Raw genomic sequence first — 56,603 nt, 5'->3', positions numbered from 1 at the left:
TTACGCACCACCCCGTCAGTAGCTGAACAGGAGGGACAGCTGATAGAAACAGAAGCCACTGGAGCACCTCAAAAACACCATCATACACTAAATCAGTAAGTTGGCAGCATCACCTCTTGATGCTCTTGAGAAACACGGAACCTTTGCCGCCGCCGCCGATTCGCTGTTTAAAACGCCCGCCGCACTTAGCTATATGATTCAAAAGCTGGAAAGCGACCTGAACATTACGCTGCTTGACCGCTCCGGGCATCGGGCAAAATTTACCGATACCGGGCGTATGATGCTGGAAAAGGGCCGTCTGCTGCTCAATGCGGCAAAAGATCTGGAAAAACAGGCGATACAGCTAACTTCTGGCTGGGAAAAAGAGCTGGCGATTGCGCTGGACGACTCATTTCCCTTTGCCGCGCTATTGCCGACGATCGACGCATTTTATGCACTGAATAAACAGACGCGCCTTAACTTTACTCACCACACGCTGGCGGGTTCCTGGGAAGAACTGACCCATAACGGCGCGGATATTATCCTCGGCGCAATTAACGAACCGCCCACCTCGGCTGCCTGGTCATATCGTATGCTCGGCACGCTGGATAACGTGTTTGTCGTCGCCCCAAATCACCCTCTGGCGACCGCCTCAGAGGGCTTAACCAACGAGCAGCTCTGTTTACATCGCGCGGTGGTGATAAGCGATAGCGCGCGGGTATGCCACCCCTTGCAGACCAACCTGATGGATGAACAGCCGCAGATTCGCGTCGACGATTTTCACAGCAAGGTGACGCTGCTTCGTGCCGGTATGGGCTGCGGGTTCCTCCCCCGCCATATTGCCAGTCCGTGGCTGGCAGCAGGAGAACTGGTGGAGAAAACGGTAAACTCGTTTCGCCAGAAAGATGTCGCCTATATCGCCTGGCGCAACGGCAGCGACGGACTTGCTCAGCGCTGGTGGCGTGAAACCCTGCTCGCCAGCGCTGAGATCCGCCGTCTCTATCAGTGACCGGTCCACACCGTCGCGGAGACAGCCGGTAGCGTCAGGTCCATGCCCTCAAGCTGCGCATCGCCCTCCCGGCGCTGCCAGCGGGCCACGTGCAGCAACGGAGAGTCCGCTAACGTGATGTCGCAGGCTTCCCCGCGATTAATCCCAACCAGCACGCGCTCCGCGCCAAGTACGCGCAGGAACACCACCACATCTCCCACCGCATAGAGCACCTGGCAGGCGCCAAGGCGCAGCGCAGGCGTGGCTTTACGCAGCGCCGCCAGACGCTGGTAGAGCGCTAGCAGGTTTTTATCCTGTTTATTTTCATCCCACGGGAATGGCTTACGGCAGAACGGGTCGTTATCGCCATCCAGTCCGACTTCATCACCGTAGTAAATACAAGGCACGCCGGGCCAGCTAAACAGCCAGACCACCGCCAGCGGCAGACGCGCCACATCACGGCCGAGCAGCGATTTAAAGCGTGCCGTATCGTGGCTATCAAGCTGGTTAAACATGCGCAGCTGCTGCTGATGCGACAGCCCGGCACGGTAATCCTCCATCCACGCGATGCAGGTCTGCGCATCAATTTTCTGCGGGTCGTAGGAGATATCGGTATTGGCGAGGAAACCCCACAGCGGGAAGGTAAATCCGCGGTAGTTCATCGCCGCATCTTCCGCATCCTGCTGTAGCCACTGGCGCGCATCACCAAAGTGTTCGCCGAGCACATAGGCATCCGGCCGCGCGGCTTTCGCCGCCTGGGTTATCGCTGCCACGTGCTTCAGGTTATTCTTCGCGCCGCCCGCTTCGCCAAGCATGTGCACCACGTCCAGCCGCCAGCCGTCCATATTCCACGGCGCTTTCAGCCAGTGACGAACAATACTGTCTTCGCCGCCGTAGATTTCGTTAATCAGCGCCTGAGACTGGTAATCGAGCTTCGGCAAGCTGGCGTAGCCCAGCCAGTCGAGCGCTTTCCCCTCCGGTGAAAAGCTGTAGTGGTCGCGCCACGGTGAGTCCGGATGATGACAGGCTCCGCTCGCTGTGCGGTTGTGGCGGTCAAACCAAGCGTGAGTGTCACCGCTGTGGTTAAACACGCCGTCGAGGACGAGGCGCATCCCCTCACGCTGGGTATTTTGGCGCAGACGCAGCAGCGCGTCGTTGCCGCCAAACTGCGGGTCAACTTCACGATAATCTTCGGTATCGTATTTATGCACGCTGGGCGCGGTAAATACCGGGTTCAGGTATAGCGCGGTCACCCCAAGCGCTTTCAGGTAGGGCAGCTTTTCGCTGATACCGTCGAGGTCACCGCCGTAAAAGGTCGAGCCGCCCGCTTCGGCGGTAAGTGGTTCATCCCAGTCGCGCAGAATGATGTCGTGACCGGCCGCATGATGGTGGTAGACGTTGTCCTGCCGATCGCTACGAGCCGGGCTACGGGCAAAACGGTCCGGGAAAATCTGATAGAAAACCTGTTCAGTCACCCACTGCGGGCCCGCATCCGGGCTATCAAAGGCGAAAAGCGCCAGCTTGGCTGGCGGAAAGGCGCTAAAGCCTGTTGGCGAAAACCACTGCTGGCGGTCATCCCACAGCAGTTTAAAGGCGTAACGACGGCGCGGTTGGCCTTCATGCAGACCAATTTCCGCGCGCCATTGTACGATATCGTGGCTCGGCGCTTTGCCACTGCGGCGCATCGGCACCGCCATCTCTTCGTTATCGACTTCCGAGCGCATCGTCACCCGCTGCGGCAGGTCATCGCCGCGAAGCCACAGCGTGATAATGAGTTTGTCCTGCTGCTGTTTAATAAAGGGAGCAACAGGAAGGTGCCAGGCGTTCAACATCATCTATCCCCTATCCTCAAAGTGAGCCCACCTTGCCATACGACTATTGCACCCTACTCATCTTTTGTACTTTTTTGTAGGGAGGAGGACAGGGGCGGAGGGTAGCAGGCCCTCATGTCCGCGCAGTAAAGCCCTACGGGACACAAGTCTTCCAGCCTTTAGAGCAAGACAACCTTTGCATAAATATTAGTGATACGCGTTTTTTTGAGGTGTTGTTCAAAGTTTTCAAAAACAATGCCCCAATATTTGTGATGAAGATTCAATTTATTGAATGTAAATACAGAAGGCTAGCCATCTCTCTTCACGTTTATTTTTTTCATCGCTAAAAGACAAAACACAACAATATGATATCAAAGCATTTAATAGACTTGTTTTTTATGAGCCAAATATTTCCAACAACCTCTCAATGTGATTAATGTCATTATTTAAAAATACAGATGTGACCTGCGTTATGATTTTCATCAACATATTTAGTCATGCTTTATCACAGGAATACGCATACATTAAGGATTAGGTAATGAATATTATTTTTAACCCTGAATTGATTGCGCTTAAGCAACCTCTTTCCAGCGCAGAACAGGCTATCGAATTCGCTGGCACATTGCTTATCCGACAAAATATTTGTCGCCCGGAATATGTCGGATCAATGCTCGAGGTCTACCAGGATTTTGGTCCCGCCATCGTTATCGACTACGGTCTGGCAATGCCTCACGCTCGGCCAGAAAAAGGCGCATTACAAACCGGGTTTTCTTTAGTCACCAGCCAGCAACCTATCAACTTTGGCAATGAGGAGTTTGACCCCGTTAACGTCATCATCGCTATCGCCGGCGCGGATGCAAATAACCATATAAGGATGATCCAACTGATTGCTTCACTCATAGAGTCCGACCTTGTGACCTTTCTTCAACAGGAGCATGAAGTTAATTCAGTATTACATTTTATCCAAAAACAAATGGAGTCGTCGTTATGTTAGTTATCAGAACAGTTTGTGGTAACGGTATTGGTAGCTCATTAATGGCTGCGAATAATGTCAAAAAAATATGTGATGAACTAGGCATCAAAGCCGACGTTGCCTCCGTTGATTTCGCTAACGCAGTAGGAGAAAAAGCCGATCTTTACGTTACCATCAAAGAATTGGCAACCCAATTTCCCGCGCACTGTAATGTCGCCATTATTCGCAGTTATGTACATAAAGCGAAAATAGCTGAAGATATTACTGAGGCACTCGCCAATATTGCTGCAACTCACTCTTAATCATTATTGAGGGAACGATCATGCAGGCTATTCTTAGTTTTCTGTCAGAGATATTTAGTCAACCCGCATTTTTGATGGGGATTATCGCATTCGTCGGTTTAGTGGCATTGCGCTCCCCTGGAAATAAATTACTCACCGGTACCTTAAAGCCGATTTTAGGTTATTTAATGTTAAGCGCTGGCGCTGGCGTTATCGTTGCTAACCTGAACCCACTCGGTGGGATTATCGAAGCCGGATTTAATATCCGTGGAGTAATCCCTAACAACGAAGCCATTGTTTCCGTTGCACAGAAAGTGCTGGGCGTGGAAACCATGAGTATCTTGCTACTAGGTTTTATTTTTAACCTGCTTATTGCTCGCTTTACTAAGTACAAATACATCTTTCTTACCGGTCATCACTCTTTCTTCCTGGCCTGTCTATTCTCAGCGGTATTGCAGGCGGCAGAATTCCGTGGCTGGATGTTGGTATTAATCGGCGGATTCCTGCTTGGTTCATGGTCGGCTATTTCTCCAGCAATCGGGCAGCGCTATACCAAGCAGGTGACGGAAGATGGTGGTATTGCCATGGGGCACTTTGGCTCCCTGGGCTATTACATCTCAGCCTGGATTGCCACGAAAACCGGCAACCCGGCAAACTCATTTGCCGACACTGAAATCTCAGAAAAATGGGGCTTTTTACGCGATACCACGGTCACCACCGGGATCGTGATGTTCGTTATCTACTTTGTGTGTAGCGCCGTCGCCGGTACTGAGTATCTGCGTACAATAACGGATCAGAATATGCTGATCTTCTCAATCCTTACCGGCCTGCAGTTTGCGGTTGGCGTCGCCATCGTTTACAACGGCGTACGACTGATCCTCGGCGATCTGGTTCCTGCCTTCCAGGGAATTAGTCAGAAACTGATACCAAACTCGATCCCCGCCGTGGACTGCGCAGTGTTCTTCACCTTTAGCCCGACTGCCGTTGTCGTTGGCTTTATCAGTTCATTCATCGGCGGTCTGGTCGGGATGCTTTTCCTGGGGGCATTGAGTATGGCGCTAATTATCCCAGGGATGGTCCCGCACTTCTTCTGCGGTGGGACCTCCGGAGTATTTGCCGACAAGCTTGGCGGTAAGCGCGGCTGCATTATTGCTTCATTTATCGGCGGTATCTTCCTTGCATTCCTCCCGGCGATGCTACTCCCGGCGTTAGGCAACCTGGGCTTCGAAAACAGTACTTTTGCCGATTTCGATTTTGCGGTCTGGGGAATCATTATCGGTAACGCCTTCACCCAGTTTGGCCAGATAACTATCTATCTGATTTGCCTGATACTGATTGTCGCGCTGCTGGTGCCATTCTGCTTCCGTTCGGTTCGTGTAGTCGGTGACACGCTCAGCTATGAGGAACTCACCACGAATAAGAAAAATGAGTAAGCATTTTCATTTTTCCCTGCGGGAAGGGACGTCTTCCCGCAGCAGACAAAATAATCAGGAGTTGTTATGGCTATCTTGTCCATTGGGTTTTCATGTTTTGATCAGTTTTTCTTTTTGAATGAATGGCCGCAGGAAAACACCAAAAATTTCTGCCATGACTTCATTGAGAGCGGTGGCGGTCCGGCAGCAAATGCAGCGTGGCTTCTGGGACTATGGGGCGAAGATGTTTATTACATTGGCCACTTGAATCAGGATCTTTACGGCCAGCGCATTATCGATGAGTTTGCTGAGGCGGGCGTTGATACTAGCCAGGTGGTTTTCTCCGATGAAATGATCACGCCGCTGGCGTCAGTTTTGGTGAATCGCTTAACGGGTTCGCGAACAATCATTACGCGTAAAATGCAGAGTCCGCCGACGCTGACCTATGACCAGAAGCTCAAGCTAGACAGTTTAGCTGAGCGCTTAATTGCATCAGAAGAGCCAGTAACGCTTTTAATTGATGGTCATGAAGCAGAAATCAGTGAATATTTAATCAAGAAACTACCTACAGCCAGAGTGGTTATGGATGGTGGTTCATTACGTGCTAGTAATATTAAACTTGCAGCCTGGACAGATTACTTTGTAGTCAGTGAGCATTTTGCTCGTGATTATATGGGATATAAATCACTGAGTTCTGAATCAGAAATAAAATTGGCACTCATTGAGTTAAATAAAATTTGCCGTGGCGAAGCATTTATTACTCTTGGAGAAAAAGGCTGTGCATTTTTAAAGAGTGGAATGCTACAAATCGTCCCTTCCTGGCTATGCAATGCTGTAGATACCACCGGTGCTGGCGATGTATTCCATGGCGCCTTTACCTACGGCGTACATTACTCATGGCACATTGATAATATCATTTTATTTGCCAGCCTGACTGCTGCAATTTCTATTGAGAAAAAAGGTGTCCGTGAGTCAATGCCAGACCTTGCCGTTGTCCATCATTAGCTAAAAAGTTACGAAAGAAACTTAACGCAATATTTTGGTGAATAAAGGCATTTCGTAAATATCAAGAGGTGATTATGTTAGTTTCTATGAAGGACATGCTTCAGCATGCCCTACGGGACGGCTATGCCGTAGGGCAGTTCAATATTAATAATCTGGAATGGGTTGGTGCTGTATTACGTACCGGCCAGCAGTTGCGCTCACCGGTTATTTTAGGTGTTTCCGGCGGCACGGTTAAACATATGCTGGGATTAAAATGTATTCATGACATCGTGGTTAATGCGATGGATTATTTAGAGATTGATACTCCGGTCGCACTGCATTTGGATCATGGCACCACTCCTGAAGCCTGCGAAGCCGCCATCGAAGCTGGATTCAGCTCTATTATGTTTGATGGTTCACACCTGCCATTTAAGGAGAACCTGGCCATCACCCGTCATCTGGTCGAACTGGCGCACAGCAAAGGTATTTCAGTTGAGGCGGAGTTAGGTACCATTGCTGGCAGCGAAGATGGGATCGTTAACTCTGAGGTTATTTATGCCGATCCGCAGGAGTGTTACACCCTGGTCAGCGAAACCCAGGTTGACTGTCTGGCAGCGGCGCTTGGGTCAACCCATGGTCTCTACAAGGGTAAAGCTAAGCTGGGGTTTACGGAGATGAAAGCCATTGCAGAGCGCGTAAAAGTACCGTTGGTACTACACGGTGGCACCGGCATTGCTGACGAGGATATGCGTAAAGCCATTGCCTGTGGCACGGCTAAAATTAACGTCAATACCGAAAATATGTACGCCTGGTGCCAGGAGGTGAAAGCGATATTTGCCGCAGACACTGGCCACGATGTAAACGACCCGCGGAAAGTGATTAATCAGGGGTTGAAGCCGGTACGCCAAATGATTGCACGACGTATCGAGCTCTTTGGTTCGCAAAACCGCTATTAGGAAATAGAGACGCGTGACAAAGGCAGTAGCCCGGCCGAGCGAAGCGACGCCGGGAAAGACCCGGAGTCGGTGCATACGCACCTCGTCCGGGCTACGTGATAGAGCAGATTATTTGCTGCGACGGGTTTTCAATGCCCAGCCGACTAACAGCAGTAGAATCCACGCAAAGCCCACGTACAGCGAAATGCGGGTATCCGGGTGGTAACCAATGAGCGCAATAATAAAGACCAGGAAGACGATACCGACGATGGTCGTCGCCACGCCGCCAGGCACTTTAAACTTCAGCGCTTTGATTTCATCAGCCGACAGACGTCGACGGAAGGCCACCTGCGAGAGCAGGATCATAATCCACACCCACACGGTGGCGAAGGTCGCCAGCGACGCAATCACCAGGAAGACGTTTTCAGGCATGATGTAGTTGAGGTACACCGCAAACAGCAGCGCGATGGTCATCACCATCACCGTCACCCACGGGATACCGCGACGGGAGGTTTTAGCGAACACCTTCGGTGCGCTGCCCTGCTCCGCCATACCGTGCAGCATACGACCCACGCCGAACACATCGGAGTTAATCGCCGACAGTGATGCCGTCAGTACCACAAAGTTAAGGATGCTGGCTGCGAAGGTGATCCCCAGATGCTGGAAGGTCATCACAAATGGGCTGCCGTTGGTGCCGACCTGGTTCCACGGATAGATGGACATAATGACGAACAGGGTACCCACGTAGAACACCAGAATTCGCATCGGCACGGAGTTGATCGCGCGCGGAATAGAGGTCTGCGGGTCTTTCGCTTCACCGGCCGTGATACCGATAATCTCGATACCGCCATAGGCAAACATCACCATCTGCAGCGACATCACCATACCGAGCCAGCCGTTGCTGAAGAAGCCGCCGTTGCTCCACAGGTTATGAATACCCGTTGGCTGCCCGCCGTTGCCGATACCCCAGATAATGATGCCAAAACCGGCCACGATCATGATGATAATGGTGGCGACTTTGAAGAACGAGAACCAGAATTCCAGCTCACCGAACACCTTCACGCTCATCAGGTTAATGGCGCAGATAATCAGCACCACGCTGAGCACCCATATCCAGTGCGGCACCGCCGGGAACCAGACGCCCATATAGATACCAAAGGCGGTCACGTCAGCAATCGCCACAATCAGGATCTCAAAGCAGTAGGTCCAGCCGGTGATATAGCCCGCCAGCGGCCCCAGGTTGTCCTGCGCATAGCGAGAGAAGGAGCTGGCAGACGGGTTATGCACGGACATTTCGCCCAGCGCACGCATGATGATATACGCGGCAACGCCGCCAATAATATAGGCCAGCAGAACGCTAGGCCCGGCCATCTTAATCGCATCGGCGGAGCCGTAGAACAGCCCCGTACCGATGGCCGATCCGAGGGCCATAAAGCGAATGTGTCGGGTGCTTAACCCGCGCTTCAGCTTGTTGTTTTCCATCGTTTCCAGTGCCATGTCATACCCATCATCATCGCGCCGCAACGCGAACAACTTAGGTGAAAGTACCCAAAATAAAAAACCACGGAACATCACGTTCCGTGGTTAAAACACCTTGATGTAAACGCCGGTTAGTGGGCGCTTGATGTCACCTGACGACCTGCTGTACGGTCCCAGATAATCGCCAGAACCGCCATCACAACCGTCGGCATCAGCCATGCAAGGCCTTGCTCGGCCAGCGGTAAACGGGCAGTCCACGCCGGCAGCACATCTGCAAAGGCAGAGGCTTTGATGCCGTCAAGAATACCAAATACCAGGCTGATAAACATCGGTGGTGCAATAACGCGGCCCGAATTATGCCACCAATTGCGGGTAAAACTCAGCACTACGAGTGCGATACATGGCGGATAAATCGCGGTCAACACCGGAATAGAGATTTGAATCAGGTGGCTCAGCCCCAGATTCGACACCGCCATGGAGAACAGGCCGAGGATAAACACCAGCGTACGGTAGGAGAACGGCAGGTACTGAGCGAAGAACTCAGCACAAGCACAGGTCAGGCCCACCGCGGTCACCAGACAGGCGATGAAGATCAATGCCGCCAGCATGAAGCTGCCCGCGCCGCCGAAGGTGTGCTGTACATAAGCGTGCAGGATTGCCGCACCGTTCGCGTTCTGATCGACCAGCGTCGCGCTGTCGGAACCCAGGCGGAACAGCGCCAGGTACAGCAGCGTCAGGCCGACACCGGCCATCAGGCCAGCCCAGATGGTATAGCGAGTCAGCAGACGCGCTTCGGTCACACCGCGGGAACGCGCGGCGTTAACAATAACGATACCAAACACCATCGCGCCCAGCGTATCCATGGTCAGATAGCCGTTCACGAAACCATTTGAGAACGCGGCGGTTTCATAGGCTTCCATCGCGTGGCTAATCGGGCCAGCTGGCCACATCACGGCGGCTACGGACAGAATAATCAGCGCCAGGATTTTCAGCGGCGCGAGGAAGTTACCCACGGTATCCAGCAGTTTGCCCGGATAGAGCGACACCAGAATCACCAGCGCGAAGTAGACCAGGCTGTAGATGAACAGCGGCAATTCACCGCTGCCGGTCAGCGGCGCGATACCGATTTCAAACGAGACGGTCGCGGTACGCGGGGTCGCAAACAGAGGGCCCACCGCCAGGTAGCAGACCGTGGCGAGCAACACGCCCGCGACTTTACCAATTGGCGTACTCAGGCTATCCACGCCACCGCCCACTTTCGCCAGCGCGACCACGGTCAGCACCGGAAGACCAACGGCGGTAATCAGGAAGCCGATCGCGGCAGTCCAGACGTGAGGACCGGCCTGCAAACCAACCATTGGAGGGAAAATGATGTTGCCTGCGCCAACGAACAACGCGAAGGTCATAAAGCCCAGAGCGATGATGTCACGCGATTTTAATTGATGGGTCATATGTAACTACAGCCTGTGGATGTGGTGTTGTAAAACAAATTTATTGTGTCAGCGCCTGTGGAATGATGCAGAGGAAACTGACAATAAACTCAGCGGGATATGCTCCCTTCGCGGCGTAGAGAAGAATAGTTTTTTGATTTACCGCGCATATACAGTCTGTTTACGACTGCATGGGGGCCAATTTAAACGCTTATAACGTTTTAAAGCAACACGGGATCGCAAAACCAGATGATTATATTGATAGTGAAAAAATAGGCAGACGTATTAACTGGATTTAAGAAAAACATCCGGCTAATCATGCGAACAAAAAATAATCAGACGTTCGTAAATCACGCGGCGTTTACTTGACTGCAAAGCAAACAGACCAGCCGAGGCTGGTCTGTGGAAAGTTAAGCTGACAAGCGCAAAGTTACTCGCTATTTCTGGCAATTAAACGTTCCGGCAGCAGGAAACTGAAACACGAACCTTTGCCGAGCGTGCTGGTAATATCCAGCCGGCTATCGTGATGATTAACCGCATGTTTAACAATTGCCAGCCCCAAACCGCTACCGCCGGTCTGCCGCGAGCGTGCTTTATCAACGCGATAAAAACGTTCGGTCAGTCTTGGCAGATGCTCAGGCGCAATGCCCGGGCCATTATCCTCTACGCTGAACAACGCCCCATGCGACGCACGCTGCCAGCGTACGGTAATCAACGTGCCTTCCGGCGTATGGTTTACCGCGTTATAGACCAGGTTCGACATCGCGCTTCGCAGCTGTTCTTCGTTACCCAGCGCTTTCAGCGTCTCATCAATCTCAAAGTGGAACTGATGCTTATGCTGGCTGAGCGTCTGCGCCTCGCGTTCCACCACCTTCAGCATCATCGGCACATCAATCTTTTCGTTCAACGCCAGCGTCGGTGAAGCCTCGATTTTAGAGAGCGTCAGCAGCTGTCGAACCAGCCCTTCCATACGCTGCGTCTGCTCACGCATGGTGTGCAGCGCTTTCTCACGCACGTTCCCTTCCAGCACCTGCTCCTGCATCATCTCCAGGTAGCCCTGCAGCACGGTCAACGGCGTGCGCAGCTCATGGCTGACGTTGGCGAAGAAGTTACGCCGCGCCCCTTCCAGCTGGTGCATTTGCGTGACATCGCGCGCCACCATCAGAAGCTGACGGTCGGTGTACGGCATCACACGAATCTCCAGATGGCGACCGCTGTTCAGCACCAGATGCAACGGCTTTAAGAAATCGCGCTTTTTGAGGTGTTGGGTAAATTCGGGGTAACGCAGCAGGTTTAAGATGTTCTGCCCGCTATCGTCGGGCCAGCGAAGCCCCAGCAGCTGCTGGGCCAGGCCATTACACCAGAAAATGGCCCCCTCTTCGGTAGTGAGCACCACCGCATCCGGCAGCGATTCGGCACCGCTACGGAAGCGTTTAATCAGATTGCCCAGCTCGCGGCGGCGTTTTTTATTACGCAACTGCATCTGGTTAAGCCCATAGAGCAAGGGCTCCCAGCTGCCGCGTCCCGGCGGAGGGGTCATACTTCTATCGACCCAAAGCCACCAGGAGAGTCGCAGTAAATTCCAGAAATGCCAGATGAGCAGCCCGGTCACCGCCGCCAGTAAAAACCACGGCAGATAACCAAAAATCAGTCCCAGTATCGCGGCCGGGAGACAGCATAACAGCAGCTCCAGCACCAGCCTTTTCCATGACAGCCGTTCCAGCACGCGTCACACTCCTGTCAAAAATTAGAAACGGGCAGAGAAACGATAACCTGTGCCGCGAACGGTTTGCACCATGCGGTCATGACCACTGTGTTCCAGCGCCTTACGCAGACGACGAATATGCACGTCGACGGTACGGTCTTCAACATAAACGTTGGTACCCCAGACGTGGTTCAGCAGCTGTTCGCGGCTGTACACGCGCTCCGGGTGCGTCATAAAGAAATGCAGCAGCTTAAATTCGGTTGGCCCCATATCCAGCGGGTTTTCACCGGTCATCACGCGGTGAGAGGTCGGGTCAAGGCTCAGCCCCTGCATCTCAATCACCTCTTCCACCGCCATCGGCGAAATACGGCGCATCACCGCTTTAATGCGGGCGACCAGCTCTTTTGGCGAGAAAGGTTTGGTGATGTAATCGTCGGCGCCGGTTTCGAGGCCCCGCACGCGGTCTTCTTCTTCACCACGGGCAGTGAGCATCACTACCGGAATGTCACGCGTCAGCGCTTCACGTTTGATATGCTTAATAAATTGCAGTCCCGAGCCGCCCGGTAACATCCAGTCGAGCAGAATAAGGTCGGGCCAGGGTTCATTCAGTTTGCTGATAGCGGTATCGTAATCTTCTGCTTCCACCGGCTGAAAACCGTTTTGCTCCAGAACGAAACAGACCATCTCGCGGATTGGCGCTTCATCTTCAACGACCAGAATACGTCTTGCCATTATTTGCCCTGTTTTTAGACATCAGTATTATATACGGCGTCATTATGCGTCAGATTTATGACAGATTTATGAAAAACATGACCGTTAGATGATCGCGGTTTACCGTTTATGACACACGCAAAACGCGCTCATCGACCTCAACGTAGGCTGATGTTTATAATCAACTTTACGCCACTTCTCACGGAACCGCTATGCGCATCATCCACACTTCGGACTGGCACCTTGGCCAGAACTTCTACAGCAAAAGCCGCGCGGCTGAACATGACGCGTTCCTGAACTGGCTGCTCACCACCGCCGAACATGAGCAGGTGGATGCTATTATTGTCGCGGGCGATATCTTCGATACCGGCTCCCCGCCAAGCTATGCGCGCGAACTCTACAACCGATTTGTGGTCAATTTGCAGCAGACCGGCTGCCATCTGGTGGTGCTGGCGGGCAATCATGACTCCGTGGCAACGCTGAATGAATCCCGCGATATTCTCTCCTTTCTGAATACCACGGTGATTGCCAGTGCCGGTCATGAGCCCTTTATTCTGAATCGCCGCGACGGCACGCCTGGCGCGGTGTTCTGCCCGGTGCCGTTCCTGCGCCCGCGTGACATTATTACCAGTCAGGCGGGACTCTCCGGCGGCGAAAAAGTCCAGCAGGTGCTGGCAAGCATTACCGAGTACTACCAGCAGCAGTACCAGCAGGCCTGCGAACTGCGCGCTGACGCTACGCTGCCGATTATTGCCAGCGGCCACCTGACCACCGTCGGGGCCAGCAAAAGTGACGCGGTACGCGACATTTATATTGGCACACTGGACGCTTTTCCGGCGCAAAACTTCCCGCCTGCCGACTATATCGCGCTGGGCCACATCCACCGGGCGCAGAAAATCGGCGGCAGCGAGCATATTCGCTACAGCGGTTCGCCTATCGCTCTCAGCTTTGATGAAACCGGCAAAGCCAAAAGCGTCAATCTGGTGAGCTTCACCGACGGCAAGCTTGCCGACGTCACACCGCTTACCGTCCCCGTGACTCAACCGCTGGCGGTGATCAAAGGCGATTTTGACGCTATCAGCGCTCAGCTCGCCGAATGGCGCGATGCCGCCGCAGAGCCGAGCACCTGGGTAGATATTGAAATCACCAGCGACGAATACCTGCATGATATTCAACGTAAAATTCAGGCCATCACCGATGATCTGCCGGTCGACGTGCTGCTGGTGCGCCGCAGCCGTGAACAGCGCCAGCGCATTCTGGCAAGCCTTGAGCGCGAAACCTTGAGCGAACTGAGCGTCGAAGAGGTGTTCCAGCGTCGTCTGGCGCTGGAAACGCTGGAGGAGCCGCAGCAACAGCGCCTGCACGCGCTGTTTAATGACACCCTCCAGAGTCTTGGTGAGGAGGAACAGCCATGAAAATTCTCAGCCTGCGCCTGAAAAACCTTAACTCGCTCAAGGGCGAGTGGAAAATCGATTTCACTCAGGAGCCGTTTGCCAGCAACGGTCTGTTTGCTATTACCGGCCCAACCGGTGCGGGGAAAACCACGCTGCTGGATGCCATCTGCCTGGCGCTGTACCACAAGACGCCACGCTTAAGTAACGTCTCCCAGTCGCAAAATGACCTGATGACCCGCGACACTGCCGAGTGTCTGGCGGAAGTCGAGTTCGAGGTTCAGGGCATGGCCTATCGCGCCTTCTGGAGCCAGAACCGCGCCCGCAACCAACCGGACGGCAACCTACAGGCGCCGCGCGTCGAACTCGCTCGCTGCGACGACGGGCAAATTCTGGCGGACAAAATTAAAGACAAACTGGAGATGACCGCCTCGCTGACCGGCCTCGACTACGGGCGTTTTACCCGCTCGATGATGCTGTCGCAGGGCCAGTTCGCTGCCTTCCTCAACGCTGAACCGAAAGAGCGCGCCGAACTGCTGGAAGAGCTGACCGGCACCGAAATTTACGGCCAGATCTCTGCGCAGGTATTTGAAAAACATAAACACGCGCGCGGCGAGCTGGAGAAGCTTCAGGCGCAGGCCAGCGGCGTAGTCCTGCTGAACGAAGAGCAGCAGCAGACCCTGACACAGAGTTTGCAGGCGCTTACTTCTGACGAGCAGCAGTGGCAACAACAGCAGACCGTCGCTGCGCTGCATCAGCAGTGGCTCACCCGTCAGCAGGAGCTGGAACAGGACGGGAAAACCCACCAGCAGTCGCTTAATACTGCCCACCAGGCGTTGGAAGAAGCGCAGCCACAGCTTGCTGCACTCAACCGGGCGCAGCCTGCAGAAGCGTTACGCCCGCGCTGGACGCAGCTACAGGAACAGGCCGCCACGGTGGCGAAAACCCACCAGTTAGTAGAGCAAGTAAATACTCGCTTACATGACTCCCGCCGCCTTCGCGACCGTATCCGAGTGAGCGCTGAGCAGCAGGCCACCACGCTCCAGCAGACCCAAAACCAGCTTCAGCAGTGGCTGCAGGAAAACGAACACATCCAGCAGTGGCTGGGGGAACTGACCGGCTGGCGTAGCGCCTTCAGTCAACAGGCTCGTGAACGTGCTCAGCTAGAGACCGCCACACAGCGTCTGGCTGAGCTGGAAAAACAGCTCGCCCAATTGCCGCCTTCGGCGTTGACGCTGACTCAGGAAGAAGTGGCCGGGCAAATTGCCCAGCACGCGGCCAGCCGCCCGCTGCGCCAGCAGCTAAGCGCACTGCATTCGCAGTTCATACCGCTGCAAACGCGCCGCCAGCAGCTTTTGCACGCACAGCAGCAGCGCCAGCAACAGCTGGAGACGCTGACCGCCGGGCTCACCCAGCTCCGTCAGGTCTATAAAGAGAAAAAGCAGCAGCGCGATGACGTCAATGCCATCTGCGAACTGGAGGCAACGATCGTACGCCTCGAGGCTGAGCGCGCGCGTTTGCAGCCAGGCGCGCCCTGCCCGCTGTGCGGCTCAACCAGCCACCCGGCGCTGGCGGAGTACCAGGCGTTAGCCCCGGATGCCAACAAAGCCCGCCGCGATGCGCTGGAAAAAGAGGTTGCCCGACTCGCGGAAGAAGGCGCCACGCTGCGCGGTCAGCAGGCCGCGCTGGAAAAACAGCAGCAGCTGGAAAATGCCGAGCTGGCGACGCTTTGTGAGCGAGAGCAAGCACTTACATCACAGTGGCAGACAGTCATTCAGGGGTTGGATATCACGCTACAGCCTGCTGACGATATCAACGGCTGGCTGGCAGCGCAGGAAGAGGCCGAGCAGCAGCGCTATCACTACAGCCAGCGCCTGACGCTTGACGCGCAAATTCGTGAGCTACGCACCCAGTATACCCAGCAGCAGGATGAACTGGCGCAGCGTACCGCTTTGCTTACCCAGACGCTCGCTGGCTTCGGCCTTGCCCTTCCGCAGCCCGACGAAGCGCACCGCTGGCTGGCTGCCCGTGAAGCGGATACCCAGCGCTGGCAGCAGCAGCAGACACAGAGTCTGGAGATTCAGCAGCAGCTCGTGCTGCTCCAACCGCTGCTCGACACCCTTCCTGCGGTGCAAAACCCTGAAGATGCCCATCCGGTGGCGCTCGACGGCTGGCAGCAGGTACACCATGATTGCGTGTCGCTGGAGAGCCAGTGGCACACGCTCCAGCAACAGGAAGCACAGGAGAAACAGCGTCTGCAGCAGGCCGAGCAGGCCTTCGACCAGGCGCTGGCCGAGTCGCACTTTAGCAATCGCCAGGACTTCCTTAGCGCCCTGCTGGACAACGCGGAACGTCTTCGTCTGGAGCAGCTAAAACAGACGCTGGAGACCCAGTATCAGCAGCGCCAGACGTTAGCGGCACAGGCGCAGGAGGCAATACAGCGTCATCTGACTCAGCGTCCGGAAACACTGAGCGAGGCGTTAACGCTGGCAGATGCCCAGACGCAGCTCCAGCATATTTCCCGCCAACTGCGTGAAAACAGCGAACGCCAGGGCGAGCTGCGCCAGCAGTTGAAGCAGGATGAAGAGAATCGCCAGCAGCAACGGTCGTTGTTCCTGGAGATAGAAAAAGCCAGCGCCGCGCTGGAGGACTGGGCACATCTGAATGCGCTGATTGGCTCTAAAGAGGGCGATAAGTTCCGCAAATTTGCCCAAGGGCTGACGCTGGACAATCTGGTATGGCTCGCCAACGAACAGCTCAGCCGCCTGCACGGTCGCTATCTGCTTCAGCGCAAAGTCAGCGACGCGCTGGAACTGGAAGTGGTTGATACCTGGCAGGCGGACGCGGTGCGCGATACCCGCACCCTCTCCGGCGGCGAAAGCTTCCTCGTCAGCCTTTCGCTGGCGCTGGCGCTCTCTGATCTGGTGAGCCATAAAACGCGCATCGATTCGCTGTTCCTTGATGAAGGCTTCGGCACGCTGGATAGCGAAACGCTGGACACCGCGCTGGACGCGCTGGATACGCTCAACGCCAGCGGCAAAATCATCGGCGTGATTAGCCACGTTGAGGCGATGAAAGAGCGGATTCCGGTACAGATTAAGGTGAAGAAGATTAACGGGTTGGGATATAGCCGGTTGGATAAAACGTTTAGCGTGGAGTGAGGTTTCCCCTCACCCCGGCCCTCTCCCGGAGGGAGAGGGAGAAAAGCAGCACCAAACGGTTCCCTCTCCCTTTGGGAGAGGGTTAGGGTGAGGGCAACATCACGCTGGCCACAACCACGCCGCCCCACGTACCCCACTGGAGTCCCCGTGCAGCGCCTTGCGAATCGGTGTTTCACACTCACCGCCGAATACCCACGCTTTCACCAGCTGCGGTACCGTCTGATACAACCGTTCAACGTTGCTCATCCCACCGCCCAACACAATCACGTCAGGGTCGAGAATATTCACCACGTGCGCCAGCGATTTCGCCAGCCGCTGCTCGTAACGACTCAGCGCCTGCTCAGCTAGTTCGTCCCCTTCGCTCACTAGCTGCATAATCTCACTGCCTTTTAGTGGATTACCGCTCAGACGGTGATAATCCGTGGCAAAGCCGGTACCGGAAATAAAGGTTTCAATACAGCCCTGCTTACCACAATAACAGGGGACTTCCGCCCGGAAGCGCAGCTCGTCGTCGTTCATCCACGGCAACGGATTATGTCCCCACTCGCCCGCCGTACCGTTACCGCCGATGTGCGCACGGCCTCCCAACGCCACGCCCGCGCCGCAGCCGGTACCGATGATCACCGCGAACACCGTCTGTGCGCCCGCCGCCGCACCGTCCACCGCTTCAGACACCGCCAGGCAGTTAGCATCGTTCGCCAGCCGCACTTCACGATTCAGGCGGCGACTGAGGTCTTTATCAAACGGTTGTCCGTTGAGCCGGGTCGAGTTGGCGTTTTTTACCACCCCGGTATAGGGGGAAATTGAGCCAGGAATGCCCATGCCAACCGTGCCCATTTGCCCGGTTGCCTCTTCGGCGAGAGCAACAAGATGCGCAATGTTCTCAATGGTTTGCTGATAGTCACGCGGCGTCGGCAAACGGTGGCGATAAAGCTGCTCACCCTGGTCGCTTAGCGCGATGACTTCGGTTTTCGTTCCACCCAGATCGATACCAATTCGCATTCATAACTCCTGTTTAAAACAATGCAAGGGCGAGGACAATTCGTTATCATTGCCCGCTGATTTAACGACAACACCGTGGAAATTATCATGCTGTGGTTCAAAAATTTAATGGTTTATCGTCTCAGCCGCGACATCTCCCTGCGCGCGGAAGAGATGGAGAAACAGCTCGCTGAGATGACCTTCACCCCATGCGGCAGCCAGGATATGGCAAAAACCGGCTGGGTACCGCCGATGGGCTCACACAGCGATGCGCTGACGCACACAGTAAATGGTCAGATCATCATTTGCGCCCGCAAAGAAGAGAAGATCCTGCCCTCTCCGGTGATTAAACAAGCGCTGGAAGCGAAGATCCAAAAGCTCGAAGCCGATCAAGGCCGCAAGCTCAAGAAAACCGAAAAAGATTCGCTGAAGGATGAAGTCCTGCACTCTCTGCTGCCGCGCGCTTTCAGCCGTTTCAGCCAGACGATGATGTGGATCGACACCGTTAACGACTTGATTATGGTTGACTGCGCCAGCGCCAAAAAGGCGGAAGATACGCTGGCGCTGCTGCGTAAAAGCCTCGGCTCGCTGCCGGTAGTGCCGCTGACGCTGGAAAACCCGATCGAACTGACCCTGACCGAATGGGTGCGTTCCGGATCGGCGGCGCAAAGTTTCCAGATTCTGGATGAAGCCGAGCTGAAAGCGATCCTCGAAGACGGCGGCGTGATCCGTGCGAAGAAACAGGATCTGGTGTGCGATGAGATCGCCTGTCATATCGAAGCCGGTAAGCTGGTGACCAAGCTGGCGCTCGACTGGCAGCAGCGTATCCAGTTCGTGATGTGCGATGACGGCTCCATTAAGCGTCTGAAGTTCTGTGACGAACTGCGCGATCAGAACGAAGATATCGACCGTGACGACTATGCTCAGCGTTTCGACGCGGACTTTATTCTGATGACCGGCGAACTGGCGGCGATGATTAAAAGCCTGGTAGAAGGTTTAGGCGGCGAAGCCCAGCGTTAAGCCCCCTTGTATCCCGGCATCGCTTACCGACGCCGGGATATCTCCTGTTTATCGTTGTTCTAGCAAAAGAGCATATTCCCCCGACCCCAGCTGTAGTTGCCGCCCCTCTGGCATAAATTCACCATGCCAACCGGTTGGTATCAGCAGGCTCGCCTGCGCGTTGGCAGGCACCTTCAGCGTAATACGCGCCTGCGCGCCTTCTCGCTGCCAGCGAATAGCCACCTCGCCGTAAGGCGACAGATAGCTCGCCTCGGCGCTGCTAACCTCTGTATTCCCTACGTCAGGTCGGAAAACGATGCGGTTGCCTCCTACCGAGTCAGGCGCAAAATCCAGCCCGGCGAGATAGCGATACAGCCACTCGCCCACCGCGCCATATGCATAGTGGTTAAACGAGTTCATATTGTCGCTCCAGAAACTACCGTCAGATTTTATGCCGTCCCAATGCTCCCAGATTGTCGTCGCCCCCTGATGAACCGAGAACAGCCACGACGGGAAAGTGGTCTGGCACAGCAGGCGCACCGCCGTCTGATGATAACCGTACTCTGACAACACCGGGCACAGATAGGGGGTGCCGAGGAATCCGGTATCAAGATGGTAATCACACGCCGCGACAAGTTCATGCAGGCGCTGCGCCACACCTGCGGACTGTGCCTCATCCAGCAGGCGAAACGCCAGCGGCAGAATATGCGCCGTTTGCGTATCCGCTTTCATCTCGCCCCGCTCATTAAGCCAGTCGCGGACAAAGCGTGCTTTAATCTGCGCAAACCACTCGCGATAGCGCCGCGCATCCTCTATAAGCCCCAGCGCTTGCGCCGCCTGAGAAAGCAGATTAGTCACATGAGCATAAAACGCATTGGCGACTAAATAGACCGGCGTCGCGCCAAAATAGCTGTCCGGTTTGGCATCCAGCGCCAGCCAATCGCCGAACTGGAATCCGCTGTTCCACACCCAAGGATCATTGCCCGTGGCGTGAATATAGTGAACCCAGGCCTTCATCGAGGGCCAGTGTTTAGCCAGCAAGGCTTTATCGCCGTAGGTCTGATACAGCGTCCAGGGACAAATCACCGCTGCATCCCCCCAGCCGGAGGAAGTATAGGTTTCATCTCCCCAAATTTTAGAAATATAGTCGCGTAGAATATCGGGGATCACCATCGGGACGCTGCCATCCGGCTTTTGATCGGCGGCGAGGCTACGTAGCCATTTGCTAAAGAAATGATGAATGTTGTAATTCAATGCTGCGGTACGCATGAAAATATGCGCATCACCCGTCCAGCCCAGACGTTCATCACGCTGCGGGCAGTCGGTCGGGATATCGACAAAGTTGCCGCGCTGTCCCCAGATAATATTCTGATATAATTGATTAATATCGTCTCTCGAGCACTGAAAATGGCCAGTTCGTTGCATATCGGTGTGCAGCACTTCCCCGGTAATGCTGGCCAGTACCCGTTCATCTGCCAACTCATTCAGCCCCTGAATTTCAAGGTAGCGGAATCCCTGGAAAGAGAACTGTGCCGCATAATCTAGCGGCTCGCCATTTCCCACAATCTCAACACGCTGATCGGCCCCGCGCAGATTCGCCGTATAGAGTTCACCTTCACGATCTAAAACCTCGGCATGGCGCAATACTACCCGCTCGCCGTACTGCAGCGTTGCGCGAAGACGTACCCGGCCAACCATATTCTGCCCCATGTCAATCACCGTCCGTCGCGCGTTGCGACTGACGATCGCCCGCGGAGTAAGGTGCTCCGTGACGCGTACCGGCTCGGCTATCTGCGGAACCAGCCATGCGCTGCGGGAAGGCACGATCTCAACGTTTCGCCAACCTTCTGAATCAGCACCGGCGGCCCAATGACGAGGTTCAACTCGTGCATCCCAGCGCTCACCATGATAAAAACTGCTATGGCTTTGCCCGGCAGGACGACACTGCCAACTTTGATCGCTAATCAGTCGCTGTTCAGTACCATCTTCATACGTAATCTGTAGCTGGATAAACAGCGCTTTGCAGTCACCGTAGAGTTCGCGCCGTTTCAGCCAGCTTAGCTCCCCCTTGTACCATCCTTCCGCCAGACGCGCGCCAATCGCCAATCGCGCCTGCGTTAGCAACGCGGTGACGTCGTATACCTGATACTGGATATGATCCTGATAGCTTGTCCAGCCGGGGCTAAAAAGTGCATCACTAACGTCCTGCTCATTAATTTGTAGCTGGTAGATGCCTAACGCAGAGGCATACAGACGCGCACGTTTTACCTTCCCCCGTAAATGGAACGTTTTACGCAACAGATGAACGCTTTCCGGCGGCGTATCGCGGTCGTCTGGAGAGATCCACTGCGCTTGCCACGGCGTAACGGCATCCGGGGCACACTCCAGCCAACCGGGCTGACTCCAGGCACACACCTCGCTGGCATTGTCTTCCACGCGCACACGGAAGAAATAACGCTGCTCCGGCAAGGGAATAAACCCCGCCGCCGCCACGTGCTGTGATTGCCCCGATGCCACCCATTGGCTGTCATAAATACAGTCCTGAAAATGAGGGGCCGTCGATATTTGCAAATGATACCGCTGTTGCATCACGTCACGTTGCTCAGCGCCATCGATTACCCAACTAAATGAAATAGCGTTTGCATCCACGCCCAGGCAGGCAGTCGAACCATTACAGGTTACTGATAAGATACCTATCATTTAATTTTACCTTAAGCTTTACTATGAATAAGTTTTTTAGCGTTGGGAATTTCCCGCTGATAAAAATAAAAGACCATCACTACCAGCCAACATAATATTGCCGGACCAGCACAGCGAACCAGATTGATTGCAGTCAACGAACTGGCGCTTTGAATAGCTTGATTCGGTATATATCCGGCCCATTCCATAATAAATCCAGCAAAGGCCGCCGATAATGCAAAGCCAATTTGCATCGAGAGCGCATTTAATGAAAATAGCATTCCGTCACTACGCTGACCGGTTAACGCTTCCATCCTATCTGAGGTTTCAGCCATCATCCCAGTGATCGCCACCAGCAGTACGCCAATACCAAGGCTAAATATACCGGCCAGCATAAAATAGATAACCGGCAAGGCAATAGGTGCAAAAATCATCAGTATGCAGATACTTCCCATAACCATATAGGTACATTTTGCCGACTGACTATTGCCCATTTTTTCAATAAGCCATGGCGCCCCTAATGAACCAATAACTTTACAGGTATAACTCATAAAAATATAAATAGGGATCAACTCCGGTTCCCGGAGATAATATTTCAGATAATAGATACCGACGCTATTTTGCAAACCGACGCTCAGGCCAAAAGCAATCATCGCCAACACCACACAGCGTACCGCTACGCTGCCGTAGGCCTGTTTAATGGCAGCAAAAAAATGAGGTTTAACGCCTGCCGGGGCGCTGGCAATTTCTTTCGTCGAAAAGAACAGCATCCACGAGAAGAGAATACTCAGGATACCGACGACCCAACCGACAGCCAGGAAACCGTTGGCATCATGACCCCGACCAAAAAAGTAAATCAGCGGCATCACCAGCGGCGCAATGATCATCCCCGCAACGTTGGAAAAAGCGCGGCTTAAGGCAATCAACTGGCTACGCTGGGTGACATCACGCGTCAGGTTAGGTACCAGTCCCCAGATGGCCACATCAATACAGGTAAAACAAAGCCCGGCGATATTGTAGACAATAAGCGCATAGATAAACTTCATCGTCAGCGACAGGTCCGGCACCCAAAACATCAATACCGTAAATAAACAAAATGGGATCGGCACGATCAGCAACCACGGACGAAATCGCCCCCAGCGTGTCTGCGTACGGTCCATGACGGTGCCAATAAACGGATTAGAAAATGCATCAATCAGTCGGGTGATCAACAAGATCATTCCGGCCATCGCCGCCGTTAGCCCGAAAACATCGGTATAAAACACCATCAGATAGGATGTAACGACAACGCTAAACACATCCTTACTGAATGCGCCGCTGCCGAAACTGAGCTTTTGCCACCATGACAATTTCATAGCCAATCACCTTAAATAGGACAGTGTTCACAGTCTTACCCAACGCAATGCATCATACATTACTGACAATGCCACCTTTGTCCGATAACTGGCAGGCTGAATAAAACTGGGCTGCACACTTCACATTTCCGTAAATACAACTCCCCACAGTGCTATTTCTGTGCTGCAATAATGAAACAGAGGCTGGAGGGTCGATGATGTACCGAATTTTCTTTGATAAATACTTTGCTGCGCAGAGTCAGCCGATTGCCGTGCATAAAACCAATCCCGAAGTTAATAATATTGAACACGACCATGATTTCGAAGAACTGGTGATCGTCGACCGAGGAAGCGGCACGCATATTTTAAACGGTGAACCCATCGCGATTCAGACTGGGGATGTTTTTTATATTCAGCGGCAAGACTATCATTATTATGAAAACATGGGTTCGTTAAGCCTGACGAATATTCTTTTAAGGGACGATATTAAGTTCATTAATATCCCTTCATTACATCAGGTTTTAACCAACACGTTTGCCGAGGCATCCTCCAGTATTTATCGACTCAATCTTGAGTACCGCGCCACCTACAACCAGTTGATTCAGCAACTCAGCGAAACATTGAATCAACAGGACCCACTGGTGACGGTGCGTCGGGAAGGACTACTGCTGCAATTAATTTCACTATTAAGCTTCCACCGCGTCCGTGCCCAACCCACGCGTAGCCATAGCGGTATTGAGCAGTTGTTGGACGAAATTCGGCTCCGCCATACTGGGGAAATTAACTGGGATGCGCTATGCGAGAAATACGCTATTTCACAGCGTACGCTGTATCGTTCGACGCGCAAACTGACGGGATATTCACCGGAAAATTACCTGCTACGCCTGCGTCTGAGTACGGCAAAGCACATGTTACTTTTTAGCGAAGAATCAATTACCTGGATTGCATTTGAGTGCGGTTTTATCAACGCCTCGCATTTTTCCCAAAGCTATAAGCGGATTTATAATCTTTCCCCTACCGATGAGCGCATGCGCCGGGGATCGCATTGAATTCCCTTCCTGCCTCAGCAGGAAGGGAATAGATTACAGATAGCGGCACAGATAAGAGGTTGGCTCTGCAACCTGCAGATTAAATTCACTGTGGCCCGGCACGTTGAATACTTCCCCTGCGGAGTAGACTTTCCACTCAATTTCACCCGGTAACAGCACGTTCAGCGCACCGCTAATCACGGTCATTTCTTCCGGCTGTGCGGTACCAAAGGTGTATTCACCTTCCGCCATCACGCCCACGCTGGCACGACCCGTGCTGCTGCTGGTAAAGCCAATGGATTTCACTTTTCCCTCAAAGTACTCGTTGCTCTGAAGCATAAACAGGCCCTTATTATCTTATCGTCAAAAGACCAATATAGAGTTGCGAACAGAAGCCTGTCACGCGAAATCATATGCTTAACACAATAATTCTGCCGCCAGTCTGGCCACCAGCACATTCGACAATAGAACCGGCACATCCAGCGCTTTTTGTAACAAGTCGCGGTGACGCTGGTGATAGCTCAACGAGTCGAGTACCAACACGTCGGCCCCCTGTTCCAGCAGCGAGTTGCCCGCTGAAATCAGATGCTGGTCGGTATCAATATTCGGGTTCGCCAGCGCGTAATAGGGCAAATTGGACAGCATCTGCCACTTCTCCTGCTGGGCATCGAGAATCGCTTCAATGGGGACCAATACCCCGACCTGATGTCCCTCGACGATAGAGGCGACCAACGGTGGAATAATACGCTGAGGTTCCAGCAGTATCGCATTGCGCGCCACCATGCTGCGTAATTTAAACGTATTCAGTAAAAGAATGACGTCATAGGATTGATTGTCCAGCACCTCAATGACGGCCTGCAGGCTGTGCTCGACTTTCAGACGGGAAACTTCAACAAACTGGTTATCATTCAACAGAACCAGCAAACGTGCTTCACCGGGTTCTGGTGCATACTCTTCCATGACTTGCGCACGGCTCATTTTGCCTAACAGGCTAATGTGGGTGATTTGATCTTCCCTGATGTGCTCGGTCAATAGCGGCAATACTTCACTGACGGGCACCACCCCTATCGTAAGAATCGCCATCGTTGCACTCATGTTATCTACCTTCTGCTTCTCACATGCTCGTTTTACACATAGCCACCTGGATGGATGAAAAATACCGCTCAGAAGCGTAGCAGTTCATCCAACGGGTGGAATGTAAAGATTCCAGTTATTTCCAATACTCTCCTGATATGTTTGTATTTTAACTTTTCTATAACATTAATAATAAGCTAAAAATGTGACTTACGCACAATATAACCACGAAATAAAAGTGGTTATATCGGCAGTCAGAAGGAAAACCTGAGGAGGAGAAAATAAAGAGAGAAAAGAGAGAGCAGACGGGCCCTGCTAGCTGGCCGTGGCCAGGTGCAGAGCATCAAGAATCAGCGTGACAACACGTTCTGGTGCCGCAGAGGCATCAACAACGTAATGAGCGGTTTCACGGTACAGCGCATCTCGCTGCGCCAGCACTTCCGCCACTTCTTCGCTAATCGGTTTACCGGTCAGCGTCGGGCGCTGGGACTCTTCTGGAAAGGCTTCCAGACGACGCGCCAGAACCGGTACCGGGGCGTTCAAATAGATAACCACACCGTTCTGGCGCATAAATTCGCGGTTAACGGGTGCAAGAATAATACCGCCGCCCGTTGCCACCACCGTGCTCGGTTGAGTGACTGACATCAATGTTTGAGTCTCACGTGCGCGGAATCCCGCCCAGCCTTCAAGGTCGACAATCTCCGCCACGCTCATACCGGACTGCTGCTGTAACGCCAGGTCAGTATCAACAAAGTGAAAATGGCAGGCATGGGTAAGCGCTTGACCTATCGTCGTTTTTCCGCAGCCTCGGGCTCCGATAAGAAAAATCGGCTGTGTCATGACCTGGAATTCCCCCTGATGACGCGTAAATGCGGGATGTGTAGATGATGCGCTAATGATATCACCAAACTAGTACGCAAGTAAGTGTAAACTTTATATTACATTCTGATATGACTGGAGACATGTTTTACCGCTACACGCTGCTATAATGCGCAAATTAAGCGTAAAAAAAACATGCCACAAACGTGTCGCTAACAGTACATGAAAGTGTCAGGCTTTGACAAGTCAGACATCGCGGCAAAAGGTAGCACATTTATGTGACAGAAATCACGTCAGCCGCGTTTGACCGCCAGCAGCCATTTATCCAGCTCAGCGGCAAACTGTTGGCGATCGCGCTGGGAGAGCGCCGCAGGCCCGCCAGTCTGAATACCGCTGGAGCGCATGGTGTCCATAAAATCACGCAGGGTTAAGCGCTCTTTGATGGTCGCCTCGCTGTAGCGTTCACCGCGAGGATTCAGCGCCGCGCCGCCCTTTTCTAACACCTCAGCCGCCAGCGGGATATCGGCAGTGATCACCAGATCGCCGGGCTCGCAGAGGCGAACGATTTCGTTATCGGCCACGTCGAACCCTTTTGGCACCACCATTGCGCGGATAAAACGCGACGGCGGCACGCGCAGATACTGGTTAGCGACCAGTACCAGCTCAATCTGCGTGCGGTCTGCGGCGCGAAACAGCACCTCTTTAATCACGTTCGGACAAGCGTCCGCATCAACCCAAATGGTCATCGATACTCCTGAGTGAATATTATCGCAAAGCGTGATTATACAGAGAGCCGGGGCGCGTACGTACTAATTGCCAGCTGAATGATAAAAGTAGGTTACCCATCGCCGGGAATCGCCTATAACAGTAAACTACGAAAAAAACAGACAGAGGGAGAGAGAAATGGAGAAGAAGATTGGCTTCATTGGCTGCGGCAACATGGGGAAAGCCATTCTTGGTGGCCTGATTGCCAGCGGCCAGGTACTTCCTGGGCAGATTTGGGTCTACACGCCGTCACCGGATAAAGTGGCCGCGCTGCGCGACGAATTCGGCATTAACGCGGCGCAAAGCCCGCAGGAAGTGGCTCAGGTTGCCGACATCGTCTTTGGTGCCGTGAAGCCGGGCATCATGGTTAAAGTGTTGAGTGATATCGCCTCGAGCCTGAATAAAGACTCACTGGTAGTGTCCATCGCAGCGGGCGTAACCCTGGAGCAGCTGGCGCGCGCGCTGGGCCACGATCGTAAAATCGTACGCGCCATGCCCAATACCCCATCGCTGGTGAATGCCGGGATGACCTCCGTTACCCCAAACGCGCTGGTGACACCGGAAGATATCGCCGATGTGCTGAATATTTTCCGCTGCTTTGGTGCGGCTGAAGAGATCGCTGAAGCGATGATCCACCCGGTGGTGGGCGTTAGCGGCTCGGCTCCAGCCTATGTCTTTATGTTTATCGAAGCGATGGCCGATGCCGCCGTGTTGGGCGGTATGCCGCGTGCTCAGGCCTATAAGTTTGCAGCACAGGCGGTCATGGGCTCGGCGAAGATGGTGCTGGAAACCGGTAAGCATCCGGGTGAGCTGAAGGATATGGTCTGCTCGCCTGGCGGGACCACTATTGAAGCCGTGCGCGTGCTGGAAGAGAAAGGCTTCCGCTCCGCGGTCATCGAAGCGATGGCCAAATGCATGGAAAAATCAGAGAAGATGAGTAAATCATAAGTCGCAGGCCCGGCATCACGCCGGGCCTGATTTTCTTGCCATAAAAAAAGCGCCCACGGCGCCGTTAGTTATTTGTTTTTCAGACAGGTGCTCATAAAGGTTTTACGTTCGTCGCCCTTTAAGGTTTTGGTGGCGGCCTGCGCGTTACAGTCCTTCATTTTTTGCTGCTGCGGAGTCAGTTTTTTGCCATCAGCGGCCGCACTTTCCCCCTTCAGACAGCTGCTCATAAAGGTTTTACGCTCATCACCTTTCAGGGTTTTTGACGCGGCTTCATGATTACACGTGCTCATGCGCTGCTGCTGCGGCGTCAGGGTTTTCTCCGGCGCAGCCGCCGTCGTTGCCGCAGACACGGCACCCGCCGTAAACAGACCACACAGTAGGGTAACCAGTAATGTTGTTTTCATTGCACCATCCTTTTGTGAGTAGAACTCTGTAAGTCTGGTCGCTGGAAGGAATATTACCAACCCGACGACAAAATATTGCCGTCGGGCGAGTGTCAGGGCTTAAAGCCCCAGCGCCGCTTTCATGGTGTAGTAGAGGTCCGTCTGGTCGGTCAGGCCAACCACGTTCGCCGCGTGCGGGCCGTAGGCCGCAATGCGCAACTGGGTGCCGGTATGCTCCATCGACTCCTCTTCCGAGTTGCCGTAGCTCATTACCATCACCGAACCATCTTTGGTGTTGAGCGCCTGCGTCAGGCCAGGTGCCTTCGTTTCCGGTGGGATAATCTGGCTGGCGTGGGCATGGTCAGCGGTGACGATCACCAGCGTATTGCCGTCTTTTTTGGCAAATTCCAGTGCTTTCTGTACCGCTTCATCCAGATCGACCGTTTCGCCAATCTGGCCACACGGGTTTGCCGCGTGGTCCTGTTTATCAATCGACGCGCCTTCTACCTGCAGGAAGAACCCTTTTTCACTGGTGCTCAGCAGAGAGATAGCTTTATCGGTCATCTGCGCGAGGGTCGGTACGCTGGCATCGCGTTTCGGGTTCGGCGCACAGGTCACGACAGGTTTATCGAGGTTACCGTGGAAGGAGGCTTTCGGCCCTTCCCAGCGTACCGGCATGTTGCCGTCTGAGAACAGACCCAGCAGCGGCTTATCCTGGTTTGCCTGGGTAATCGCCGCCAGCGTCGTGGCGTTATCAACGAGCTGATAACCCCGCGCCTGCGCCTGTTCACGCAGCGTTTTCCCCTGCCATTCCCCCGCCGTTGCGGTTTCAGCAAAGGTCTTCGCACCGCCGCCCAGCGTCACGTCCGCGCGTGCATTCAGCAGCTGTTCGGTGATGGAGCCCTTGCCGCCTTTCTCCAGAGCATTGGTTGGGCATTTTTCGCTGGTCACGCTCGGGCCGTAGCATTTACGTGAGGTCACATGCGATACCAGCGCAGCAGGAGTGGCGTCCTGCAGTTCGGCGGTAGAAACGTTCCCCGTTGCCAGGCCAGCTGCTTTTGCCAGCTCGAGAATGGTCTGGTGATCTTTTTCGTGGATGTCCACGCCCAGCGCACCGTTATAGGTTTTCACCCCGGTACTCCAGGCCGTCGCGGACGCCGCAGAATCGGTGACATAATCCGGCTTACCGGTTTTTTTATTCAGCGCGTAGTGCGTGTACTGCCCGGTTAACGGCAGCGCATCGATACCTTTGAAATAACCGCCCGCCCCTTCAGCATAGTTACGCGCAGCGGTAATTTCAGAATCGCCCATCCCATCGCCAATCAGCAGAATAACGTTTTTGGCCTGCTTATTATTCAAAGAGGCGCGAATGGCTTCAGTTTGATCGGCAGATAAACGGCGAGCACCGCCCGGCTGGGTAATATCCCCTTGCGCGGCACGGTTATCCAGAACGGCAGTTGATGTGTCCGCGTGTGCGGCAGATAAACCCAGAAGAGGTAATAATGCGGCAAAAATAGCACTGTATTTCACGTTAGTTTCTCCATGTACAAATACTTAAAAAATGAAACATGGAGACTGTAAGAAAAGTGCGTGACATTTTAATGACACCCAAAATGATGTCATTACCTACTAATTTTAGGGATGCAGAAATAACCGTTTAACATGGTTATATAAGAGTTCGCTATTATGGTCGCTGGTGTGTTCTGCAGGGGCGAGTTTATTCAACGTCGCGGCTATTTCATCCTCCAGTACCGGGCCAGAACCTTGCTGTACATGCTGTAAAAGCGTGGTCACCACCACTTCAAGTGCATCGACCTGAATACGTAACGCGTTTGCTTCATCTTCCTTTTCGGCCAGTTTGACCAGCAGTTCTGCAATGAAATTTTTCATCGCGCGTTTTCCTTGTATGACGGCATGGGCAGGACTCAAGCCCTGAAAAAATAAATAGACCGCAAAACCTTACGGCGCTATTCCCCCTTCAGCAACACCGAATAGAATTACAATATATTACGTATTCTGCAATAGTCCTCGGCAAAAATATAATCCTCATCAATATCATGGAATTACTTACCGGTATCGCCAGCGAAACGTTTTTCTCATTAAATAATGCAAGGCGCAAAGAGGGAATATGAAGAGTGTAGTGCGGTAATCAGGGAATAAACGCCGCCGCGTTTATTCCCCTCTCAATGCCGGTATTACTGACGTACGGGTTGCGCCCGACGCAGCATTACCGCTAATTGCCAGAGGTTAATCAGCACAATCACCGCGGTGACAATAAAAACCCAGCGGAAGCCGGCCATCGCCGAAATGGATGCACCTATTAACGGGCCGGCCACGTTACCCAGGTACATAAAGGACTGGTTATAACCAAAAATACGCCCGGTGACGCGCTCGCTAATATACTTCAGCAGCAGCGTTTGTACCGCAGGCAGCATCGCGCCATCGGCAAAGCCAAGAATAAAGCGCAGCACGCCCAACTGGAACGGCGTGGTGACAAACGACATGGCAAAGAACAGCACCACTGCAAACGTCAGCGTACCCAGCAATATGCGGCCCGTGCCGATACGATCGCCAAGCTTACCCAGCCTTGGTGCCGAAATAAGGGCCGACACGCCGGGGACGGCGGCAATCATGCCGCTCAAGAAGGCGATATTACTGCTGTCTGGCGACATCGATTTAATAAACAGCGCCAGAATCGGGCTGATTGACCCGTTACACAACTGGATAACCATGGTGGTGACGAACAGGCTAATCACCAGCCCCGGATAAGGCAGCGTCGCAAATACCGCTTTCCCGCTGAGCTTCTCCCCTTTATTGAACTGCGGGCGCGGGCCCTCTTTAATCAGGAACAACGTCACCAGGAAGCTCACCAGCAGCAGGAACGCGGTGATGTAAAAGACCATTCTCAGGCCAACGTGGTCGGCCAGGAAGCCGCCAAGCAGCGGCCCACCGATAACGCCAGTGATTTGCGCCGTGGACAGCGTGCTGAGTGCCCAACCGCTGCGCTCACGCGGCACCTGGGAGGCCACCAGCGCCATCGCGTTAGGAATGTAGCCGGAGGTTAAGCCCATTACCGCACGCAGGAAAAAGAGCTGCCAGACGTTGGTTGCAAAAGCCTGCAGCAGGATAGCAATCGCCATCCCCAACGAGGCACGCAGCAGCATAAGCTTACGGCCTTTACGGTCGGCCAGGCTGCCCCACATTGGCGAAACAATGGCAGAAACCAGGAAGGTGACGCTGAAGGTTAACCCAGACCACATGGAGAGAGATTCATGGGAGGTGACGCCCAACTGCGCCACGTAAAGCGGCAAAAACGGTAAGATCTGGCTGATAGCCAACCCGGTGAAAAAACAACCGAGCCAAACTGAAATAAGGTTAACCTTCCAGGATTCCATAACTACACGTATTCGTTCTTTTTGCGAGGACAAGTAAACAGGTTAGCAAGTTGCGCTTTGCGCCGTATTGTCAGAGATGCTTAATGCATTATTTCAGAACAATATCAGCCACTCAGCGCTTTTGTGTGATAAATATCACGCTTCAGACGCTATTATGCAGTCACTTATTCTTAAGCTCCGCCTGCGATTTACGCACTTTGATATGGAAAAGGCAGATGCCTCCCCGCACCCGTGGTATGTTATGTGCTTTGCGTTTGGAATGGATGGAATTTGAGATGGCAAAGTTGCGGGTTGGGATTGTTTTTGGCGGCAAATCAGCGGAGCACGAAGTCTCCCTACAGTCTGCTAAAAATATCGTAGAAGCGATTGATAAGACGCGTTTTGAGGTCGTTCTGCTGGGGATCGATAAGCAGGGGCAGTGGCACATCAGCGATGCGCAAAACTACCTGTTAAACGCCCACGATCCTGCCCATATCGCGCTACGCCCTTCCGATATCACGCTAGCCCATATCCCTGGCAAAGCGCATCAGCAGATGATCAATGCTGCAAGCGGCCAACCGCTGGATGCCATCGATGTGATTTTCCCGATTGTTCACGGCACCCTGGGTGAAGACGGTTCCCTGCAGGGCATGCTGCGTATGGCAAACCTGCCGTTCGTCGGCTCTGACGTCCTGGGTTCCGCTGCCTGTATGGATAAAGACGTCACCAAGCGTCTGCTGCGCGACGCCGGGCTTTCTATCGCGCCGTTTGTGACGTTAACCCGTCGCACCCGTGACAGCTTCTCGTTCGATGAGATTAAAGCGAAGCTCGGTCTGCCGCTGTTCGTTAAACCGGCAAACCAGGGGTCATCCGTCGGCGTCAGCAAGGTGAACAGTGCCGAACAGTATCAACAGGCCGTGGCGCTGGCGTTTGAATTTGACCACAAAGTGGTGGTTGAACAGGGCATTAAAGGGCGTGAAATTGAGTGCGCGGTGCTTGGCAACGATGACCCGCAGGCCAGCACCTGTGGCGAAATCGTCCTGAACAGCGAATTCTACGCCTACGACACCAAGTATATTGACGATAACGGCGCGAAAGTGGTGGTTCCGGCGGCGATCTCCGCCGAAGTGAACGACAAGATTCGTCATGTTGCGATTGAAGCCTACCAGACCTTAGGCTGCAGCGGGATGGCGCGCGTTGACGTGTTCCTGACCGAAAACAACGAGGTGGTGATTAACGAAATCAACACCCTGCCGGGCTTCACCAATATCAGCATGTATCCAAAACTGTGGCAGGCCAGCGGTCTGGATTACACCTCGCTGATTACGCGTTTGATTGAGCTGGCGCTGGAACGTCATCAGGCCGATAAGGCGCTGAAAACGTCGATGAACGACTAAGGCTTTTCCCCGGTGTCGCTGCGCTCGGCCGGGCTACCGGTTGTGCAGCGACGTCGGAAATACATTCGCAAAACAAATTACTCTTCTCGACGGCGAATGATAAAACCAGCCAGCCAGAAGCTAATCACCCAGGTCACCATCCCCACGGCATAGGTTTGCCAGCCTTTAGCCTCGAACCCGAGCAGCCCGACAATCCCGTTCAGAATAAAGATAAGACCAATGGCAAAGGCATAGTAATGCCAGTCACGGCGAATTTTTGCAGGCAGGTTCATAGCGGCTCCAGCATAAAAAAACGATGATGCCATAAACCCGCGTCAGCGTCTGTGGTGTAAACAACAATTCGCAGATGTTAAATCAATTAACGTCAAGCCGGAAACGGACAATCAATAAGCCTGAATGATAATCCAGGACTATTCCTGCTCAAAATTTACCATAAATCCGATATTGACAATCCCTTTCTGCTGCCACACTCACCCCAGTATCACGAAACGATCGGCATTTACGTTATCCTGGAGGTCTCAATGACAGATTTCACGTTGTCAAAACTCATGTTCAGTGGGAAAAAGAGGGACTCCTCCGCCTCAGGCAATCTGGCCTACGCGCTTTTCGTTCTGCTCTGCTTTTCGGTCGGCGCGCAACTGTTGACTCTGGTGGTTCACGCACCCGGTGTCTATGAACATCTGATGCAAATGCAGGACAGTGGTCGCCCGCGCGTTGAAATTGGCCTTGGCGTGAGTACGCTATTTGGCGTGGTGCCGTTCCTGGCAGGCTGCGCTATTCTGGGCGTGGTCTCCCTCGTACGCCGCCTGCGTCATCACGATTAATTGATGGCCATACATTTGGCCCGACGCTCATCCACCCGTTTTGCAAACCACGCCGTGGTTAATTTACGGGTGATCTTCGGGCTTTCAAGCTGAATCCCCGGCAACATCTCTTTTGCCAGCGATTTACCCGCCTTCTGCTCCGCAATTTTATAAACCCCTTGATAGAGCGCCGTAGTTTCAAACGCCTGGCTATCGCCTTTTTGCAACTGACGATGGATGTCGCTATTGCTGAGCGAAAGCTTGCTGGCAAGCTTTCTGACCGCCATTTCCGTGCTGCCCGGCTCATCGCTACCGTAGAGAATCACATCACCGTCGAGCGCCAGTTTCACGCCAGTGGCCTTGCTCACCGCGTACTGGAATGCCGCATTACGGCTGGCATACCAGCCAGCGTTAAAATCAGCAAAACGATAAATCGGCGCCGTGTAGCTAGCCGGATAATTCAGCAGATGATAAGTACCAAACCACAGGCCTCCGCGCAGGGTAAAGACCTCCTGACGCACGGTACCGTCCATCTTCCATGGATAGCCGTTCTGGTGCTGCTCGGCAAAGGCGATGCTTACCTGCATCGGCCCTCCGGTGTGTACCGGATTCAACGAGCCGAACAGCTTCTGCCCCATCGGCACCATACCGATAAAGTCATCAAAAATAGCGCTGAGCTGTTTTTCCGTTTTGACCGTATCCAGCCGTTCACTGTAGCTCTTACCGGTAGGAGAGTTAATTTTCAGCGCCGTATGCACCAGGAAGACGGGGATATGCATTTTCTCGGCACGACGATCGATCTCCTGCCAGGCAATTTTGCTTAACCCCGGCACCGCCGGATCTGCCTGGTAGTTAGACTCCTGCTGCGCCACCGCCAGCACCGAACAGATATTTTCCTCGGTTGGTGCAAGCTTCTGGCTTTCAAACGTTTTCGCCAGCGCCTGCGCCCAGGCATCGCGATCCTTCACGCTGGCCGGCATTTTTTGCCGCACGACGCTTGCCACATCTACCGGTTTTTCTCCCGCCTTCATCGTGGGTGCCTGCTGGCTGGTACAGGCGCTGAGCAGTACCGCCAGGAAAGGCACAGGGAGCGCAAGGTAGCGCGATGCGGCAATCGCCATAAGATATCCTTATAAAATTAAAGCGTTTTTATTAAGCCTGCGGCTGAGCAATCTCATCCGGTATGTCTTTATTATCCAGTTCTCGCTCAAAGCTGCGCAGACGTTTGTAGATGGACATCAGTTCCACCAGCGTGGTCCAGGAGCTAATCAGGTACTGGAATGACCCACGTACCTGGCCGAAAACGTTGGTAATCTGCGTCATCAGGCCGAGCGTAATCGTACCGGCAACAATTGACGGAAACAGCAGGAACAACCCGAAAACGTTATCCACCTGCAGATACAAAATGCGGGCGATATTGAAGTACATGTAATGGAAGTAAAGGCGGAAGTAGTTCTGACGTACCGCGCTAAACAGTTCTCGCACGGTTGGCGGCGTCGCGCGGCTCGCATCATCTTCACCGTACACCAGTTCTTTACGATAAGCCGCTTCGACACGCTGATTCTTAAAGTTCAGCCCCGGCAGTTTGATCCCCACCACAGCCAGCATCCCAGTCCCCATCAGCGACCAGACGATAGCCGCAATCACCAGCCCATAAGGAACATGGCCAATAATCGGCAGGTCAGGAACGTGCGCCGAGAGCGTTACCAGCACCGGCAGGAAGGCAATCAGTGTCATAATGGCATTGATAAAGCTGGTGCCCATATCTTCCAGCGTCGAGGCAAAGCGCATCGTATCTTCCTGCACACGCTGCGCGGCACCTTCGATATGACGCAGATGCTGCCAGTGTGTCATATAGTGTTCGTTCATCGCCGTACGCCAGCGGAAGACATAATGGCTGACAAAGAAGTTATTCAGTACCCCAATCACCACGGCGATAAGCGCAATCCCCAGGAAGATACCGATCTCCTGGTAAAACTGGTTAATCGAGACTTTGTTCGGCGTTGCCAATGCGGTCTGGATGAGGTCGTAGAACGGTGCATACCAGGCGTTAATCGCCACGCCGACTTCCACCATAAACCATGTCACGAAGATGATGAGCGCGGTGCCCAGTATGGACCAGTACTGCCAGCGATGCGGGCTGCGAATAAACCAATAGCCAGCAAACAAGCCAACGCACACCAGATAGTAAGCATAAAAGATCAGGTAGTTCATCGACCAGAAGCGCGCGGCGCTGATCGGAACATCGTTACTCGCGCCCGTCAGGCGAAGTAAGTAGCTGCCGCCGCCCACCTGCCAGAAAATGACCGCTACCATTGCCCAAATAAATGCCGAGAGAAAAAATGGACCCGGCTTAGGGAAAAAAGACTTAAACATAGTGCTCTCCTGCTAACTTCTTATGATTCTGCTTTGTGCTGTGACAACAGAATACCGCTACGGATCATTTTTACCGTAAAGAGGTATTAGGCGATGTAACTGTGCAATCAGACCTGAAAATGGCGATAGAGTTCGCCAGACGGCATCGTATGTATCATACGCGCCGGATCACAAAAGTGCGTATCCACCTCAATGAATAATCTCTGCATTTACGCTCGGTTACGTTTTTCCCGCTATCATACCGTTTAATGGCGCTGTGCCAGATGCCGATTCATTGTATTTTTAGTATAAATACGCATTACTTCCCCATTTCTATTTATGGATGCATCCGTTGAAACGTAGTCTGCTTTTTTCTGCCGCGCTCTGCGTGGCGTCATTGACCTCGGTGCAGGCCGCTCAGCCTCTTACCACCCCCGCGTTTGCGTCCGATATTGTTGACCGCTACGCCAATCATATTTATTACGGCAGCGGTGCAACCGGTATGGCACTGGTGGTTATCGATGGTAACCAGCGGGTGTTCAGAAGCTTTGGCGAGACGCGCCCAGGCAACAACGTGCATCCCCAGCTCGATTCCGTTATCCGTATTGCCTCACTGAGTAAGCTAATGACCAGCGAGATGCTGGTAAAACTGCTCGACCAGGGCGTGGTGAAGCTTGACGATCCGCTCAGCAAATATGCCCCGCCGGGTGCACGTGTTCCAACCTATAACGGCACGCCGATAACCCTGGTCAATCTGGCAACCCATACCAGCAGCCTGCCGCGCGAAATGCCAGGCGGTGCGGCTAATCGCCCGGTCTTCGTCTGGCCAACGCAGTCTCAGCGCTGGAGCTATCTCTCCACAGCAAAACTGCATGCCGCGCCAGGATCACAGGCGAGCTATTCGAATCTAGCGTTTGACCTGTTGGCCGATGCGCTGGGCAACGCCACGCATAAGCCTTATCCGCAGCTGTTTGAAGAGCAGATTGCCCGTCCGCTGGGCATGAAGGACACCACCTTTACCCCCTCACCGGATCAATGTGGTCGTCTGATGGTCGCGGAAAAAGGGGCAAGCCCGTGCAATAACACCCTCGCGGCAATGGGCAGCGGCGGCGTTTATTCCACGCCGGGCGATATGATGCGCTGGATGCAGCAGTATCTTTCATCGGATTTCTATCATCGCAGCAGTCAGGCCGATCGCATGCAAACCCTGGTTTACAAGCGTAATCAACTCACCCGCGTGGTGGGTATGGACGTTCCGGGTCATGCTGATGCATTAGGGTTAGGCTGGGTCTATATGGCGCCGAAAAATGGCCGACCGGGTATTATCCAGAAAACCGGCGGTGGCGGCGGTTTTATCACTTATATGGCGATGATACCTCAGGCTAACGTGGGCGCATTTGTGGTGGTCACGCGTTCTCCGCTTACCCGCTTTGTGAATATGAGCGACGGTATCAACGAGTTGGTAACCGAACTGAGCGGCAACAAAGCTGCCGTCATTCCGGCGTCTTAATAGTGAGTAGGCAAGCGCGTGATGCTAACGAGTTTGCCTTTCTCCATCTCGATATACTCCCCTTTGCGTAACGCGGAGAGCACTTCGGCTATGACTGAACGTGAGATTCGCGTGCGCTGCTGAATATAGCTCAGCACCCCCATTCGCGAACGGATATCTTCATCCCAGTCGATCATCGTCAGCAGCGTCGAGCGGATCTGGTGGTAATGGTTGGCGCCAATGAGCTGTCTGTCACGCATTTCCAGCATCCGGATTTGCCATGTCATCCAGTAAAATGCTTCTCGCCATAGCTGATAGCGCTCCAGGCACTTGAGCGTTTCCCGTGACGGAAGATAGTAACCACGGCAGTTGCTCTCTGCGACCAACTGGTATTCATTACGGATGGTATTAGCAGCAGCCGCCAGACCAAAAATCGACGGACTGTGTACGATGCCGTACAGAATATGCCCCTCACTGCGGTGCAGCGACACCGCGCCCTGCTGAACGACAACCGTGACATCATTCATGGTGCAATTGGCAGGAAGAAGCATCTCCCCAGCAGCAATCTGGAAGCGCGTCCCGATTTGAGACAGTTTTTTATCAAGAGCCATGAATTCATTGAGCGGCTTGCTTGAAGAAGGCATGTTATGCAATCCCTGCAAAAAAGCCCGTCATCATGACGGGCGTGGAATAAAGCGTAAAACACCGGAAAGTCTCCTTCCCGGTGTTATGAGGATTACCAGGTGTATTTCACACCGGCGTTAGCCGCCCAATCCTGATCAACATCGCCGCCGCCGAGGTAGTTCACACCGGTGTAAGCGCTGAAGTTCTTGGTGAAGCTAACCTGGCTACCCAGACCAACGCGAACCGCTGAACCTTTCACGCCGTTGTCGATGCTGTCGCCATTAACGGTGGCATCGTTGCTGGAATCGTCATACACGTAAGCCAGTTTGAAGTACGGAGATACCGCTTGGTCGCCAAAGTTGAAGCTGTAACCGGCATCGAAACCGAGTTCATAGCGCATGCTGTCGTAGTCCTGGCCCTGAACTTTCATATCGTTGCTCAGACGATAGTGATCGCCAGACTGGAACAGACCAGAAATTGCACCGTACGGAGTCACGTAACCCGCGTCGTTGATTTTCCAGTCGTAGCCCATTTTCAGACCGAAGCCCCATGCATTTGCAGTGGAGTTACCATCAACATAGGTGCCGTCGCTCATGTTTGCAGTCAGATCGTTGTTGAAGCGGCTGTAGTTCAGGTTGCCATCAACAAAGATGTTGTTTGCGAAACGAGCGCTGGAGTAGATGTAGGCAGACTGGCTGTCCTGGTCAACCTGACCAGTACGTTCATTCATGTCGCCTTTCGCGAAGCCAGCAGCGGCACCGACGATCCACTGTGCATTATTGCCGTCGATCTTAGAGTCCACACCCACCATGATGCCGTTGACATCCTGGTCGTAGTTGATGGCATCGTTGTCACCACTGAAGCTACCGCCAAAGTAGCTGACCCATGCGCCGCCGTTGTCGGTGAAGCCGTGACGAGCCGTGTTCAGACGGGTGCTCAGGGCATCCTGCTGCAGGTTCCAGATGTTGGTGTTAGCAGATGGGATGCTCAGCGCCATATTCGCGTAGTCGGTCAGGCGAGTCTGTTCCATCACTACCGTGTTGCCAACCTGCTTAGCCTGATAGGTGTAAGCACCCAGATCGGCTTTGTTTGCCGCAGAGAAGGTGGCGGTGCTGTTCTGATCGTTAACGTAGATAAGCTCATTGCCTTTGTAATCAGCAATGGAACCTTTACCTGTTGCGTTATCGATACGAACTTTATAGTTACCGCTCGCTGCTGCAACGCTATCACCAGAGTTATCCACTTCAGACAGATCGGAAGAGGTATCTGAATCACCGTTACCGTTGATGGTCAGGTGACCGTCAGAGTTCATGGCGATAACACCGTAGCCATAGTTAGATTTGGTGGTGTCGTTGGTACGGTCGTTGGTCAGATCGGCATTCAGCACAAAGTTGTTGCTATGAATATCGAATACGCCAGCCTTCACCTTACCGTTAGCGTTTGTGGTGCTGGTCAGATTCAGCGTGTCGGTCTGCAGCGCATACGCGGTGCTGTTACCCACATCCAGAACGCCGCTGTTGGTGACGTTGATGGTGTTGGCATACAGTGCTGCATCGCCTACGCCCCAACCGGCAGCAACATCATCAGCAATAGTGACGGTACTGTTGTTGATGGTCAGTTCATCAGTCGCAACATGGCCATCTTCGTTGATATTAAGCGCGGAACCACCGGTCAGAGAGATGGTGTCGGAAATCAGCGTAGAATCAGCAACGTTAACGACAGAACCGCTGTTAATGCTCAGGGTGTCGATCAGAGAGGTTTTAGTCGTATCCCACTGTGAGCCATTGTTCAGGGTCACATTGAACAGGCCACTCTGGTAGACGTTTTTGCCAACAACGTGACCGTCTTCATCATAAGCGGTATTGCTGTTATCAATCCCATAGGTTGACCACGGCCACAGGCTGTTAGCCGCAACGTCAATCAGCGTAGCAGTGGCTTCAGTACCTGCCGCATAGCTGTCGTAAACGCCATCACCGTCAGTGTCAACCTGGTGCGCAGAAATTGCCGCGCCGACCCACTTGCTGCCGTTATCCAGGGTAACATCCATACGGTCTGTACCGTCCCAGCCGTTCGTGTCAACGGTGGAATCGGTATCGCGATAGCTGTCAGCGCCGTTAGGGAAGAAGTTCTCGTCAAAGTTGCTGGAGAAAAGGATGTCGCCGTTCAGAGTCGAGTTATCGAGGTTAACGGTGGTCTGCATCGCGTTATCTGCATACGGGTTAGCAATAGCAGAAATAGCAACGTCATCAGCGTTGAAGCTGGAACCGCTATAATCGCTTGCGTTGCCGTTATTACCGAACCAGCCGGAGGTGCCTTCATCAGACCATGAACCAGAGGTCACGGTAGAATCAGTCACATTGATAGTGTTGGTGAACACTTCGCTGCTGTTAACGCCGGTGCTAACGGTATTATCGTCAACGTCACTCCACTCATAACCCTGAGTCAGGGTAATACCAGCAACATGGGAGTTATTTTTGATAACCAAATCAACTTCCTGGTCCAGCGTGATCGCAGTGCCCAGGTCATATACATTAACGACGTGAGTATCTGCAGTGTTATCAGTATACGTGCCATTATAAGTATAATGTTCGTAGTTATCATCGATGGTTGAGTTATCAACGGTCAGCGCCAGACGATCGTAGACATAACCGGTTGCATCACGATCGGCGCAATCGGTGGTCATGCACTCAGAAGTGATCATGCCGTGGATGGTGCTGTTTTTAATGGTCAGGCTGTTGGTATTGGTGTTGGTAGAAAGACCATCATCCAGATAATAGGTAGAAATCACGCCGTTAACGGTAGCGTTATTAATTACCGGATAGATATTGCCGTTATAAACGCTATCGGTCGCGTAGTTGTTCCAGCCTGCATAACCATTAAAGTAAACGCCGTCAGAATAAGTTGAGTCGTTATAGTGGTTAAAGGTGGTGTAGGTGGTGCCAGAGATATCGGTAGAAGCATTTGCCTGAGAAGCGAGCGCCAAAGTGCAGGCCAATGCTAATTGTGATACTACAAGTTTCTTTTTCCAGGAGTGCATTTGTCATCCCTCCTCAGGGATATATATGTTGGTCCATCAATTAACAATTGCAATAAAACATTTCTATGTATGCGGAGAGAATTATGCGACGCTCATGACAAATGGTTCAATTATAGTTTATGCATAGTTCGAATCCGGACACAATAAATAAATAAAACCGCTTGCACGACAAATAAACGAAAACAACCAAAATGATAAAAATCAACAAGTTAAAATAAAATTACGCATATTTTAGTAAATAAATAAAACATTTAAAATTCAACAAGTGAATAAAAAACAAATTATAAAAACCATACACAGTGAAACACTTAAAAATTGTATCTATAAATAGAATGAAACCACACAAATTATATATATCTTAAAAGGATAATAAGAATATAAAATTATCCACCCAGATTATTATTAAGCCACTTCTTACATTCACTGAGCCCCTAGTCACCACCAACCGCATAAGCACCACTTTGGTAAAACATCTTCGCCCTGATTCGGTTACAATAGCGTTCCTTGTTTCACAAACATCAGGCATACCATGACAGACTTACTCCATCGCCCCCGTCGCCTGCGCAAATCTCCTGCGCTGCGCGCTATGTTTGAAGAGACAACACTGAGCTTAAATGACCTGGTGTTGCCGATTTTTGTTGAAGAAGAAATCAACGATTACAAAGCCATTGAGGCAATGCCAGGCGTGATGCGCATTCCAGAAAAGCATCTGGCCCGCGAGATTGAACGCATTGCTAACGCCGGCATACGCTCGGTGATGACCTTTGGGATCTCCCACCACACCGATGACACCGGCAGCGATGCCTGGAAAGAAGACGGCCTGGTGGCGCGCATGTCGCGCATCTGCAAGCAGACCGTACCGGAGATGATCGTCATGTCCGATACCTGCTTCTGCGAATACACCTCCCACGGCCACTGCGGCGTGCTGTGCGACCACGGCGTTGATAACGATCTGACCCTTGCCAACCTCGGCAAGCAGGCCGTCGTTGCCGCGGCAGCAGGCGCGGACTTTATCGCCCCTTCTGCGGCAATGGATGGTCAGGTGCAGGCCATTCGCCAGGCGCTTGATGCGGCAGGCTTCACTGATACCGCCATCATGTCCTACTCCACCAAATTCGCCTCCTCCTTCTACGGCCCGTTCCGTGAAGCAGCTGGCACCGCGCTGAAGGGCGATCGTAAAACCTATCAGATGAACCCAATGAACCGCCGCGAGGCGATTCGTGAGTCGCTGCTGGACGAAGCTCAGGGCGCCGACTGCCTGATGGTGAAACCGGCGGGCGCGTACCTCGATATCCTGCGCGATATCCGCGAGCGTACCGAGCTGCCGATTGGCGCCTACCAGGTGAGCGGTGAATACGCGATGATTAAATTCGCCGCGCAGGCCGGGGCAATTGATGAAGAGAAAGTGGTGCTGGAAAGCCTGGGCGCCATCAAACGCGCGGGCGCGGACCTTATCTTTAGCTACTTTGCGCTCGACTTAGCCGAGAAGAAAATCTTGCGTTAATCACGCGCTGAATTTCCCGGCGGCGCTACGCTTGGCCGGGCTACGTTTAGAAAATACAGCGTTGATCATGTAGCCCGGACGAGGCGTTTACGCCGACTCCGGGTTTTCCCGGCGGCGCTGCACTACATTTCAATGCCCCTCAAAACGTCACCAAACCGCCATACAACCGACATATCTCCCTTCTACTGTCACAGCATGACGGAGGAGGAGCCACCATGTTTAGTCTCGACAACGTACTCGATGACCTGTGGCCTCAGGCGAGGCCCGCCCCCTGGCAGAAAAAAGTTCTGAAGAAATTGCTGCATGAAGAAGAATTTCAACAGTTTGCCGCACGCCACCGCCACCTGAAAGGGTTAGATACCGTCGAACAGGTGCTGGAACATCTCAATATTGACTGCGCGGTTCCGGTTCGCTGCCTGGAACAAATCCCTGAAAATGGCCCACTGGTCATCGTCGCCAACCACCCTACCGGCACGCTCGATGGTCTGGCCCTGCTCTACGCGGTTTCCCGCGTGCGTCGCGATGTGAAAGTCGTCACCAACCGTATGCTTACCCACCTTGAACCGCTCAGCTCGCTGTTTATTCCGGTTGATAATATCAACGGTCGCACCTCAAAAGCGGCGCTTCAGCAGATGGATGCTCAGCTGCAAAACGGCGGTGTACTGATTTTCTTCCCGGCAGGCGAAGTGTCACGACTCACGCGCCGGGGTATCCGCGATAAAAAATGGCATTCCGGCTTTATTAAGCTCGCGGCCAAATACCGCGCGCCGCTGCTACCGGCATGGATCGACGGTCGTAATAGCGCCCTGTTCTACGCCAGCACGTTGATATCACAACATCTGCCGCTGCTGCTGTTGATGCAGCAAATGTTCCGCCGCCGTAACGGCAGCCTGCCGGTGACGATTGGCGAGCAGATCGCCTGGTCCGCGTGGTTTAACCCACAGGCCACGTCGCGCGAAATGACCGAGAAATGCTATCGCCACGTTCATCTGTTAGGTAAAGGACTGCCGGGGATATTTAAAACCGAAAGCGCCATCGCACGCCCGGAAGCCCGCGCCTTACTGAAGCGCGAACTGAGCCAAGCGGAGTGTCTGGGACGCACGGCAGATGGCAAAGTGATTTACCTGTGGCAACGTAAGGGCCAGGAGGACGCGCCGCTGCTGCGCGAGCTGGGACGCCTGCGTGAAATTGCCTTCCGGGCGGTGGGTGAAGGGAGCGGTAAGCGCCGCGATGTCGATGGCTATGATGATGACTATCTGCATCTGATTCTTTGGGATGAAGAGGATCTGGAAATCGTCGGCGCCTATCGCTTTATGCCTACCGCCATGCAGTTAGAAAAGCGCGGGCTGGATGGCATTTACAGCTACAGCCTGTTCCACTACGACGCACGAATGGACGACATTCTGCAACACGGGATTGAGCTGGGGCGTAGCTTTATTCAGCCGCGCTACTGGGGCCGCCGCGGGCTGGATTATTTGTGGTCCGGTATCGGTGCCTATCTGGCGCGTTATCCGCACTATCGCTATCTGTTTGGCCCAGTCTCCATCTCCGGTGGCCTGCCGCCGTCGGCACGGGACCTGCTGGTTGCCTTTTACCGCCTATGGTTCCCGGCCACACATCCGCTGGCGGAGTCACGCAGACCATATCCCGCTTCGCTTCCCGATGTGCTGGCGCAGTTTGGCGGTGAAGATTACAGCGAAGATCTGACGCGGCTAAAATCGCTGCTCGGCAACCTCGGCTGCGGTATTCCGCCGCTTTATAAGCAGTATTCGGAAGTGTGCGAACCCGGCGGCGTGCAGTTTATCGACTTTGGCAGCGACCCGGAGTTTAACAACTGCGTGGATGGGCTGGTGTTAGTGGATTTGACCTACCTGAAGGCGAATCGGTATCAGCGGTATATCGGGGCGCATTTGAATACCCCGGAGTCGGCGTAAACGCCTCGTCCGGGCTACGGTTCTGTAGCCCGGGCGAACGCAGTGACCCCGGGATCTCAAGGCGCGCGATAAAACGGCTTATCCCCCAAAATCGTCGCCCGATGCATAATCCGCCGCTGCGGCAGATAATCCGCATTCGCGTAATGCTGCGTTACCCGGTTATCCCAAATCGCCACATCGTTTGGCTGCCAGCGCCAGCGCACCTGAAACTCCGGCTTAGTGACGTGAGTAAACAGGAAACTCAGCAACGCCTCGCTCTCTTTTTCCGTCACGTCGACTATGCGCGTGGTAAACCCTTCGTTCACAAACAGCGCCTGCTTGCCGGTCACCGGATGAGTGCGCACCACCGGGTGCAGCAACGGTGGATTTTTGGCGACCGCTTCCTGCCAGCGCTGGTGCTCCTCTTCGGTTTTGCGGTACTTATACTCCTGGAACGATTTACGGAAATCGTGCTCGGCACGCAGGCCGCTTAGCAGCGCCTTAAACGGCTCGGAGAGCGCATCATAGGCCGCAATGCCGCTGGTCCACAGCGTGTCACCGCCGGTAGACGGCAGCTCTTTCGCCGCCAGAATGGCCCCGGCAGGCGGCGTCTCAATAAAGGTGACATCGGTATGCCAGTTGTCGTTATCCGGCGGATTATTGTCGTGAGTATCCAGCACGATAATCTCGTCCACGCCCGGCGCATGTGGGTAAACCGGGTGAATGTGCAGGTCACCAAAGCGCAGCGCCAGTTCACGCTGCTGCTCCGGGGTGATCAACTGTTCGCGCAGGAAAACGACCTGATGGCGAAGCACCGCGTGATACAGCTGTTCAAACTGGTTATCGCTCAGCGGACGGGTCAGGTCCGCGCCGGAAATCTGTGCACCGATATACGGCCCCAGCGGGGTAATTGCCAGACGTTCACTCATTGTATTTCTCCATGCCAGGGGGTCAGACGGCGCTGAAGCGCACGCAGCCCGAGTTCCAGACTAAAAGCGATAATCGCGATCACCGCGATGCCGGCCAGCACCACGTCGGTGGCTAAAAACTCCCCGGCGGACTGCACCATAAAACCTAACCCGCGGGTCGCCGCGATAAGCTCGGCGGCCACCAGCGTCGACCAGCCCACGCCTAACCCAATGCGCAGTCCGGTCAGAATCTCCGGCAGCGCGCCGGGTAAAATCACCAGCCACAATACCTGAGCGCGGCTGGCACCGAGAGATTGCGCGGCACGAATACGTACCTGCTGCGCGCTTTTCACCCCCGCCAGTGCCGACATCGCCACTGGGGCGAAAATCGCCAGGTAGATCAACAAGATCTTCGAGGTTTCACCGATCCCAAACCAGATAACCATCAGCGGCAAATAGGCCAGCGGCGGCACCGGGCGGTAAAGCTCAATCAACGGGTCGAGGATCCCGCGGACCGTCGGGCTCAGACCCATGGCGATCCCCACCGGAATGCCGATGATCGTCGCCGCCAACAGCGCCACGACGATACGTCCAAGGCTCGCCGCCAGATGCTGCCACAGCGTGGCATCCATAAACCCCTGTGGGCTGGCGATGGTCAGCAGCTTATTCAGCACCTGCCCTGGTGCCGGTAAAAACAGCGGGCTAACCCAATGCGCCGCTGCGACCGCCCACCAGATAACCAACAGCACCAACAGCGTAGCGAGGCTCAGCGTCAGGTGGCGCGAGAGCGGCCAGCGCAGCTTCAGCACGCGCGTCCGCGGTTTATCGTTAATCACCACGCTCATGAGAACGCCTCCCGTTGCTCAAACACTCGGCTCAGCACGTATTCACGCTGAGCAATAAACTGCGGGTCAGACTTAATGCTGCGGCACGATTCCCCGGCGACAAACCGGCGGGCAAAATCGAGGGATAAACGCTCCAGCACGCGGCCCGGCCCCGGCGACAGCAGCACCAGTTCGGTCGCCATAAACACCGCTTCTTCGATGTCATGGGTAATCAACAACACCTTTTTACCGGTTTCATGCCACAGCTTGAGCAACAGGGTTTGCATCTGCTCGCGGGTAAAGGCATCGAGCGCGCCGAACGGCTCATCCAGCAGCAGCAACTGCGGGTTCGCCGCCAGCGCGCGGGCAATGCCCACTCGCTGGCGCTGGCCGCCGGAGAGTTGCCAGATAAAGCGTTTTTCAGCCCCCTCCAGCCCGACCTTTTTCAGCATCAGCGCGGCAATCTCCCGACGCTCGGTTTTGTTCACCCCAGCCAGCTGCAGCCCCAGCGCGACGTTATCCTGCACATTGCGCCACGGCAGTAGCCCTTCATTCTGAAAGACCACGCCGCGCTCGGCCCCCGGGCCATCAACGTGTTTTCCATCAAGGATGATGCTGCCGTGCTGATACGGCACGAATCCGGCAATCAGGTTCAGCAGCGTGGTTTTACCGCAGCCAGAGGGCCCCAGCACCACCAGCAGTTCACCGCTATCCAGCGTGAGATTGATATCCGCCAGCGCCGGTTTACCGCCGTAGTCGGCAGAAAGATGCGAGATTTGCAGCATCATGACCTCCTTACTTCACAAAACGGTCGGTAACGTACTGGCTGTAGTCGGTCGCCACCGCCGGGACTTTGCCCTGCTCTTTGAGGAACTGCGCGGTATCGACAATCGCCTTATTCACCGGGCCGTTAAGCGCCTGCGCCTGCTGTTCGGCGGTGAGATAGGTGTTGCCCTTCACCAGCCCCGGAACGTCCGCTTCAGGAACGCCGCTCAGGCGCGCCAGCTTGCTGATGTTCTCCGGCTGGGCCAGCCATTTATCCGGGTTGTCGATATAGCCGCGCTGGGCCTCAATTGCGCTTTTGGCGAAGGCTTTCACCACGTCTGGATGTTTGTCGGCAAAGTCTTTGCGCACGACCCAGACATCGAGCGTTGGCGCGCCCCACTCACCGACTTTGGAGGAGTCAGTCAGCACGGTGCCGTCTTTTTCCAGCTCGTTCACCGCCGGTGCCCACACGTAGGCACCGTCAATATCACCACGCTGCCAGGCGGCAATAATCGCCGGTGGCTGCAGGTTCAGGATCTGTACCTGACCCGGCTTAATACCCCAATGTTTGAGTGCCGCCAGCAGGCTGTAGTGGGTGTAGAGATAAACGGTACGGCAATGCGTTTGCCAATCAGGTCTTCAGGCTTGCTGATGGCTTTTTTCACCACCAGCGCTTCGGAGTTACCGAGCTGTGAGGCCAGCAGGAAAACCTCAATCGGCACCTGCTGACTGGCGGCAACGGCCAGCGGGCTTGAGCCGAGGTTGCCAATCTGAACGTCGCCGGAAGCCAGCGCGCGCACGATGCTCGCGCCGCTGTCAAACTTGCGCCAGTCCGGTTTTGCACCGCTCAGCTTTTCGAAGGTTTTATCCGCCTGCGCCACTTTGGCGGGCTCGGCGGAGGTTTGGTAGGCGATGGTGACGTCCACGGCCTGCGCCTGGAATGCCAACAGTGCCAGCGTAGCGGCGATAACGGTGAAACGCGATGCGATTGCCATAATGTCCTGCTCCCATGTCTTGTTATGTGGGCAGTATTTCCGGCGCGGGGTATTTGATAAAGGAATTAAAAATGCTTGTTAATTCCAATTCGTTTTTAGAAGAAAAGTGGCAAAAGATAGTTGGAGGGTGGGATTTCCCCGGGGTCGCTGGCGCTTGCCCGGGCTACCGATGATTCGTAGCCCGGCCGAACGCAGTGACGCCGGGAAAACTCAGGTTCAGCAGTGCGCCTTCAGCGCCGCAATATCCTTCGGCGTGGTCCGGCAGCAGCCGCCAATCAGCTTCGCCCCGGCCGCCAGCCACTGCGGCAGATAGCCTTCCAGCGTGGCGCAGGCTTCGCCGTGGTGATGCCAGGTTTTACTTACCGCATCGTAGTGCTCGCCGGAGTTGGGATAGACCACCAGCGGCAGCGGCGTCAGGCTGTGCAGACATTCCAGCGCCTCGACGGTATTTTCCAGCGCGATACAGTTAATGCCCACCGCCAGAATCTGCGGATAGTCCGCCAGTAGCGCCAGCACGTCGCGCAGCGGCGTGCCGTCGCTCAGGTGCTGAGCATCGCGCAGGGTAAACGAGAACCATGCCTGCGCTACCGGGTACGCTTCCAGCAGTTGAGCCAGCGCACGAATTTCATCAAACGACGGCAGGGTTTCACAGGCCAGCAGGTCAACGCCCGCCTCCAGCAAGGCCTCAATGCGCGGGCGATGGAAATCCTGGAACACCTGCGCACTGCGCTGGTAGTCGCCGCGATACTCCGAACCGTCCGCCAGGTAAGCCCCATACGGCCCCACGGAACCGGCAATCAGCAGCCCCTTCGCCGCCGGGTTTTCCGCACGGTACGAGTCACGAGCCTGCTTCGCCAGCTCCACGCTTTTGGCAATCAGCGAGCGGGCCTGCGCTTCATTGAGCCCACGCGCGGCAAAGCCGTCCGGCGTCGCCTGATAGCTGGCAGTAATCGCTACCTGCGCCCCGGCGCGGAAGTAGTCGAGATGCACGTCATAAATCAGCTGCGGATTTTCCATCAGCACTTTCGCCGACCACAGGCTGTCGGCCAGGTCGCAGCCGCGCGCCTCCAGCTCGGTGGCCATCGCGCCGTCGAGCAGTACAAAGGGATGGTCGGTCAGAATTGAGGTTAAGGGATTATTCTGCGGCATGCTGCGGCGCCTCCTCGGTCGGGCGTGAACGTGTGAGATAGTAGGCACCATAACACAGCGCCACAAACGGGATCCCGCACCACAGCGCAATCCGCTGCGAAGGGTCAAAAGCCAGGCCAAGACAGGCCACCACGCAGAGCACAAAGCCCAGCACCGGCACCAGCGGGTACCACGGCGCGCGGTAGTGCAGTTCGCTCAACGCTTTCCCCTGCTGCAAATGACGACGGCGGAACATAAAGTGCGAGGCGCAGATGCTAATCCACACCGCCACCACCGCAAAGCCAGAAATTGCCGACAGTGCGACAAACACGGTATCCGGCGCAACGATGCTTGAGAACAGCGCCAGCAGCCCGCCGAGCATACTGACCGACAGCGCCACCAGCGGCACGCCGTTTTTGGTCAGCTGCGAGAAGCAGCGCGGCAGCGTGCGTTCATTGGAGAGCGACCACAACATGCGGCCTGAGGCATACAGCCCGGAGTTCGCCGCCGAAAGTATCGCCGTCAGAATCACGAAGTTGAAAATATCCGCCGCGTACGGAATCCCCACCTTTTCAAATACCAGCACGAACGGGCTCTTTTCCACGCCCGCCTGCTGCATCGGGATCAGCGCCGCTAACACAAACACGGTACCGATAAAGAAGATAATCAGCCGCGCAATAGTGGTGCGAATGGCGACCGGAATCACCTTGTGCGGGTTCTCGGTTTCCCCTGCGGCAATACCGATAAGCTCGGTGCCCGAGAAAGCAAAGTTCACCGCCACCATGGTCATCAGGATAGGCAGCCCGCCGTGCGGGAACCAGCCCTCAGCGGTAATGTTCGACAGCCCCGGTGCGGGCGAGCCGTCCTGCATCGGAATAAAGCCAAAGATAGCCGCGCCACCAAGGATGATAAACGCCACGATGGTGATGACCTTCACCAGCGAGAACCAGAACTCGCCTTCGGCAAAGAAGCGGGTCGAAATGACGTTAAGGCCGAAAATGAGTACGCAGAACAGCAGACACCAGATCCACACCGGTACCTGCGGGAACCAGTACTGCATACAGAAACCGGCGGCGGTAAAGCTCGAACCGAGCGCCACCGTCCAGGTGAGCCAGTAGAGCCACGCCACGGTGTAGCCGGTGGCCGGGCCAAGGTAGCGTGAGGCGTAAAGGTGAAACGCGCCGGTTTCCGGCATCGCCACCGACAGTTCGCCAAGACACTGCATCACCAGCCAGACGACCAGCGCGCCAATCAGATAGGCCAGCAGCGTACCCGCCGCGCCGGTGGTGGAGATGATATAGCCGGTATTGAAAAACAGCCCTGTGCCAATAACGCCACCCAGCGACAGCATAATCAGGTGGCGGGTTTTCATGGTGCGCTTTAACTGCCCACCTTGTTGTTGTGTTGTGTTTTGCATTATTACCTTCTAAACGTATGGACATCTAAACATCCAAATCAGAAGGAGGTTATACAACGATTGCGGGTCAATTGCAAAGCGGGGGGATCACCAGAAATGAGGGAGGGTGCGGGGTTTTCCCCCTCACCCTAACCCTCTCCCCGTAGGGGCGAGGGGACCGCTTTTCTCCCTCTCCCTTCCAGGGAGAGGGCCGGGGTGAGGGTACAACGCGCACCCTCACCGATTACTCGTCGAAGAACCAGTACCCCTGATTAATCAACGCCGTCAGCTCCACCACAAAAGCAGGATTATGCAACGCCTCGCCGAGCAACGTGCTATTCACTTCGGTATAGCGGCTCAGCGCATCCATCGCCTGTGGCGCGCAGGTCTCCACCCGCTCGCTGTTAATAAAGAAGCAGCCGCCGATATTCAGCACCCGCAGGCCGTTCAGACGACGCAGGGTTTCACCGTCTTCCAGCGCGGCAGCAACCTCTTCCGGCTCGTACGGCGGCTCGGCTGGTGCCAGATCCAGCTCATGACGCGGCGTGCTGATAAAGCTGCCGAACCACTGCTTAAAATCATCCGGCTGGCGGATCATATCGATCATCATGGTGCGCAGACGCTCCAGCTCATGATCTTCCACTTTCCCCGCGTGTTCGCGGCAGGTCAGATCCGGGTCGGTGTAGTACTTCTCACCCAGATCGTTTTCCAACGCGTAGTCCGCAAAGCTGCTGATCAGATCGCGACCGTTCGGCCCACGGAAGCCAACGGAGTAGTTCAGCGTCGCTTCAAAGGTATAACCATCGTGCGGGAATCCAGGCGGAATATAGAGAATATCGCCCGGTTCCATTTCCACTTCGATAATTGGCGTAAAGGGTTCGACATGCAGCAACGCCGGGTGCGGGCAGTGCTGTTTTAACGGCAGCGCATCGCCCACACGCCAACGACGGCGGCCCATGCCCTGGATAATAAATACGTCGTACGGGTCAATGTGCGGCCCGACGCCGCCGCCCGGTACCGAGAAGGAGATCATCAGGTCATCCAGCCGCCAGTCCGGCAGCACGCGGAACGGACGCACCAGTTCGGCGGAAGGTTCATGCCAGTGGTTCACCGCCTGCGCCAGCAGTGACCAGTTTTCCTCACCCAGATGGTCAAAATCTTCAAACGGGCCGTTGCTGGCCTGCCATTTGCCGTCGGCGTGGCTGACCAGACGGCTATCGACTTCCATCTCCATTGCCAGACCGGCCAGTTCATCCGGGGTAATCGGGTCAACGAAGTTCGGGAACGCGTTCTTCAGGACGACCGGTTGCTTCTGCCAGTATTTTTCTAAAAATTCCGGCCAGTTGAGGTTCAGTTGATAAGCCATGTTTCTTTACCATCACAGTAGAGGAGTAGGCCCGATTATAAAGAGGCCCGCTGCGGGCCTCTTTGTGGTGAATCAATGTGGCGAATCAATTGCCGAGCCCTATGCTTACACCGCGACAACGCGGTTACGCCCCTGCTGTTTGGCGCGATAAAGCGCCGCATCGCTGCTGTGGATAAGCTCGGCACCAATATCCGCCGGGCTCTGGATGCTGCAAACATACAGCGGCGCATCCCAGGTCATCACGCCAAGGCTGATGGTCAGCACGCCGCCAAGCGGGCTGGTTTCATGTTCGATATTCAGATCCATCACCCGTTCGCGCAGACGTTCGGCCACCGCTCGCGCCCCCTCTGCACCGGTATCCGGCAGCATGATTAAAAACTCTTCGCCGCCATAGCGGCTGACGCTATCGTCCGGCCTCAGCCCGCCCTTCAACGCGTCCGCCACGGCCTTCAGCACGCGGTCGCCCGCCTGATGGCCGTAGGTATCGTTATAGCGTTTGAAAAAATCGAGGTCGGCCATACACAGTGAGAGTGATGCCCCCTCACGCTGGGCGCGGGTAATCTCATAGTTAAGCCGTTCGTCCATGTAGCGGCGGTTAAATAATCCGGTCAGATGGTCCCGCTCGGCGTACTGCAGCAGTACCTGGTTAGCGCTGGCGAGCTGCTGTTCCGCCAGTTTGCGGTCGGTAATGTCCATCCACGCGGAGGAGATCCCCGCCACGTTTCCGCCCGCGTCATACACCGGCATTGGCTTAATATAGAAGTAGCGTCCGTAGAGGAATACTTCTTTGCTGGTGATTTCCTCTCCGGCATCAAGACGAATAAAATCCTGCTGAAACAACAGATTCCATTCCGGCATAATATCCCGCAGACACTGGCCAATCAGCACATCTTCCGGCTGCCCAAGCAGCTCGCCCATCGCTTTATTCGCTTTGGTGAGCTGTCCAAAACGATTGATCACGCACAGCGCCAGCGGCGTGTTCTGGTAGATAGACTCCAGCTGCAATACCCGTTCACCAAGCTGCGAGATGTCGCGGTCGATACCGCGATACCCGGTTAACTCTCCCTCGGCATCAAAAAGCGGAATGCCGCTGGTTTCGATGATTACCGCGCTGCCATCTGCCCGACGGTTGCGGTTAATCATGCCGTTGAAGGGCTGCCGGGAAGCCAGAACATCGCCAAAGAATTTCTGTACCCGCTCTGACTCTGCCGGTTCCATAAAATCAAACGGTGCGCGGCCCAGCACCTCTTCAGGCGAGTAGCCCAGCAGGTTATTCACCACGTTGGATACCCACACATAGCGCCCCTGCGCGTCAACCTCCCAGATCCAATCCGTATTGTGGTTGAGAAGATCCGCGAGCTTATCGGCTGCGCTCATACTCCCCTGCGCGAATTGCTTATCCATTGCTTTCCCGTCCTTTTCCGTTAGCGCCCCGCTTGCTTTACTGCACGGTTAAAAAACAACCACTTCATCAACCAACACATAATGAGTGGCTATTTAATAATCACAAATGCTTTAACAATATGTGCTATTGAACTATTTTATAGCAAGAATAAAGGAGGCCGGTTTGTGATTTTAATAAAATATTCATGTCCTAAATGTAACCATACAACAGAAATTACCGATGTTGAAAAAATAACGAACTCCGCTGACGAATATCCTTTATGCTGCGCTGGCTGCGGTCAGCATTTTAGCAAAACGACGTTGGCTAATTTTGCCCGTCAGCGTGCGGAAGAGATGATAAAGTGCGCATTATCACGATTAAAAAAAGACACTGATAAATAATAACGAAGCACGTACTTTGATTGGTTTATAGCACTAATGTATTAGTGCGCAGGGAAAATAGTTTCCATCTCATATAAAAGCGATATAAATAATACTTCAGACAGCCTTCCCTTCTGCCAAAAATATCAACAGCCCCTTTATTTCTCAATCCAACAAATATCCCTACGCCTGATATTTTAAATATTTATTTGATTCTGATAAGTAGAGCGGTAGGTAGAGGCAGGGTAAAACCCGGAGTCGGCGCTTACGCGCCTTGTCCGGGCAACAAGAGAGAGGGTTAGACTAACGCTTCCGCTTCCATCATCACCGGATGAAAACGGCGTTTGAAATAGATAAGCCCGTGGCTCTCCGCTTCCCCCAATGCAATGTTCTGAATCTCCACCAGATAGACCAGATGGCTACCGATGGTCTGCACCTGACGAATTTCGCCCTCCAGGCTTGCCAGCGACCCTTTCAGCACCGGTTGCTCCAGCGCGCCGCGCTGCCAGCCGGAGAGCCCGAAGCGCTCGTCCATCGCCATACCGGTCATCCCGGCGAAGTGACGGGCCATGATCTCCTGCTCGTGGTTGAGCACGTTGATGCACAGTTTGCCGTTACCCTGGAATACCGGGTTCATCGCACTGTTAGCGTTGATACAGACCATCACCGACGGCGGTGAATCCGTTACCGAACAAACCGCAGTGGCGGTGATGCCGCAGCGGCCCGCTTCCCCTTCGGTGGTGACGACGTTAACGGCGGCCGACAGGCTGGCCATGGCATCGCGAAAACGCAGACGTTGTTCATCTAATTGCATTGTGACCTCCCGCTGCGAATTACTTCAGCAGCTTATCCAGCAGATTAATATCAGCGTTGTTGTGCAGGTGTGGCACCGTCCAGCCGTTCTGATCGTATTCAGACAGGCAGCGATCGACCATCGCCATCATTTTGTCCATGTTGCCGGAGGTTTGCGCCTGACGCAGACACTGCAGGCGGATCTCATCCTGGCTACCGGAGTAGTTAATTTCATACAGCTCGTGGCGGCCGCCGAACTCGCTGCCGATCGCATCCCACATCAGTTTTAAGATCTTGATACGCTCGACGTGATCCATCCCGTTGGAGCCGCGCACGTACTTCGCCAGGTACTGGTCGATCTGCGGGTTGTTCAGGTCACGGGCGCTCGACGGCAGGTAGATAAGCCCACTGGTGACGTTACGTTCAATGATGTTTTTGATCTTGGCGTAGGCCATCGGGGCCATCACGCGGTAGGTTTGCAGCGCCGCGTGGTCCGGCAGGTACGCGCCGTTAACCCACGGGGTCGCTTCAGAGCACATGGAGTCGCTCAGCGCCCAGAACATGTTGCGCCATGCCACCACTTCACCAAGATCCGCCTGCACGCCGCGGAACTCAGAAGTGCCGGTACACTCCAGCGATTTCTTCAGCAGGCCGGTAATAAAGTCGAGCTTCACCGCCAGACGTACGCACGCCTGCAACGGATACATACGGGCAAAACCGCCTTCCATCGTCCAGCGACGGCAGCGATCGAAATCGCGGTAGATCAGCACGTTTTCCCACGGGATCAGTACTTTATCCATCACCAGGATCGCGTCGTTCTCGTCAAAGCGGCTGGAGAGCGGATAGTCGTACGGTGAACCAGTTGCGCCCGCCACCAGCTCGTAGGAAGCGCGGGAAATCAGCTTCACGCCTTCGGCATCCATCGGCGCGACGAACATCAGCGCGAAGTCCGGGTTTTCGCCCATCACCTGCGCGGAGCCAAAGCCAATCATGTTGTAGTGAGTCAGCGCCGAGTTGGTCGCCACCACTTTCGCGCCGCTGACGATAATCCCGGCATCGGTCTCTTTTTCCAGCTTGATGTAGACATCTTTCACTTCATCCGCTGGCTTGTGACGGTCAATTGGCGGGTTGACGATCGCGTGGTTGAAGTACAGGCCAGTTTCCTGAATGCGCGAGTACCAGTGGCGGGCGTTCTGCTCGAACTGGCCGTAGAACGCCGGGTTCGCGCCCAGCGCGCTGCCGAAGGCCGCTTTGTAGTCCGGGGTGCGCCCCATCCAGCCGTAGGAGAGACGTGACCACTCGGCGATGGCGTCGCGCTGCTGGCGCAGGTCGTCGGCACTTTTCGCCACGCGGAAGAATTTGTGAGTGTAGCCGCCGCTGCCGGTATCGGTGTTCCAGCACAGCTTGTCCTGCATTTCCGGTTTGTGCAGCGCATCGTACAGCTGGCCCACCGAGGCCGCCGCGTTGCGGAACGCAGGGTGGGTGGTGACATCCTTGACGCGTTCGCCGTAGATGTAGATCTCACGGCCATCCTGCAGGCTTTTCAGGTACTCTTCACCGGTTAACGGGCGTTTAGTGTCTGCGCGGAAATCTTCAGGTTTCATTCGGGTACACTCCAGTATTCATCGGATTTGTTAAATTTATGTTTTGTTCTTGTTTCGTAATTGAAGCGTTTAAAGGGCAGACGGTGAAGAGACTTTTGGGTCAACGGCTGGTACTTTTCGGGCGAGGGGTGGTTCTGTGATCTGGGTAGGGTTTGGTGCGGCTCCCGGCGGCGCTTCGCTTGGCCGGGCTACACGCATATGTAGCCCGGCCAAGCGAAGGTACAAACCGGAAACATAGGTAACACTTTAGACCGGATACATGGGTAACAGTTATAACTGGCATAGAAGAGGAGACTCGCTATGCCCTGGACTGAG

General features: G+C 54.3%; 48 protein-coding genes and 1 pseudogene. 17 read left to right on the top strand and 32 right to left on the bottom strand.

What is annotated here, in order from left to right:
- Nucleotides 1–59: IS1 family transposase (locus FHC49_RS24745; RefSeq protein WP_097491765.1), on the bottom strand; the 59-nt coding region annotated here is incomplete at its 3' end.
- A 41-nt stretch (nucleotides 60–100) separates the two neighbouring features.
- On the opposite strand from FHC49_RS24745, the gene FHC49_RS14185 reads away from it, so the two are divergent.
- On the top strand, nucleotides 101–988 hold the full coding sequence (locus FHC49_RS14185) for a LysR family transcriptional regulator (RefSeq protein ID WP_255581372.1): 888 nt from the start codon (nucleotides 101–103) through the stop codon (nucleotides 986–988).
- Here the strand turns inward: FHC49_RS14185 and malZ are convergent.
- Nucleotides 982–2,802, bottom strand: a complete 1,821-nt coding sequence (gene malZ, locus FHC49_RS14180; RefSeq protein ID WP_220440117.1) for a maltodextrin glucosidase — start codon at nucleotides 2,800–2,802, stop codon at nucleotides 982–984. The two genes, FHC49_RS14185 and malZ, sit on opposite strands and share 7 nt — an antisense overlap.
- A 514-nt stretch (nucleotides 2,803–3,316) precedes the next feature.
- On the opposite strand from malZ, the gene FHC49_RS14175 reads away from it, so the two are divergent.
- From FHC49_RS14175 to fba, 5 genes are all read left to right on the top strand, one after another.
- Nucleotides 3,317–3,772, top strand: a complete 456-nt coding sequence (locus FHC49_RS14175) for a PTS sugar transporter subunit IIA (RefSeq protein WP_220440116.1) — start codon at nucleotides 3,317–3,319, stop codon at nucleotides 3,770–3,772.
- A complete protein-coding gene (locus tag FHC49_RS14170) occupies nucleotides 3,766–4,053 on the top strand; it encodes a PTS sugar transporter subunit IIB (RefSeq protein WP_185667185.1) in 288 nt (95 codons plus the stop codon). Before FHC49_RS14175 ends, FHC49_RS14170 begins: the two co-directional genes overlap by 7 nt.
- A gap of 20 nt (nucleotides 4,054–4,073) precedes the next feature.
- Complete coding sequence (locus FHC49_RS14165; protein ID WP_220440115.1) at nucleotides 4,074–5,465, top strand: PTS ascorbate transporter subunit IIC; 1,392 nt, start codon at nucleotides 4,074–4,076, stop codon at nucleotides 5,463–5,465.
- Nucleotides 5,466–5,531: 66 nt separating this feature from the next.
- Nucleotides 5,532–6,449 (top strand): carbohydrate kinase family protein, encoded by a 918-nt coding sequence (locus tag FHC49_RS14160; RefSeq protein WP_220440114.1) that lies wholly within the window; start codon nucleotides 5,532–5,534, stop codon nucleotides 6,447–6,449.
- A 74-nt stretch (nucleotides 6,450–6,523) separates the two neighbouring features.
- Nucleotides 6,524–7,384, top strand: a complete 861-nt coding sequence (gene fba / locus FHC49_RS14155; protein ID WP_220440113.1) for a class II fructose-1,6-bisphosphate aldolase — start codon at nucleotides 6,524–6,526, stop codon at nucleotides 7,382–7,384.
- A 108-nt stretch (nucleotides 7,385–7,492) separates the two neighbouring features.
- Here the strand turns inward: fba and proY are convergent, their stop codons facing one another.
- The 4 genes from proY to phoB form a co-directional block, all read right to left on the bottom strand.
- Nucleotides 7,493–8,845: a proline-specific permease ProY gene (proY, locus tag FHC49_RS14150; RefSeq protein WP_185667318.1), complete on the bottom strand. Its 1,353-nt coding sequence runs from the start codon at nucleotides 8,843–8,845 to the stop codon at nucleotides 7,493–7,495.
- A 128-nt stretch (nucleotides 8,846–8,973) separates the two neighbouring features.
- Nucleotides 8,974–10,293, bottom strand: a complete 1,320-nt coding sequence (gene brnQ / locus FHC49_RS14145) for a branched-chain amino acid transporter carrier protein BrnQ (RefSeq protein WP_185667189.1) — start codon at nucleotides 10,291–10,293, stop codon at nucleotides 8,974–8,976.
- Between the two features lie 409 nt (nucleotides 10,294–10,702).
- A complete protein-coding gene (gene phoR, locus FHC49_RS14140; RefSeq protein ID WP_185667190.1) occupies nucleotides 10,703–11,998 on the bottom strand; it encodes a phosphate regulon sensor histidine kinase PhoR in 1,296 nt (431 codons plus the stop codon).
- Nucleotides 11,999–12,019: 21 nt separating this feature from the next.
- Nucleotides 12,020–12,709: a phosphate response regulator transcription factor PhoB gene (phoB, locus tag FHC49_RS14135; protein WP_185667191.1), complete on the bottom strand. Its 690-nt coding sequence runs from the start codon at nucleotides 12,707–12,709 to the stop codon at nucleotides 12,020–12,022.
- Nucleotides 12,710–12,900: 191 nt separating this feature from the next.
- Here phoB and sbcD point away from each other — a divergent pair, with 191 nt between their 5' ends.
- Together sbcD and sbcC are read left to right on the top strand one after the other, a co-directional pair.
- Nucleotides 12,901–14,103: an exonuclease subunit SbcD gene (gene sbcD, locus FHC49_RS14130; RefSeq protein ID WP_220440112.1), complete on the top strand. Its 1,203-nt coding sequence runs from the start codon at nucleotides 12,901–12,903 to the stop codon at nucleotides 14,101–14,103.
- Nucleotides 14,100–17,240, top strand: coding sequence for an exonuclease subunit SbcC (gene sbcC / locus FHC49_RS14125; protein ID WP_220440111.1), 3,141 nt, complete (start codon nucleotides 14,100–14,102; stop codon nucleotides 17,238–17,240). Before sbcD ends, sbcC begins: the two co-directional genes overlap by 4 nt.
- Before the next feature lie 99 nt (nucleotides 17,241–17,339).
- On the opposite strand, the gene mak is transcribed toward sbcC, so the two are convergent.
- Entirely contained in the window at nucleotides 17,340–18,242 is a 903-nt protein-coding gene (gene mak, locus FHC49_RS14120) for a fructokinase (protein ID WP_220440110.1), read from the bottom strand.
- 87 nt (nucleotides 18,243–18,329) lie between these two features.
- Here mak and rdgC point away from each other — a divergent pair, with 87 nt between their 5' ends.
- A complete protein-coding gene (gene rdgC / locus FHC49_RS14115; RefSeq protein WP_123649988.1) occupies nucleotides 18,330–19,241 on the top strand; it encodes a recombination-associated protein RdgC in 912 nt (303 codons plus the stop codon).
- Nucleotides 19,242–19,289: 48 nt separating this feature from the next.
- Here the strand turns inward: rdgC and FHC49_RS14110 are convergent, their stop codons facing one another.
- Complete coding sequence (locus FHC49_RS14110) at nucleotides 19,290–21,920, bottom strand: alpha-L-rhamnosidase (protein WP_220440109.1); 2,631 nt, start codon at nucleotides 21,918–21,920, stop codon at nucleotides 19,290–19,292.
- A gap of 11 nt (nucleotides 21,921–21,931) precedes the next feature.
- Nucleotides 21,932–23,254 (bottom strand): MFS transporter, encoded by a 1,323-nt coding sequence (locus FHC49_RS14105; protein WP_220440108.1) that lies wholly within the window; start codon nucleotides 23,252–23,254, stop codon nucleotides 21,932–21,934.
- A gap of 194 nt (nucleotides 23,255–23,448) precedes the next feature.
- Here FHC49_RS14105 and FHC49_RS14100 point away from each other — a divergent pair, with 194 nt between their 5' ends.
- On the top strand, nucleotides 23,449–24,282 hold the full coding sequence (locus FHC49_RS14100; protein WP_220440107.1) for a helix-turn-helix domain-containing protein: 834 nt from the start codon (nucleotides 23,449–23,451) through the stop codon (nucleotides 24,280–24,282).
- A 33-nt stretch (nucleotides 24,283–24,315) separates the two neighbouring features.
- Here FHC49_RS14100 and ppnP read toward each other — a convergent pair whose 3' ends face one another.
- From ppnP to FHC49_RS14080, 4 genes are all read right to left on the bottom strand, one after another.
- Nucleotides 24,316–24,600, bottom strand: a complete 285-nt coding sequence (ppnP, locus tag FHC49_RS14095) for a pyrimidine/purine nucleoside phosphorylase (RefSeq protein ID WP_035895638.1) — start codon at nucleotides 24,598–24,600, stop codon at nucleotides 24,316–24,318.
- Between the two features lie 78 nt (nucleotides 24,601–24,678).
- The gene (locus FHC49_RS14090; protein WP_185667195.1) at nucleotides 24,679–25,356 is read right to left on the bottom strand and encodes an AroM family protein; all 678 of its coding nucleotides are present in this window, start codon (nucleotides 25,354–25,356) and stop codon (nucleotides 24,679–24,681) included.
- A 294-nt stretch (nucleotides 25,357–25,650) separates the two neighbouring features.
- Nucleotides 25,651–26,175, bottom strand: a complete 525-nt coding sequence (gene aroL / locus FHC49_RS14085; RefSeq protein WP_185667196.1) for a shikimate kinase AroL — start codon at nucleotides 26,173–26,175, stop codon at nucleotides 25,651–25,653.
- A gap of 272 nt (nucleotides 26,176–26,447) precedes the next feature.
- On the bottom strand, nucleotides 26,448–26,900 hold the full coding sequence (locus FHC49_RS14080) for a YaiI/YqxD family protein (protein ID WP_220440106.1): 453 nt from the start codon (nucleotides 26,898–26,900) through the stop codon (nucleotides 26,448–26,450).
- A gap of 157 nt (nucleotides 26,901–27,057) precedes the next feature.
- Here FHC49_RS14080 and proC point away from each other — a divergent pair, with 157 nt between their 5' ends.
- Complete coding sequence (gene proC / locus FHC49_RS14075) at nucleotides 27,058–27,867, top strand: pyrroline-5-carboxylate reductase (protein ID WP_185667198.1); 810 nt, start codon at nucleotides 27,058–27,060, stop codon at nucleotides 27,865–27,867.
- Nucleotides 27,868–27,935: 68 nt separating this feature from the next.
- Here the strand turns inward: proC and FHC49_RS14070 are convergent, their stop codons facing one another.
- The 4 genes from FHC49_RS14070 to FHC49_RS14055 all read right to left on the bottom strand — a co-directional run bounded on the left by FHC49_RS14070 (nucleotide 27,936) and on the right by FHC49_RS14055 (nucleotide 31,645).
- Nucleotides 27,936–28,271, bottom strand: coding sequence for a PsiF family protein (locus tag FHC49_RS14070; RefSeq protein WP_185667199.1), 336 nt, complete (start codon nucleotides 28,269–28,271; stop codon nucleotides 27,936–27,938).
- 99 nt (nucleotides 28,272–28,370) lie between these two features.
- The gene (gene phoA / locus FHC49_RS14065) at nucleotides 28,371–29,780 is read right to left on the bottom strand and encodes an alkaline phosphatase (protein ID WP_220440105.1); all 1,410 of its coding nucleotides are present in this window, start codon (nucleotides 29,778–29,780) and stop codon (nucleotides 28,371–28,373) included.
- 105 nt (nucleotides 29,781–29,885) lie between these two features.
- Nucleotides 29,886–30,140 (bottom strand): sigma-S stabilization anti-adapter protein IraP, encoded by a 255-nt coding sequence (locus FHC49_RS14060; protein ID WP_185667201.1) that lies wholly within the window; start codon nucleotides 30,138–30,140, stop codon nucleotides 29,886–29,888.
- 305 nt (nucleotides 30,141–30,445) lie between these two features.
- A complete protein-coding gene (locus FHC49_RS14055; protein WP_185667202.1) occupies nucleotides 30,446–31,645 on the bottom strand; it encodes a multidrug efflux MFS transporter in 1,200 nt (399 codons plus the stop codon).
- A 275-nt stretch (nucleotides 31,646–31,920) separates the two neighbouring features.
- On the opposite strand from FHC49_RS14055, the gene ddlA reads away from it, so the two are divergent.
- Nucleotides 31,921–33,021, top strand: coding sequence for a D-alanine--D-alanine ligase (gene ddlA / locus FHC49_RS14050; RefSeq protein ID WP_185667203.1), 1,101 nt, complete (start codon nucleotides 31,921–31,923; stop codon nucleotides 33,019–33,021).
- Between the two features lie 77 nt (nucleotides 33,022–33,098).
- Here the strand turns inward: ddlA and FHC49_RS14045 are convergent, their stop codons facing one another.
- A complete protein-coding gene (locus FHC49_RS14045) occupies nucleotides 33,099–33,293 on the bottom strand; it encodes a DUF2754 family protein (protein ID WP_185667204.1) in 195 nt (64 codons plus the stop codon).
- Between the two features lie 249 nt (nucleotides 33,294–33,542).
- Between FHC49_RS14045 and FHC49_RS14040 the strand changes: the two genes are divergently transcribed.
- On the top strand, nucleotides 33,543–33,845 hold the full coding sequence (locus FHC49_RS14040) for a DUF2755 family protein (protein WP_185667205.1): 303 nt from the start codon (nucleotides 33,543–33,545) through the stop codon (nucleotides 33,843–33,845).
- Here FHC49_RS14040 and FHC49_RS14035 read toward each other — a convergent pair.
- Together FHC49_RS14035 and sbmA are read right to left on the bottom strand one after the other, a co-directional pair.
- Nucleotides 33,842–34,945, bottom strand: coding sequence for a DUF1615 domain-containing protein (locus FHC49_RS14035; RefSeq protein ID WP_185667206.1), 1,104 nt, complete (start codon nucleotides 34,943–34,945; stop codon nucleotides 33,842–33,844). The two genes, FHC49_RS14040 and FHC49_RS14035, sit on opposite strands and share 4 nt — an antisense overlap.
- Nucleotides 34,946–34,976: 31 nt before the next feature.
- Entirely contained in the window at nucleotides 34,977–36,200 is a 1,224-nt protein-coding gene (sbmA, locus tag FHC49_RS14030; protein WP_220440104.1) for a peptide antibiotic transporter SbmA, read from the bottom strand.
- 331 nt (nucleotides 36,201–36,531) lie between these two features.
- Here sbmA and ampH point away from each other — a divergent pair, with 331 nt between their 5' ends.
- The gene (gene ampH, locus FHC49_RS14025; RefSeq protein WP_220440103.1) at nucleotides 36,532–37,689 is read left to right on the top strand and encodes a D-alanyl-D-alanine-carboxypeptidase/endopeptidase AmpH; all 1,158 of its coding nucleotides are present in this window, start codon (nucleotides 36,532–36,534) and stop codon (nucleotides 37,687–37,689) included.
- Here ampH and FHC49_RS14020 read toward each other — a convergent pair.
- The gene (locus FHC49_RS14020; RefSeq protein WP_220440102.1) at nucleotides 37,686–38,312 is read right to left on the bottom strand and encodes a helix-turn-helix domain-containing protein; all 627 of its coding nucleotides are present in this window, start codon (nucleotides 38,310–38,312) and stop codon (nucleotides 37,686–37,688) included. The two genes, ampH and FHC49_RS14020, sit on opposite strands and share 4 nt — an antisense overlap.
- Nucleotides 38,313–38,404: 92 nt before the next feature.
- Nucleotides 38,405–41,329 (bottom strand): autotransporter adhesin EhaB, encoded by a 2,925-nt coding sequence (ehaB, locus tag FHC49_RS14015; protein WP_185667210.1) that lies wholly within the window; start codon nucleotides 41,327–41,329, stop codon nucleotides 38,405–38,407.
- Nucleotides 41,330–41,858: 529 nt separating this feature from the next.
- On the opposite strand from ehaB, the gene hemB reads away from it, so the two are divergent.
- Both hemB and FHC49_RS14005 read left to right on the top strand, forming a co-directional pair.
- On the top strand, nucleotides 41,859–42,833 hold the full coding sequence (gene hemB / locus FHC49_RS14010; protein WP_035895610.1) for a porphobilinogen synthase: 975 nt from the start codon (nucleotides 41,859–41,861) through the stop codon (nucleotides 42,831–42,833).
- Between the two features lie 215 nt (nucleotides 42,834–43,048).
- Complete coding sequence (locus FHC49_RS14005; protein ID WP_220440101.1) at nucleotides 43,049–44,767, top strand: lysophospholipid acyltransferase family protein; 1,719 nt, start codon at nucleotides 43,049–43,051, stop codon at nucleotides 44,765–44,767.
- Nucleotides 44,768–44,823: 56 nt separating this feature from the next.
- On the opposite strand, the gene tauD is transcribed toward FHC49_RS14005, so the two are convergent.
- From tauD to FHC49_RS13965, 8 genes and pseudogenes are all read right to left on the bottom strand, one after another.
- Nucleotides 44,824–45,675, bottom strand: coding sequence for a taurine dioxygenase (gene tauD, locus FHC49_RS14000; RefSeq protein ID WP_220440100.1), 852 nt, complete (start codon nucleotides 45,673–45,675; stop codon nucleotides 44,824–44,826).
- Entirely contained in the window at nucleotides 45,672–46,499 is an 828-nt protein-coding gene (gene tauC, locus FHC49_RS13995; protein ID WP_220440099.1) for a taurine ABC transporter permease TauC, read from the bottom strand. The genes tauD and tauC overlap by 4 nt, the downstream gene beginning before the upstream one ends.
- A complete protein-coding gene (tauB, locus tag FHC49_RS13990) occupies nucleotides 46,496–47,263 on the bottom strand; it encodes a taurine ABC transporter ATP-binding subunit (RefSeq protein WP_185667319.1) in 768 nt (255 codons plus the stop codon). The genes tauC and tauB overlap by 4 nt, the downstream gene beginning before the upstream one ends.
- 10 nt (nucleotides 47,264–47,273) lie before the next feature.
- Nucleotides 47,274–48,238 (bottom strand): annotated as a pseudogene (gene tauA, locus FHC49_RS13985) (taurine ABC transporter substrate-binding protein).
- A 216-nt stretch (nucleotides 48,239–48,454) separates the two neighbouring features.
- The gene (gene mmuM, locus FHC49_RS13980; protein ID WP_220440098.1) at nucleotides 48,455–49,387 is read right to left on the bottom strand and encodes a homocysteine S-methyltransferase; all 933 of its coding nucleotides are present in this window, start codon (nucleotides 49,385–49,387) and stop codon (nucleotides 48,455–48,457) included.
- Nucleotides 49,374–50,783, bottom strand: a complete 1,410-nt coding sequence (gene mmuP, locus FHC49_RS13975; protein ID WP_185667216.1) for an S-methylmethionine permease — start codon at nucleotides 50,781–50,783, stop codon at nucleotides 49,374–49,376. Before mmuP ends, mmuM begins: the two co-directional genes overlap by 14 nt.
- Before the next feature lie 223 nt (nucleotides 50,784–51,006).
- The gene (locus FHC49_RS13970; protein ID WP_185667217.1) at nucleotides 51,007–52,128 is read right to left on the bottom strand and encodes a cupin domain-containing protein; all 1,122 of its coding nucleotides are present in this window, start codon (nucleotides 52,126–52,128) and stop codon (nucleotides 51,007–51,009) included.
- Between the two features lie 105 nt (nucleotides 52,129–52,233).
- Nucleotides 52,234–53,532, bottom strand: a complete 1,299-nt coding sequence (locus FHC49_RS13965; protein ID WP_223883162.1) for a diguanylate cyclase — start codon at nucleotides 53,530–53,532, stop codon at nucleotides 52,234–52,236.
- An 81-nt stretch (nucleotides 53,533–53,613) separates the two neighbouring features.
- On the opposite strand from FHC49_RS13965, the gene FHC49_RS13960 reads away from it, so the two are divergent.
- Nucleotides 53,614–53,913 carry a hypothetical protein gene (locus FHC49_RS13960; RefSeq protein WP_185667218.1) on the top strand — a complete coding sequence of 100 codons (300 nt, stop codon included), beginning with the start codon at nucleotides 53,614–53,616 and terminating at the stop codon, nucleotides 53,911–53,913.
- Nucleotides 53,914–54,190: 277 nt separating this feature from the next.
- On the opposite strand, the gene FHC49_RS13955 is transcribed toward FHC49_RS13960, so the two are convergent.
- Nucleotides 54,191–54,706 (bottom strand): 4-hydroxyphenylacetate 3-monooxygenase reductase subunit, encoded by a 516-nt coding sequence (locus tag FHC49_RS13955; RefSeq protein ID WP_220440097.1) that lies wholly within the window; start codon nucleotides 54,704–54,706, stop codon nucleotides 54,191–54,193.
- 19 nt (nucleotides 54,707–54,725) lie between these two features.
- Complete coding sequence (gene hpaB / locus FHC49_RS13950; protein WP_035896538.1) at nucleotides 54,726–56,288, bottom strand: 4-hydroxyphenylacetate 3-monooxygenase, oxygenase component; 1,563 nt, start codon at nucleotides 56,286–56,288, stop codon at nucleotides 54,726–54,728.
- Between the last annotated feature and the right edge of the window lie 315 nt (nucleotides 56,289–56,603).

Origin of the sequence: Kluyvera sp. EC_51 (assembly GCF_019584505.1) — a bacterium.
GTDB lineage: Bacteria > Pseudomonadota > Gammaproteobacteria > Enterobacterales > Enterobacteriaceae > Kluyvera > Kluyvera sichuanensis.
This window is presented reverse-complemented; position numbering and strand designations above follow the sequence as displayed.

Excerpts from the sequence above, each read along its gene's own strand:
- malZ (WP_220440117.1), bottom strand. The coding sequence starts at position 2,802 with ATGATGTTGAACGCCTGGCACCTTCCTGTTGCTCCCTTTATTAAACAG.
- FHC49_RS14175 (WP_220440116.1), top strand. The coding sequence starts at position 3,317 with ATGAATATTATTTTTAACCCTGAATTGATTGCGCTTAAGCAACCTCTT.
- FHC49_RS14170 (WP_185667185.1), top strand. The coding sequence starts at position 3,766 with ATGTTAGTTATCAGAACAGTTTGTGGTAACGGTATTGGTAGCTCATTA.
- FHC49_RS14165 (WP_220440115.1), top strand. The coding sequence starts at position 4,074 with ATGCAGGCTATTCTTAGTTTTCTGTCAGAGATATTTAGTCAACCCGCA.
- FHC49_RS14160 (WP_220440114.1), top strand. The coding sequence starts at position 5,532 with ATGGCTATCTTGTCCATTGGGTTTTCATGTTTTGATCAGTTTTTCTTT.
- fba (WP_220440113.1), top strand. The coding sequence starts at position 6,524 with ATGTTAGTTTCTATGAAGGACATGCTTCAGCATGCCCTACGGGACGGC.
- proY (WP_185667318.1), bottom strand. The coding sequence starts at position 8,845 with ATGGAAAACAACAAGCTGAAGCGCGGGTTAAGCACCCGACACATTCGC.
- brnQ (WP_185667189.1), bottom strand. The coding sequence starts at position 10,293 with ATGACCCATCAATTAAAATCGCGTGACATCATCGCTCTGGGCTTTATG.
- phoB (WP_185667191.1), bottom strand. The coding sequence starts at position 12,709 with ATGGCAAGACGTATTCTGGTCGTTGAAGATGAAGCGCCAATCCGCGAG.
- sbcD (WP_220440112.1), top strand. The coding sequence starts at position 12,901 with ATGCGCATCATCCACACTTCGGACTGGCACCTTGGCCAGAACTTCTAC.
- sbcC (WP_220440111.1), top strand. The coding sequence starts at position 14,100 with ATGAAAATTCTCAGCCTGCGCCTGAAAAACCTTAACTCGCTCAAGGGC.
- mak (WP_220440110.1), bottom strand. The coding sequence starts at position 18,242 with ATGCGAATTGGTATCGATCTGGGTGGAACGAAAACCGAAGTCATCGCG.
- rdgC (WP_123649988.1), top strand. The coding sequence starts at position 18,330 with ATGCTGTGGTTCAAAAATTTAATGGTTTATCGTCTCAGCCGCGACATC.
- FHC49_RS14110 (WP_220440109.1), bottom strand. The coding sequence starts at position 21,920 with ATGATAGGTATCTTATCAGTAACCTGTAATGGTTCGACTGCCTGCCTG.
- FHC49_RS14105 (WP_220440108.1), bottom strand. The coding sequence starts at position 23,254 with ATGAAATTGTCATGGTGGCAAAAGCTCAGTTTCGGCAGCGGCGCATTC.
- FHC49_RS14100 (WP_220440107.1), top strand. The coding sequence starts at position 23,449 with ATGATGTACCGAATTTTCTTTGATAAATACTTTGCTGCGCAGAGTCAG.
- ppnP (WP_035895638.1), bottom strand. The coding sequence starts at position 24,600 with ATGCTTCAGAGCAACGAGTACTTTGAGGGAAAAGTGAAATCCATTGGC.
- FHC49_RS14090 (WP_185667195.1), bottom strand. The coding sequence starts at position 25,356 with ATGAGTGCAACGATGGCGATTCTTACGATAGGGGTGGTGCCCGTCAGT.
- aroL (WP_185667196.1), bottom strand. The coding sequence starts at position 26,175 with ATGACACAGCCGATTTTTCTTATCGGAGCCCGAGGCTGCGGAAAAACG.
- FHC49_RS14080 (WP_220440106.1), bottom strand. The coding sequence starts at position 26,900 with ATGACCATTTGGGTTGATGCGGACGCTTGTCCGAACGTGATTAAAGAG.
- proC (WP_185667198.1), top strand. The coding sequence starts at position 27,058 with ATGGAGAAGAAGATTGGCTTCATTGGCTGCGGCAACATGGGGAAAGCC.
- FHC49_RS14070 (WP_185667199.1), bottom strand. The coding sequence starts at position 28,271 with ATGAAAACAACATTACTGGTTACCCTACTGTGTGGTCTGTTTACGGCG.
- FHC49_RS14060 (WP_185667201.1), bottom strand. The coding sequence starts at position 30,140 with ATGAAAAATTTCATTGCAGAACTGCTGGTCAAACTGGCCGAAAAGGAA.
- FHC49_RS14055 (WP_185667202.1), bottom strand. The coding sequence starts at position 31,645 with ATGGAATCCTGGAAGGTTAACCTTATTTCAGTTTGGCTCGGTTGTTTT.
- ddlA (WP_185667203.1), top strand. The coding sequence starts at position 31,921 with ATGGCAAAGTTGCGGGTTGGGATTGTTTTTGGCGGCAAATCAGCGGAG.
- FHC49_RS14045 (WP_185667204.1), bottom strand. The coding sequence starts at position 33,293 with ATGAACCTGCCTGCAAAAATTCGCCGTGACTGGCATTACTATGCCTTT.
- FHC49_RS14040 (WP_185667205.1), top strand. The coding sequence starts at position 33,543 with ATGACAGATTTCACGTTGTCAAAACTCATGTTCAGTGGGAAAAAGAGG.
- FHC49_RS14035 (WP_185667206.1), bottom strand. The coding sequence starts at position 34,945 with ATGGCGATTGCCGCATCGCGCTACCTTGCGCTCCCTGTGCCTTTCCTG.
- sbmA (WP_220440104.1), bottom strand. The coding sequence starts at position 36,200 with ATGTTTAAGTCTTTTTTCCCTAAGCCGGGTCCATTTTTTCTCTCGGCA.
- FHC49_RS14020 (WP_220440102.1), bottom strand. The coding sequence starts at position 38,312 with ATGCCTTCTTCAAGCAAGCCGCTCAATGAATTCATGGCTCTTGATAAA.
- ehaB (WP_185667210.1), bottom strand. The coding sequence starts at position 41,329 with ATGCACTCCTGGAAAAAGAAACTTGTAGTATCACAATTAGCATTGGCC.
- hemB (WP_035895610.1), top strand. The coding sequence starts at position 41,859 with ATGACAGACTTACTCCATCGCCCCCGTCGCCTGCGCAAATCTCCTGCG.
- FHC49_RS14005 (WP_220440101.1), top strand. The coding sequence starts at position 43,049 with ATGTTTAGTCTCGACAACGTACTCGATGACCTGTGGCCTCAGGCGAGG.
- tauD (WP_220440100.1), bottom strand. The coding sequence starts at position 45,675 with ATGAGTGAACGTCTGGCAATTACCCCGCTGGGGCCGTATATCGGTGCA.
- tauC (WP_220440099.1), bottom strand. The coding sequence starts at position 46,499 with ATGAGCGTGGTGATTAACGATAAACCGCGGACGCGCGTGCTGAAGCTG.
- tauB (WP_185667319.1), bottom strand. The coding sequence starts at position 47,263 with ATGCTGCAAATCTCGCATCTTTCTGCCGACTACGGCGGTAAACCGGCG.
- mmuM (WP_220440098.1), bottom strand. The coding sequence starts at position 49,387 with ATGCCGCAGAATAATCCCTTAACCTCAATTCTGACCGACCATCCCTTT.
- mmuP (WP_185667216.1), bottom strand. The coding sequence starts at position 50,783 with ATGCAAAACACAACACAACAACAAGGTGGGCAGTTAAAGCGCACCATG.
- FHC49_RS13970 (WP_185667217.1), bottom strand. The coding sequence starts at position 52,128 with ATGGCTTATCAACTGAACCTCAACTGGCCGGAATTTTTAGAAAAATAC.
- FHC49_RS13965 (WP_223883162.1), bottom strand. The coding sequence starts at position 53,532 with ATGGATAAGCAATTCGCGCAGGGGAGTATGAGCGCAGCCGATAAGCTC.
- FHC49_RS13960 (WP_185667218.1), top strand. The coding sequence starts at position 53,614 with ATGAGTGGCTATTTAATAATCACAAATGCTTTAACAATATGTGCTATT.
- FHC49_RS13955 (WP_220440097.1), bottom strand. The coding sequence starts at position 54,706 with ATGCAATTAGATGAACAACGTCTGCGTTTTCGCGATGCCATGGCCAGC.
- hpaB (WP_035896538.1), bottom strand. The coding sequence starts at position 56,288 with ATGAAACCTGAAGATTTCCGCGCAGACACTAAACGCCCGTTAACCGGT.